This is a genomic window from Dyella acidisoli, assembly GCF_030160295.1.
GTDB lineage: Bacteria > Pseudomonadota > Gammaproteobacteria > Xanthomonadales > Rhodanobacteraceae > Dyella_B > Dyella_B acidisoli.
Genome location: NZ_BSOB01000053.1, coordinates 1 through 57671 on the forward strand (window position 1 = coordinate 1; position 57671 = coordinate 57671).

At 59.1% G+C, this 57671-nt stretch carries 38 protein-coding genes and 1 pseudogene (1 of these 39 running past the window's edge); 25 read left to right on the forward strand and 14 right to left on the reverse strand.

The window, feature by feature from the left end:
- The first annotated feature begins 266 nt into the window (after positions 1-266).
- From QQJ86_RS19740 to QQJ86_RS19750, 3 genes are all read left to right on the forward strand, one after another.
- Positions 267-623 carry a hypothetical protein gene (locus tag QQJ86_RS19740; RefSeq protein ID WP_284322694.1) on the forward strand — a complete coding sequence of 119 codons (357 nt, stop codon included), beginning with the start codon at positions 267-269 and terminating at the stop codon, positions 621-623.
- A 274-nt stretch (positions 624-897) separates the two neighbouring features.
- Positions 898-1209, forward strand: coding sequence for a KGG domain-containing protein (locus QQJ86_RS19745; protein WP_284322695.1), 312 nt, complete (start codon positions 898-900; stop codon positions 1207-1209).
- A gap of 147 nt (positions 1210-1356) precedes the next feature.
- Positions 1357-2043, forward strand: coding sequence for a UdgX family uracil-DNA binding protein (locus QQJ86_RS19750; RefSeq protein ID WP_284322696.1), 687 nt, complete (start codon positions 1357-1359; stop codon positions 2041-2043).
- Positions 2044-2114: 71 nt separating this feature from the next.
- Here the strand turns inward: QQJ86_RS19750 and QQJ86_RS19755 are convergent, their stop codons facing one another.
- The 3 genes from QQJ86_RS19755 to QQJ86_RS19765 form a co-directional block, all read right to left on the reverse strand.
- The gene (locus tag QQJ86_RS19755) at positions 2115-4049 is read right to left on the reverse strand and encodes a hybrid sensor histidine kinase/response regulator (protein WP_284322697.1); all 1935 of its coding nucleotides are present in this window, start codon (positions 4047-4049) and stop codon (positions 2115-2117) included.
- Positions 4050-4620: 571 nt separating this feature from the next.
- On the reverse strand, positions 4621-5193 hold the full coding sequence (locus QQJ86_RS19760; RefSeq protein WP_284322698.1) for a DUF4142 domain-containing protein: 573 nt from the start codon (positions 5191-5193) through the stop codon (positions 4621-4623).
- Positions 5194-5198: 5 nt separating this feature from the next.
- On the reverse strand, positions 5199-5447 hold the full coding sequence (locus tag QQJ86_RS19765; RefSeq protein WP_284322699.1) for a stress-induced protein: 249 nt from the start codon (positions 5445-5447) through the stop codon (positions 5199-5201).
- A 179-nt stretch (positions 5448-5626) separates the two neighbouring features.
- Between QQJ86_RS19765 and QQJ86_RS19770 the strand changes: the two genes are divergently transcribed.
- A complete protein-coding gene (locus QQJ86_RS19770) occupies positions 5627-5827 on the forward strand; it encodes a hypothetical protein (RefSeq protein WP_284322700.1) in 201 nt (66 codons plus the stop codon).
- 249 nt (positions 5828-6076) lie between these two features.
- Here the strand turns inward: QQJ86_RS19770 and QQJ86_RS19775 are convergent, their stop codons facing one another.
- The 3 genes from QQJ86_RS19775 to QQJ86_RS19785 form a co-directional block, all read right to left on the reverse strand.
- The gene (locus QQJ86_RS19775; protein ID WP_284322701.1) at positions 6077-6454 is read right to left on the reverse strand and encodes a response regulator; all 378 of its coding nucleotides are present in this window, start codon (positions 6452-6454) and stop codon (positions 6077-6079) included.
- A 103-nt stretch (positions 6455-6557) separates the two neighbouring features.
- Positions 6558-8033, reverse strand: a complete 1476-nt coding sequence (locus tag QQJ86_RS19780) for a sensor histidine kinase (RefSeq protein WP_284322702.1) — start codon at positions 8031-8033, stop codon at positions 6558-6560.
- Between the two features lie 219 nt (positions 8034-8252).
- Positions 8253-8636 (reverse strand): hypothetical protein, encoded by a 384-nt coding sequence (locus QQJ86_RS19785; protein WP_284322703.1) that lies wholly within the window; start codon positions 8634-8636, stop codon positions 8253-8255.
- Between the two features lie 269 nt (positions 8637-8905).
- Between QQJ86_RS19785 and QQJ86_RS19790 the strand changes: the two genes are divergently transcribed.
- From QQJ86_RS19790 to QQJ86_RS19805, 4 genes are all read left to right on the forward strand, one after another.
- Positions 8906-9775: an SPFH domain-containing protein gene (locus tag QQJ86_RS19790; protein ID WP_284322704.1), complete on the forward strand. Its 870-nt coding sequence runs from the start codon at positions 8906-8908 to the stop codon at positions 9773-9775.
- Between the two features lie 7 nt (positions 9776-9782).
- The gene (locus tag QQJ86_RS19795; RefSeq protein WP_284322705.1) at positions 9783-9974 is read left to right on the forward strand and encodes a type II toxin-antitoxin system antitoxin; all 192 of its coding nucleotides are present in this window, start codon (positions 9783-9785) and stop codon (positions 9972-9974) included.
- 364 nt (positions 9975-10338) lie between these two features.
- A complete protein-coding gene (locus QQJ86_RS19800; protein WP_284322706.1) occupies positions 10339-10620 on the forward strand; it encodes a CYTH domain-containing protein in 282 nt (93 codons plus the stop codon).
- A gap of 828 nt (positions 10621-11448) precedes the next feature.
- Positions 11449-12420 (forward strand): hypothetical protein, encoded by a 972-nt coding sequence (locus QQJ86_RS19805; protein ID WP_284322707.1) that lies wholly within the window; start codon positions 11449-11451, stop codon positions 12418-12420.
- Between the two features lie 10 nt (positions 12421-12430).
- Here QQJ86_RS19805 and thiE read toward each other — a convergent pair whose 3' ends face one another.
- From thiE to QQJ86_RS19825, 4 genes and pseudogenes are all read right to left on the reverse strand, one after another.
- Positions 12431-13072 (reverse strand): thiamine phosphate synthase, encoded by a 642-nt coding sequence (gene thiE / locus QQJ86_RS19810; RefSeq protein ID WP_284322708.1) that lies wholly within the window; start codon positions 13070-13072, stop codon positions 12431-12433.
- Positions 13069-13854: a hydroxyethylthiazole kinase gene (thiM, locus tag QQJ86_RS19815; RefSeq protein ID WP_284322709.1), complete on the reverse strand. Its 786-nt coding sequence runs from the start codon at positions 13852-13854 to the stop codon at positions 13069-13071. Before thiM ends, thiE begins: the two co-directional genes overlap by 4 nt.
- A 97-nt stretch (positions 13855-13951) precedes the next feature.
- Positions 13952-14656 (reverse strand): LysR substrate-binding domain-containing protein, encoded by a 705-nt coding sequence (locus tag QQJ86_RS19820; RefSeq protein ID WP_284322772.1) that lies wholly within the window; start codon positions 14654-14656, stop codon positions 13952-13954.
- 18 nt (positions 14657-14674) lie between these two features.
- Positions 14675-14857 (reverse strand): annotated as a pseudogene (locus QQJ86_RS19825) (helix-turn-helix domain-containing protein); the annotation flags it as partial.
- A gap of 211 nt (positions 14858-15068) precedes the next feature.
- Between QQJ86_RS19825 and QQJ86_RS19830 the strand changes: the two are divergent.
- From QQJ86_RS19830 to QQJ86_RS19840, 3 genes are all read left to right on the forward strand, one after another.
- Positions 15069-15833, forward strand: a complete 765-nt coding sequence (locus QQJ86_RS19830; protein WP_284322710.1) for an SDR family oxidoreductase — start codon at positions 15069-15071, stop codon at positions 15831-15833.
- A gap of 181 nt (positions 15834-16014) precedes the next feature.
- Positions 16015-16617 carry a DNA-3-methyladenine glycosylase gene (locus QQJ86_RS19835; protein WP_284322711.1) on the forward strand — a complete coding sequence of 201 codons (603 nt, stop codon included), beginning with the start codon at positions 16015-16017 and terminating at the stop codon, positions 16615-16617.
- Positions 16618-17132: 515 nt separating this feature from the next.
- Complete coding sequence (locus tag QQJ86_RS19840; protein ID WP_284322712.1) at positions 17133-20555, forward strand: two-component regulator propeller domain-containing protein; 3423 nt, start codon at positions 17133-17135, stop codon at positions 20553-20555.
- A gap of 250 nt (positions 20556-20805) precedes the next feature.
- On the opposite strand, the gene QQJ86_RS19845 is transcribed toward QQJ86_RS19840, so the two are convergent.
- A complete protein-coding gene (locus tag QQJ86_RS19845) occupies positions 20806-21729 on the reverse strand; it encodes a LysR family transcriptional regulator (RefSeq protein ID WP_284322713.1) in 924 nt (307 codons plus the stop codon).
- Between the two features lie 283 nt (positions 21730-22012).
- Between QQJ86_RS19845 and QQJ86_RS19850 the strand changes: the two genes are divergently transcribed.
- The 4 genes from QQJ86_RS19850 (at position 22013) to QQJ86_RS19865 (ending at position 35675) form a co-directional block, all read left to right on the forward strand.
- The gene (locus QQJ86_RS19850) at positions 22013-22813 is read left to right on the forward strand and encodes a response regulator transcription factor (RefSeq protein ID WP_284322714.1); all 801 of its coding nucleotides are present in this window, start codon (positions 22013-22015) and stop codon (positions 22811-22813) included.
- A gap of 684 nt (positions 22814-23497) precedes the next feature.
- On the forward strand, positions 23498-33295 hold the full coding sequence (locus tag QQJ86_RS19855) for a YDG domain-containing protein (protein WP_284322715.1): 9798 nt from the start codon (positions 23498-23500) through the stop codon (positions 33293-33295).
- Positions 33292-35037 (forward strand): ShlB/FhaC/HecB family hemolysin secretion/activation protein, encoded by a 1746-nt coding sequence (locus QQJ86_RS19860; RefSeq protein ID WP_284322716.1) that lies wholly within the window; start codon positions 33292-33294, stop codon positions 35035-35037. Before QQJ86_RS19855 ends, QQJ86_RS19860 begins: the two co-directional genes overlap by 4 nt.
- 128 nt (positions 35038-35165) lie before the next feature.
- Positions 35166-35675: a hypothetical protein gene (locus tag QQJ86_RS19865; RefSeq protein ID WP_284322717.1), complete on the forward strand. Its 510-nt coding sequence runs from the start codon at positions 35166-35168 to the stop codon at positions 35673-35675.
- 17 nt (positions 35676-35692) lie between these two features.
- Here QQJ86_RS19865 and QQJ86_RS19870 read toward each other — a convergent pair whose 3' ends face one another.
- Positions 35693-36307, reverse strand: coding sequence for a hypothetical protein (locus QQJ86_RS19870; RefSeq protein ID WP_284322718.1), 615 nt, complete (start codon positions 36305-36307; stop codon positions 35693-35695).
- Positions 36308-36817: 510 nt separating this feature from the next.
- Here QQJ86_RS19870 and QQJ86_RS19875 point away from each other — a divergent pair.
- From QQJ86_RS19875 to QQJ86_RS19920, 10 genes are all read left to right on the forward strand, one after another.
- On the forward strand, positions 36818-37477 hold the full coding sequence (locus tag QQJ86_RS19875) for a response regulator (protein ID WP_284322719.1): 660 nt from the start codon (positions 36818-36820) through the stop codon (positions 37475-37477).
- A gap of 591 nt (positions 37478-38068) precedes the next feature.
- Complete coding sequence (locus QQJ86_RS19880) at positions 38069-39052, forward strand: helix-turn-helix transcriptional regulator (RefSeq protein ID WP_284322720.1); 984 nt, start codon at positions 38069-38071, stop codon at positions 39050-39052.
- 756 nt (positions 39053-39808) lie between these two features.
- Positions 39809-41209, forward strand: coding sequence for an alpha/beta hydrolase family protein (locus QQJ86_RS19885; RefSeq protein ID WP_284322721.1), 1401 nt, complete (start codon positions 39809-39811; stop codon positions 41207-41209).
- A gap of 745 nt (positions 41210-41954) precedes the next feature.
- Complete coding sequence (locus tag QQJ86_RS19890; protein WP_284322722.1) at positions 41955-49628, forward strand: ESPR-type extended signal peptide-containing protein; 7674 nt, start codon at positions 41955-41957, stop codon at positions 49626-49628.
- 19 nt (positions 49629-49647) lie between these two features.
- Entirely contained in the window at positions 49648-50487 is an 840-nt protein-coding gene (locus tag QQJ86_RS19895) for an OmpA family protein (protein WP_284322723.1), read from the forward strand.
- 325 nt (positions 50488-50812) lie between these two features.
- Positions 50813-51274: a DUF4019 domain-containing protein gene (locus QQJ86_RS19900; protein WP_284322724.1), complete on the forward strand. Its 462-nt coding sequence runs from the start codon at positions 50813-50815 to the stop codon at positions 51272-51274.
- A gap of 232 nt (positions 51275-51506) precedes the next feature.
- Positions 51507-52049: a DUF3011 domain-containing protein gene (locus QQJ86_RS19905; RefSeq protein WP_284322725.1), complete on the forward strand. Its 543-nt coding sequence runs from the start codon at positions 51507-51509 to the stop codon at positions 52047-52049.
- A 113-nt stretch (positions 52050-52162) separates the two neighbouring features.
- A complete protein-coding gene (locus QQJ86_RS19910) occupies positions 52163-52450 on the forward strand; it encodes a DUF2845 domain-containing protein (RefSeq protein ID WP_284322726.1) in 288 nt (95 codons plus the stop codon).
- 13 nt (positions 52451-52463) lie between these two features.
- Entirely contained in the window at positions 52464-53018 is a 555-nt protein-coding gene (locus QQJ86_RS19915; protein ID WP_284322727.1) for a GNAT family N-acetyltransferase, read from the forward strand.
- A gap of 139 nt (positions 53019-53157) precedes the next feature.
- Positions 53158-56112, forward strand: a complete 2955-nt coding sequence (locus QQJ86_RS19920; RefSeq protein WP_284322728.1) for a putative bifunctional diguanylate cyclase/phosphodiesterase — start codon at positions 53158-53160, stop codon at positions 56110-56112.
- A gap of 21 nt (positions 56113-56133) precedes the next feature.
- Here the strand turns inward: QQJ86_RS19920 and QQJ86_RS19925 are convergent, their stop codons facing one another.
- Both QQJ86_RS19925 and QQJ86_RS19930 read right to left on the reverse strand, forming a co-directional pair.
- Positions 56134-57540, reverse strand: a complete 1407-nt coding sequence (locus QQJ86_RS19925) for a heavy metal sensor histidine kinase (protein ID WP_284322729.1) — start codon at positions 57538-57540, stop codon at positions 56134-56136.
- Positions 57537-57671 carry the 3' end of a heavy metal response regulator transcription factor gene (locus QQJ86_RS19930; protein ID WP_284322730.1) on the reverse strand. 546 nt of this gene lie beyond the right edge of the window, so the window shows 135 of its 681 coding nt (coding positions 547-681); its start codon lies off the right edge, out of view; its stop codon occupies positions 57537-57539. Before QQJ86_RS19930 ends, QQJ86_RS19925 begins: the two co-directional genes overlap by 4 nt.

Genomic DNA, 57671 nt, shown 5'->3' on the forward strand with positions numbered 1-57671 from the left:
GGACTCGCCCTCGCTCGTTACAGAACGGTGGATAGTTTTACTCTCCACCGCTGGCCCATGAGGCCTTATTTAGCGCGGGGGCGAGTCCATGTAATTACGCGTTAAGCACTGCGAATTCGTAGGTTGGGGTGACGACCCCAACATTGCGATGCATGCAGGTATGGAAATGTTGGGATTTGCACCCAGACCTACGCGTTAAGCGCCACGTGTCACCGAAGGTGTTTGCAATTCGGTACTCCACGGCCGCCGCTGTTGTGGTGCGGTGTATGCCGGCCAAAGCCGGGCATTTTCTCGATGTTTCTTTCGAAATAATCTGGCGAAGTTTCCAGATCTTCCGAGGTCAGGCAAAAGCCAAGGTTGGAGCCGCGCGCCAGATTGGCATCATTTATCGGACGGTAGCGCATGCGTGGCATGCCTTCGGAGTGCCGTTCATGATCCTCGCTGCGGGGACCGAAGCTAAGTGTGCCATCGTCCGGATCTTGCAGGCCTGGTTGCGCGGGGCGCATCGCTATACGGTGATGGCCGAAGCGTGTGTATGTTTTCTTTGCTTGGCTTGTCATGGAGGCACTCCTCCCGTCGAAATTGATACGAAATTACTGCGCACCGGAGTGGCGGGACGGTGAATCGGAAGCTAGGCCGACGTGATGTCGGTGCAGCTGTTCATATATGTGTGAAAGGCTTGCTTTGCGAGCCGCAAGCACACTCACCAGCGCTTGCTACGCATGTTTTTCGCGTTAACGCTCGATAGCTTGTTATGTGACGCGCGGCAGATTTTTGAACATATGTTATGTATGGGAAGCACGTAAGCATCACACAAGCGATGGCATGTTCGCCTTACCCATGGTCGTTTTTATAAGTACGACGAAATTTTGCGAGATCAGCGCAAGAGGTAATGGCATGAGCAGGAAACAGCATGACCCGGATAAGGGCGCTATGAGCGTGCGCGAGGCCGGCCGGAAGGGTGGCGAGGCACGTAAGGAACAATTGGGGCCAGAAGGTTATTCGAAGCTCGGCAAGAAAGGTGGCGCCGCACGCAAGGAAGAGCTTGGTTCGGAAGGCTATTCCGCACTCGGCAAGCAGGGCGGCGAAGCGCGCCGGCAGGAACTGGGGCGTGAAGGGTATGCGGCGCTGGGGAAGAAGGGCGGTATGCGCAGTCGCACATCCGTGGACCGTGCAAAAGGGCAAGGTCCGCACCATTCACAACGATGAACGGCGCGCGTGAACAAGTGAGGCATTCACCGCGGTGAACTGTTCACATGAATGGTTTATCGATGTGGTGGTTGACGGAACCTGCACATTCTTTCCATAGACGGTGTTGGAAGCTTCACGCAGGCAATGCTGCGAGGATGATTTCAGATGCCGCAAACACCACCGGCTTGGGAATCTCCGTTGGCGCGTCCATCGACGTTGCCGCCGCCGCATGGAACCTTGAAGGAATTGCACGAGCTGGCCTCGCGCTGTCACGACTGTCCACTGTGGAAGCATGCGACGCAGACGGTCTTCGGCATAGGGCCGGCGCATGCCGCATGGATGCTGGTCGGTGAGCAGCCAGGGGTGCAGGAAGATGCGGAAGGTGAACCGTTCGTAGGTCCTGCGGGCGCATTGTTGGATCGCGCGCTGCAAGAGAGCGGGCTGGACCGCAACGCGGTGTATCTCACCAATGCGGTGAAGCATTTCAAATACGAGCTGCGAGGCAAGCACCGCCTGCACAAGCGCGCCAACGCGACAGAGCAGGCCGCTTGCCGCGAATGGCTTGCTGCGGAACTGCGAGAGGTGCATCCACAGCGCATTCTGGCCTTGGGCACGATGGCGGCGCAGGCGTTTTTTGGCACGGCGTTCCAACTTACGATGAGTCACGGCCGCTGGTTCCGATTGCCAGGTGGCATCGACGCGATGGCAACGTGGCATCCATCATCAGTGCTGCGCTCAATCAATCGCGATACGCACGATCACCGGTATCAGCAATTGGTGGATGACCTGCGGGCATTTGCAGCGGGGCCGGCGAATGCGCATTCGCCTTCGGTGGTGGGCAGAGGTGTGTAATGTGTAGCTTGGGGTGCAAACCCCAACATCATCATCCATGCATACATCGGGATGTTGGGTTTGCATCCAACCTACAAAGCTTCCGGCTGCAACAGCAGCTTCGCCTTCGCCAATAGATCACCCATGTCGAACGGCTTGATCAATGCTTCCGTGGCGCCGTCCAGCACGCTGTAATCAAGCCATTTGGTATCGGCATAACCGGTCATCAGAATCACGCGCAACGCGGGAAATTGCTTGCGTGCCTGGCAGCACAGTTCGTAACCGTCCATGGTTGGAAGATCGATATCCGACAACAGCAGATTCCATGATGAGCCCGTTGCCAGCATCGCCAGGGCTTGGTCACCCGAAGCGGCTTCGGAAACCTCACAGCCCAGCTGGCGCAGGCGTGCCGCCACGGATTGACGAATGGTTTCGTTGTCTTCTACCACTAACACGCGGAATCCGTGCAGATCAGGCGCGGTCTTGTCTTCTTTCGGTGGTACGGCGTCCAGGATCGCTTGGTCGCAAGGTAGATAAAGCAGCACGGATGTGCCCGCTCCAGGCATGCTGCGGATATCCACCGCGCCACCGTATTGCGTAACAAATCCATAGACCATGGAAAGACCGAGGCCGGTGCCGTGACCTTCCGGCTTGGTGGTGAAGAAAGGCTCGAACGCACGCCGCCGCGTTTCCTCGCTCATGCCGGGGCCGTCGTCGGCAACGGTGATCTCCACATAAACGTTGTGCGTGAGATCAAGCGCAACCTGCACGCTGCTGTCACCGGGCTTGCAGATGCGGCAGGCCATGCTGAGGTGTCCGTGGCCGGCCATGGCATCCCGTGCGTTGACGGCTAGGTTGACCAGCGCGCTTTCCAACTGGCCGCTGTCGCAGGCAAGCGACGGCAAGTCATCCGGAAACGACACATCCAGCGTGATGTCGTCACCCAGTGTGCGATCGAGCAGCTCACGCATCGAACTCAGTACCTTGCTCACGCATGTACGCTGCCCGGGGCTGGTTTGTCGCCGAACCAGCGAAAGCAGGCGTTGCGTAAGGCGGCCGGCACGCAGGGCGGCATCCAGCGATACCGTCACGTGGCGCTTGGCCTGCGCGGCGTGGTGGCGATCCAGGGATAGCGACGCCAGTTCCAGCGAACTGATGATGCCTTGCAGGGCATTATTGAAATCGTGTGCGATGCCGCCGGTGAGATGTCCGATCGCTTCGATCTTCTGCGCGTGCACGATCTGTTCGCGCGCGTCACGCAGGCGGCGTTCGGCAAGGCGCTGCTTGGTTTGATCGTGAATGATCAAGGCAAAACCTAGCAGGGTATCGTCGCTTTCCTGCACCGCTTCGATGATGACTTCGGCCGGAAAGCTTTCGCCATTGGCGCGCCGAAGCTCGCATTCGGCGTTCGCGCGTCCGCTCCGGCTCGCCGATCGCAGAAGATGCCACGGCAGATCGTTTGTGCGTTGCGGTTCATGGAAGAAGGTCGAGAGCGATCGGTTCGCCACCGCCTGGGCCGCGTAGCCGGTCATGCGTTGCGCGCCGAGATTCCAATCCAGTACGTTGCCGCGCAGGTCAAGCATGCAGATCGCGTATTCAGTCACGTCGTTCACGAACAGGCGGAACCGTCGTTCGTATTCACGCAGGCGAAGCTTCAGTCGCTTCTGGGCATGCAGGTCGCGCACGACCATGGCAAAGCCATGCACGCTCTCGTCACTGCCTTTCAGGGCATGCAAGGAAATTTCGACGCGAATGCGCTGGCCATGGTTATGCGGCAACCAGGTTTCCATGCGTGCGGGGTGGTCGGCACTGATGGCATTCAGTGCGGCGTCCAGTAGTTCGGTATCGCGCGATTCTGAATAAAGGCTTGCGTAATGCTTGCCGAGTAGATCCTGCACGTCATGAGTGTTGAACAACGTCTCTCCGGATTGGACGGCTGCAACATATCCGTAGCGATCCAGAATGAGAACAGCGTGATCGACAGGCAACGAATGGGAAGGGCTGTCGTGAAGTAACGCTAGCGGCATGGGAGGGCTCGAGCACGTGAAGCCGGGCGGTCGACCAGCGCTTTGCTCGATTCAATCGAGAGAACGCTGCGTTTTACTCATGCAACAGCAGAGGACGCCACGCATGAACATGGCCGTTGCGCGAGGTTCGAGCCCTCGAAACCCGCACAACGTTGGCTGGCGTGATCGGTGTCAGTGCATCGCACAAACGTCTCAATGAGTGCAAACGTTTTCTGTTGCGACGCCCGCCCGACTACATCCGTATCCGTCGGTACCAGCCCCCTTGGTCCGTTACTGTCAAATCAAGATGATCGTCATTGCGTAATCGTAATGTGAAAAACATACGTATCTACATATAAAAAAATGTCTATTTTCAGGGTTTCTTCACTTTCATCGTCAAAGCGACGTTTCCGCCGCGTCTATTTGACGTTTTTGTGTCGCGCTGTGGATGAGGTCGTTGATATGGCTAGCGCAATGTTTTTTCTCGCTTAGATGCAAGGTTATTCGTCCCGTGGTACATGTCGAGATCGAAAACATGAAAGCAACATCATGATGTGCGCATACATGGCAATGTTGGAGGTTGCCCTCCAACCTACATAGGCGGCAACGACGGCTCCACCGCGTCGGCCACACGTGGCTCCAATTCCTCGGCCATCTTCAAATGCAAATCGAGCGTAGGCAGCGTCGCTTCGGCCAGATGCCGTATTTCGGCATTCGCACTGGTAGCCGCTGCGGTGAACAGGTCGATCGCCTTGCGGTTATCCTGCACGATCACCTCGTCGTAGGCTTGATCGAAAGCATCGCCGCGAAGCGTGCACAATTGCTGCGCCTGTTGCTGCGTTTTCTGGCCCGGTTCCGCCGAAACGTTCACGCGATAACGCCATGCCAAGCTTGCCAGTTTGCGGTTCACCTGAGTCTGGTCATCGATGATGCGCTTGGCCATGTATTGCACGGATGCCGCGGAAGATGTCTTCAAAGCCAGTTGGCTTAGCGCGACTTCGGTGGCCGACACGGTTACGGCTTGGCGCAGAAAGCGTCTGTCTTCCTTGCTGATGTTGTTGTGGATGTGCGCTGGATGGTTGGCGCCGGTTTTCAACTGGTAGTAGATCACTACCACAACGAGCGCAAGAATGCCGGAGAGCAATGTGATCTGAGTCAGGTCCATGGTTCTTATGAAGTTTCGGAAACATCTTCGTGTGCAGTACCGCGGTCGCCCAACTCGGCCATAGGCTTACGGTTGCGGCTGATCTTGCTGCCGCCTTTCTGGCCGGCTTTGCGTGCTTCTTCGGGGGTGAAGCGATGAGCGCGGCCTCTGGCATGGGCGATGCGACCGCCCAAGCTGGCCACTTCTCGGCGCCGGCGCTCATCCATGGCGGCAAAACCCCGAGGAGAAACGTTGCTCTTGTCGTGATCGGACATGACGACACTCGTTACGCACATTGGCAGGGGTGTTGAGTGTTCAACCTCGTGTCTGCGAAGCACGTGAATGTGTGGCAAAGAGGAAGTGAACGCTTTTATTGCCTCAACGTTCACGAAACAGACGCGTGCTTCACCTGCAAAAGCGGATAGTGGTTCGCAATAAAAAATGGAGGCGGACCATGACGACCCTATCCGAGCGGCGCGTGCGGCATCTGGAGCGCCTCTGCGGTCAACTGCTTGCGCAGAATCATCGATTGATCGAACGCAATGCTCAACTGATGATGGAGATCCAGACATTGAATCGTGAAAGCGGCGTAACGCTTCCAGTGAGTAATGTCACGCGCATTCCGCTGTCGCCGCGGCTTCATCCGGTTCGTTGAGATAGGGCGGCGATTGGATGAAGCAATGTCGTAGCGGTGCGCATGACAGCTACATGCACGGCAACTAATGACATTTTCTTGGCAATGGTTTTAAAGAAAGTGCGTGCAAGTCGGTGCGCTTAGGCTGGGAGGTTATGAGTCGGTCGAGATGCATGCTGCATAGTCTTCAGAGCGTATGTTCAGGCGAAGCCGCAGGCGTCCATATCCGGGGGACGCCTGCGGAGGGGTTGATGTTGGGGACGCCCTCTTTTATTTCCGATTGGCGAACAAGCCGTTGAGGCATCCAAATAGCTCGTGCAGGTGCACCGGCTTTTGCAATCGCTGAAGGTGCGCGTAGTTGCGTGGAATGGCGTCGCTGTCGTAGCCGGTGGTCAAGATAATGGGTACGTTGTCGGCTATCAGGCGATCGGCTAGCGGAAACACGCGCTCACCGTTCAAATTCACATCGAGCACAGCGGCATCCGCGTGCGCACCTTCGTCCAGTGCAGTCATGGCGCTGGCGATGTTTGGAAAAGGACCCACCACGCGCACGTCTTCCATCTCGAACGCGGAGCACAGGGCGTCGGCGATCAGGTATTCGTCTTCTACCATGAGCACCGATTTTCCGTTCAGGTGATTGGAATTCATGTACGCACGTTCCCCAAGCAAAGCATCCTATTTACATGCAACTATGCTTAGGCTGCGTGTACGTATTGAGAATTGATGCCCTTTTCCCCAGGCGAGTCGCAGGCTATGCCAGCACCGGTACGGAAATCGAACAGCAAACTCCCTCAGGCATCACTTCGAAGTGAGTTGTTGCCCGGAGCTGATAGGGCAATGCGCGCTCGATCAGTTCACGGCCATAACCCGGCTGCATGGGAATGTCATCGATGTGGATGATGTTCACGCCTGTTTCTCTCCAATGCACGTGAAGAAGCGGTGGCTGCTCCTCGTTTTGTTCCACCTCCCAGCGCACGGTGAGATGCGCGGTCGGGCAGGCAAGCGCACCATATTTCACCGCGTTGACCACCAGTTCGTGGATGGCCAGCGCAAAGGTTTGCAAAGTGGAGGAGCGCAGGCGCACACCCACCGGGCCTTCCAGGGTGATCTGCTTCAGTGACACGGCGTGTGCCGCCAGTTCGGTGCGCAACAGGCCGTCAAACGTGACTTTTTCACCCTGTACCAGGCGCGACAGATAAGCCTGTACGCTGCTGATGGCATCCAGCCGCGAGGAGAACACGTCGGCGAAGCTCTTTAATGTGGTGTGCTTGGACAGCGTGCGGTCGAAAATCACCTGGATCACGCTGAGCAGATTGCGCGTGCGATGCTGCAATTCCGTGTTGAGCACTTGCAGCTGGCCGGTAAGCGCTTCACGCAGGGCATCGCCTGCGTGCGCCCATTCGGCATCCGCGGTATCCAGCAGGCGCCGCGCCAGGTCTTGATGCTGCGCCATCAGCATGATCATGTCCGTTTCGTAGCCCACCTCTGGATGCGTTTCCGTCCAGTAGTGCGCGGTGCGGATAAAGGTGAGCAGGGCGGTGATGTGTTCGAATGATCTGTCGCCCACGGCACGCCGCACGGCGGCGCGTGCTTGCGCCGATCGCGCGGGCACCACGAACATCACCGTGATCGCATCGAGCAGATCCTCTTCGGCTTTGGTTTGTGGTGCGGGAATGTTCGTGGGCTGGGTGTAGTTTTCCAGCCGTGCGAATACCGCCTCCAGTTGTGCAGCGTTGAGTACCGGGCGGCTCAGCAAGGTGTTTACCTGCTCGATGGTTTCCGGCGCGGCACGGGCGTCACCGGCTGGATTGCCTTTGCCGATGAGGAAGCCGACATGTCGAACGATGCAGTAGCGCACCTCGCAGAAGCGCGACAGATGCACGAATAGCCGCTCCTTGAACAGCGATGGCAGTGGGTTGTCGAGATAGGCAGCTTTGGCCTGCGCCCAGAGTTGTTCGGCAAGTTCGGGTGCTGCTTCGGTGGGTGTGAAAAACTGGGGCAGCACGCCGAGGCGTTCCTGGACTTCGCGTTTGAAGCGGCTTTGCGCGCCCGTGCCGCCGGTGGCACGCCAGCGCGCGCGGATGGCCGCGAAAGATAGGAACTCCCGGATGAAGTTCCGACGTGATGACCTCGTCACACTGAGCATCGCCGGTCCGTCAGTCAGTACGCGAATGGTTTTTTGCAGCACGGCGACGAAGGATGGTCGGGGCGAGGCAGGGCTTCTCATTTCTAGTTTTTCTTCGTTACATAGATGGCTGCAACAAAACGAACACAAAAAACTGCAGCAACGACGTCGACGTGCTGTAGGTTTGATAGCCAGCGGAACTATGGCATCCCACATCTCAATGCCGCGCACAAAGATCGTCAGAGGCGGCTTCACATTCCCAGGTGCTGTGAGCGATCTCGCGAATGCGCGCTTACCGCTAAGCGGGCGAGCGCGTGGCTTTCATGGATAGGATTCGGACATCAGCACGGCGACAGGCCATTCGGAGAACAGCGTACGAGCGGGCAAGCCTTGCGCGCCGCCCTGGTACGTTCGGTGAGTAAATAAATCAGAGAAGGTGCACGCGACGTCATCATTGGCACAGGCAATCGCAGTGTCACCCCAGAATTCCTTGCTAACCATCGGGCGATCTTCGTTCACGCCCGCCGCACAAAGCCGTGGTACGGCAACCAGCAAACAGTACCGTTCAAAGCGGCGCATAAAGGCCACGATGTGTTCGCGCCGCCAGCCCATGACATCGAGCGGTTCGTAGCCGGCTCGCGCGAACAACTCCGGCCTGCGTCGGCGCACACGCAGCAGGCGGTGAATCAGCTGTTGCTTGATCACGCCGCTGCGGTAATCGGCCAGCAACTGTTCGGGTAGCAGGTTGCCGTCGAAGGTGGCTTTGCGCGTGTCGTAGTCAACCGGGCGGCGATTGTCCGCATCCCCAAGCGGACATCAACCCGTAAGGAAGCTCCGCACATGTCACCGTATCTTCGATTTAGACCGAGTGGTGTCCTCGCCGATGGCGGGTGGCTCCAAAGTGGAGCCTTCCTGATACTGGAAAGTGATATCATTTTGATATATATCTAGGCTTATCCTACGGAGACCTAGTCATGAACGAGCGCCAAGGATTTTCGATCGCCGGTATTCCATTCATTGTCGGATGGCTTATCGCCATTTTGGTTGGCATCGGTTTGTTGTTCCATGTCGATCCGGCCGCTCTGCCGTCATTGATTGGGGTAGTAGGCATTCCAGCCTTTGTTCTCGCCATCTGGGTGGTCAGAGGCTTCTTCCAGGTGGCTCCCAACGAGGGCCAAGTGTTGCAACTATTTGGCAGCTATGCTGGCACCGTGCGCACAGAGGGCCTACGGTGGACGAACCCTTTCTGCACGCGCCGCCGCGTATCGTTACGTACGCGAAATTTTGAAAGCAGCAAATTGAAGGTCAATGACAACGACGGAAACCCGATCGAAATCGCGGCGGTCATCGTTTGGCAGGTCGTTGACACCGCCGAGGCGACGTTCTGCGTAGATAACTATGAAAACTTTGTGCAAGTTCAAAGCGAGTCCGCGCTTCGTCAAATGGCACAGAGTTATCCCTATGACGGGCATGACGATGGTAAACCGTCGCTCCGCAGCCACGGGGACGAGATTAACAACCATCTACGCGATGAAATTCAGGCGAGGCTCGGTAGGGCCGGTGTGCAGATAAGCGAAGCACGAATTAGTCATCTTGCCTACGCTCAGGAGATCGCACAGGCGATGCTGCAACGCCAACAAGCAGGTGCCATCATTGCTGCGCGTCAGCGCATCGTTGAAGGTGCCGTGGGCATGGTCGGCATGGCACTGGAAAAACTGCGCACTCAGGGGGTGGTTGATCTTGACGAAGAGCGCAAGGCCGCCATGGTCAGCAATTTATTAGTGGTACTGTGCGGCGAACGCGGTACGCAACCAGTTCTCAATACCGGCACGTTGCACAATTGAAGGCGACATGAGCGCCGAAAAAAAAGCCTTTCCACTTCGTATCAACGCAGGTGTCCTTGACGCTATGCAGCGTTGGGCTGATGACGAATTGCGCAGCGTTAATGCGCAAATAGAGTTTGTACTGCGACAGGCGCTCTACAAAAATGGTCGACTGAAAGCGCCCAAGGTAAAACCGATTATTGACGATGATCGCGGCTAGCACCCATGCTCGCAGAAGGTGTATGCATAGATCGGATAATGTTTGCTTCCGACCCGAACCGGCTATCCATTCAGGGGGAATGATGAGTATCGATGGCCACTTGGCAGCTTCACTTGGATTTCCTACAACCAAATACATGGCGGTCGAGCGTGAGCGTCGATGGCTGTGTCGCGCGGTACCTGATGGGATCGAACTCCGAACGGAACGTATAACTGACCTCTACGTAACTGGAGCATGCCTTCGGCTCAGGGAAGCTAGGCCTTTGTCGGGTGGCTCAGCGACTCTTCGTCTAACCCGAAAAGCCGATGTGGATTCGTACACTCGGCTCATTACGACCATTTACTTATCTGAGGAAGAATTCCGAATGCTTTCCACTTCGCTTCCAGGCAAGCGAGTGCATAAGCTTCGACATCGGCTGCCGCGGAAATCCGGCGTTGTAGTGGCGGTCGATGAATTTCAAGGTGAACTCTCCGGGCTTGTCATGGCAGAGGCCGAATTCGAATCGGCTGAACAGCTATCGACCTTTCCAGCGCCGCATTTTTCGAGATTTGAGGTCACGGATGATCCACGATTCACCGGCGGCTCTCTGGCGAGCCATGGCCTCCCCCATAACCTTTCAGAACTTCTTGCCGCGAATGTCAGCTAATCGGTAATGTCCGCAACCCACAGCGGACCTTACCGTTATGGTCGGTTCCAGCGTTTTGTTCAAACCTGATCAGACGTTCAAGTCGAGCAGAATTCGCGGCTATTTTTGCTTCTTTGCCGACCCTTCACCGCACCTAATGGGGCGCCGCCAAAAGCAGCGTGCATCCGTGCGTGCACTTTCCGCCAGCTCTTTGTGCTGGAAGAGCGCCGGGTGCCGAAACTGTTTCGAACTGCTGGTTGGCTCGTAGGTTGGGGTGCAAACCCCAACGTCGCGATGTATGCAGGTATGGCGATGTTGGGGTTTGCACGCCGACCTACATTCTTGGCGTGTACATGGGCGCGAAAAACAGCCCCAAAAATAAAACAGGCCGCCTCAACGGCGGCCCGGTCGGGCATCGGTCATCCATGTTGAGGAGGGGCCCCTCCTCGGCGCCTGACTTCCCGGCGAGCCATTTATCGCATATTGGCTGGCGGCTGTCAGGCCGTTTCACGGTGAATTCACGGAAAAAAGCTGCTTGTCCGTGATCCACTTGTCAATACGGGCCAGGGGATGCTCTGATCTATTCCACGCACCCGTCACCGCACTGTATGCGCGCAGCGGTTTGTCGTAGCGGGGAAGGCAGACTGGCCGTCTGTCGACCAGTCTGCCCTGCGCCGCGCAACACACCCTGCGGGCCTTCTGGACGTCATGCCGGGTACGTGGAATAGATCAGAGCATCCCAAGGTCTGGACGGCAACCCCACATCCATTTATAAGACGGGGCCGCGGCACGGCACGGTCGCCGCGGTCGAGGAGTGGTACGCATTCTGCAATGGATACAAGGATCCCCATGCATTTCGCCAAGGCAAAGGCTTCGTCGTTCCCTTATTTCGTGGCATTGGCCGTCATCCTGGTCAATCTGATTATCGATGCTTCCAGCATCTACCGCGTGCAGCACCTGCCCAGCGTCATGGCAGGGGGTGCCTCGGCGGCGAACATGATGTACGTGATGCTCGGTAGCCAATGGGTGACCATGGTGTTTTCGGCTGCGGTTGGCCTGGGCTACGCGCAATGGTTGATGGATCGGCGCCGGGCGGATCTGCCGTGGTACGCCGTGGTGGGTGTAGCGGTCGCGTATGTCGTGCTTTCGGTCGCCTTGAGTTATGGCTGGTTATCCGTGCAGCGGATGGCGACGGCGCGCATGGGCTTGGTTGGCGTGCAAGTCATGACCATAGTGAGCCTGTTTGTCTATCGCATTAATACGCTCATCGCGGTCATGCTGCCGTTGTGGTTGGCGTATCGCGTTGTGCGAGGGCGCATGGTGTCGCCGGGTGAGATGCGTTGGCGCAGCCTTCTGATCTTCGCGCTGCTGGTATGGGCGTGGCATTTGATGATCGTGCAGCTTGCGCTGCCTTCCGCGCTTGCCGCTGCCAGTGTGTATGGTCTTGATCTCTGGTCGATGGCGCCGTGGATGTATCTGGGCTCTTTTGCGCTCGTGTTGCCGATATGGTTCGCGGCGTTGCTTGCATGGCCTGGATCGATGTCTTCGGCTTATGTGTCGCGTGCTTTGCTTGCCAGCTTCCTGACCACTATCGTCAACATCGTATCCATGCTTTCCGTGGCCTTCGTCGTGGCGGCAGTCGTTTTCCGTCGAGCTGCAGGCGATTCAGCGATGGCAACTGGCGCCGCGCTGGTGGCGGCATTGCTGTGGTTCGTCATAACGCTGCCGCTATGCTGGCTTAGCGTGAAAGCGCTCATGCGTGACGCAACAGGGCGTGCGTCGGTCGAACAAGGTTATCGGCTTGGTGAGGGTTCGGCCTGACGGTATCCGCTCAGGCTGGCCTCGCCGCCACGATCTGCTTCCATAGTTCTCTCGATGCCTGCTGAGGATCGGGCGTTCCACAGATGGCTGACACCACGGCCATGCCGCTTGCACCGGTCGCCCATACGTCGCTGATGTGTTGCTGTTTCAGACCGCCGATGGCGACGGCAGGGACAGGGCAGGCGGCTACGATCCGCGCCAGGCCGGTGAAGCCGATCGGTTGTTCGTGATCGGGTTTGGTGGGCGTGGCGAACACGGGGCCTACGCCCACGTAATCGACCAGTGCCGGATCGACTGCTAGCGCCCCGCTTTCCGAATTCACCGACAGGCCTAGCAGCATGTCGGGGCCAACGCGCGCACGCGCTATTGAGGCGGGCATATCACGCTGGCCGATGTGCAGCGCATCCACTCCGGCTTCGATGGCTGCATCGATATCGTCGTTCATCACGATCAGCGCAGACGTATCGCGCAGTGCTTCTTTCACGTTGCGGGCCAACGCGATGCGTTCGGCTGTCGAAGCGCGTTTGTGTCGCACCTGTACCACGGTAGCGCCGCCGGCTACTGCCAGACGCGCGGTTTCCACCATCGAATGCAACTGGCAAAGATCCGGATCAAGCACCAGATAGAGCGAAAGATCGAAGGTTTTTTTCATGCGGGCATTACCTGCGCTTGCAAGGTATTTCCATCCAGCGCTGCAAGCGCATCGATGAAACGCCATGCGAACGAACCAGGGCCGGCCGCTTGTTGCGCAGCTTGCGAGCCGGCGACACCAAAACAGGCCAGCGCGCTTGCCGTGGCGATCAATGGCGATGCGGGCGCCACGGCCACGAACCCGCCGATCAGGCAGGTGAGGGCGCAGCCCATTGCGGTGACTTTGGGCATCAATGCTGAGCCACCCGCGATGCGCAAGGCGTCGCGTCCATCGGTCACGAAATCCACTTCACCGGTGATGGCCACCACGGCACGCGTGCGTTGCGCCAGAGACGTGGCCGAAGCTTCCGCGCGCTCCACGCTGTCACCGCTATCCACGCCACGTCCGGAACTTGCATTGCCGGCCAGCGCCATGATTTCCGACGCGTTACCGCGAATCACCGTGGGCCGCAATGCGAGCAATTCCTCCACTGCTTTGCTCCGAAACGTGGTGGCGAAATGCGCCACCGGATCGAGCACCCACGGCTTGCCACTTTCGTTGGCGGCTTCTGCCGCGGCACGCATGCCTTCCAGCCAGTGCGAGGAGAGCGTGCCGATATTGATCGTGACGGCGCCAGCTATGCGCGCGAATTCACCGGCTTCCTCGGGTGCATGCACCATCGCAGGGGATGCGCCGGCGGCGAGCAGAACGTTTGCGGCGAAGTTCATCGCCACGTAGTTGGTGATGCAATGGACGAGTGGGGATTCGCGGCGCAGTTGGTCGAGGAGGGCGGCGTAGGTCATGAGGGGGAGCGTAGAAGAGGAGGTTTATTCTATCCTCCACGAGGTTGCCCAAAGGACTTAAGGCTAAATACTCAAGTTAGTGCATTTCAGGTTTTCGCTATACCAATGGGCTGTTCGCCCATTCACGCACTGCCTGCGTGAACAATCTAAGCGCAGTCGGAGGATGTCGGTTCGCAGGATAGTAGAGACACGCACCTGCCAAGGAAGGACTCCAGTTAGGCAGCAAATGAATAAGTCGGCCTGAGGCCAAATGCTCTGCCACAAGGTAGTCGGGAATCCAAGCAATGCCGATACCTGCCAGTGCCGCATCAACCATAAGGTTTGTATTGCCGAGCGTCATCGGACCATCGACATCGACATCAGCGCTTGTGCCGTTACGTTCGAAATTCCAACGATAGAGCGCGCCGCTGAGAAATCGGAAACGGATGCATCGGTGCTTTCTTAGATCCTGTGGTGTCTTGGGTGGCTCATGCTGTGACAGATAGGCCGGTGACGCCACCGCAGCAAGCCGCATATCGGGCCCGAACCGAATGGCAATCATGTCACGTGGCACATCATCGAACAGTCGTATGCCAGCGTCGAAACCATCGGCCACGATATCTATCAATCGCGTGTCTACGACAATCTCGACGTGAATGTCTGGATACGTAGCCAGGAAACCGGGAAGAACGCGCTGAATGAGCGGCCGTGCCCCTGCTTCCGCTGCACTAATCCGTATGGAGCCCGAAGGACGATTGCCTGCTGAACCCACTTCGTTGATCGCATCGTCGAGGTCGGCGATGGCTGGCTGTACGCGACGCAAGAGTTGCTCGCCAGCCTCTGTTAGCGCAACGGCGCGAGTCGTCCGGTTAAAGAGTCGCACATTGATTCGCGCCTCCAGATTTCGCATCGCGTGACTAAGGGCAGATGGCGAAACGCCAAGCTTGCGCGCAGCCGCCCGAAAGCTTCGCTGCTCTGCGATGGCGATGAAAGCAGTCAGTTCGGATAGGCCGGCACGCAACATAGTTGAATTGTACTCAACAACCTATGAAATGCTGGCGATATTGTTGAGTAATTTATAACAAACTACCCTTTCAAGCGTAAATCGCCGACCTCATTGGGGCGCTATCTGCAACGCGTGCCCGCCACACGCCCCCCTCGATTTCAATCAAAACGGTCTTACGGGCTCGACAGCCGCCAACCGTTCGCCTTCGATATTTCTAGAGGACAAGACCATGGAAACAAACAGCCCTACGAGCAACAACATTGAAGGGAAAGTCATCGTGATCACCGGCGCGAGCAGCGGCCTGGGTGCGGCAACTGCACGTTATCTGAGCGCTCGAGGAGCCATCGTCGCGTTGGGCGCACGACGCCTTGACCGTATTCAATCACTGGCGGATGAACTAGTCCGCGGTAACGGCAAGGCTATCGCTCTGGCGACGGATGTCACCCGCCATGAGGAAGTTAAAGCATTGGTCGATACGGCCGTTCAAACCTTCGGGCGCGTGGACGTCATGATCAACAATGCCGGCCTGATGCCACACTCGCCACTTGAGCGACTCAAGATCGACGATTGGAACCAAACTATCGATGTGAATATTAAGGGTGTGCTGTATGGCATTGCCGCAGCGCTTCCGCACATGAAGGAGCGCAAGAGCGGTCACATCATCAATGTTTCGTCCGTTGCGGGCCGTGCCGTCCGACCCGGCAGTGCCGTCTATGCCGCGACTAAGAGCGCCGTGCTGATGCTGTCCGAAGGACTGCGCCAGGAAGTAAAACCCTATGACATCCGCACGACGGTGATCTCACCTGGCGCGGTGGCCACCGATCTCCCAAGCAGCGTCACAGAACCCGACGTCGCCAGCCACATCCAAAAATTCTACGAACAGTACGCGATCCCTGCCGAATCGTTTGCGCGCGCAGTTGCTTTCGCGATCAGTCAGCCACCCGAAGTCGATGTCAACGAAATCCTGTTTCGACCCACGCGGCAGGAGGGCTGAGATCCGCGCACCGTAGGCAGGGCCTTGTATCTACGGGCCATGTCTCATACATCCAACTGGATGTATGCCTCCACTCAGAGCGGACATCACTGCCTGATCAATGTATCGGTCTTCTGATCACATTGCCCTGGTCAAGCTGATCGTCTCCATCGGTATGTGCATATCATGGCAAGCTTATGTCATGACCATCGCAAGAAAGCCAAAGAAACCCCGCACACTCCCACGTTCGTTCTACAACCGCGACCCACTCATCGTCGCGCCCGAGTTGTTGAACAAGGTATTGCTCTGCCACGACGGCCGCGCTGGCCGCATCGTGGAAGTGGAGGCGTATCGCGGCGCAGACGATCCGGCGGCACATTCGTTTCGCGGCCCGACACCGCGCACTGAAGTGATGTTTGGCACACCTGGGCATATGTATGTGTATTTCACCTACGGCATGCACTGGTGTGCCAATACCGTGTGTGGACCGAAGGGAGCGGGCAATGCGGTGTTGATCCGCGCATTGCAGCCGATTGCCGGGCTGGACCTTATGTATGCAGCGCGTCCGCTGGCGAAGAACGACCGTCAGTTGTGCAATGGGCCGGCGTGTCTTACGCAGGCGATGAGCATTACCAAGCTGCAGAACGGTATCGACCTGGTGGGTGGCGATACGTATGCGATGGTCGATGATGGGATGTTGCCGCCGGAGCAGCTGGTGCAAACCACGCGCATCGGACTAACCAAGGCCGTGGATTATCCGTGGCGGTGGTATGTGGGTGACAGCGCGTATGTGTCGAAGAAATGAAGTGTTGTTTTGTCGACCCGCAGCACGCAGAAGTGACCGAAGGTTGGGTTGGCGCAGCGTAACCCAACAGCCGTCGGCCGGAATCGTTGGGTTACGCTGCGCTAACCCAACCTGCGGACCGCATGGTGGCATGCCGGACATGATTCGAGTTGGCCTGAAAAGACAGTCATCGACGCGAACCCTCACGAGCACCCCATGCAAAGGTGCACATGGACTTTACTGACAAGCACGGCGTAACCTCCCGCAAGTGAGTTTTGTCGGTCTAATGGATCGCGGCGGCTGAAGCCGCTGCGAAAGCCGGCGCCAGCAGACGCCGGAAGCAGGGGAAAGGCATGGCAGTAAGTGCACAGGGCAACGTGCTCGTCTTGGACGACGACACGCAGTTGCGGGACGACATGCTGGTGTCTAGGGATGCTCTGATCTATTCCATATCCTCAGCGCTTGATAACAGGCGGGCACGCTGGTGGCGTCTCCCGCTCATGGGATGGCTATTGCTGATTGGGCTGATGTCGCCCATGAAGCTATTGGCAGCGCAGCTTCCGCTCACCATCTATGACCAGAGCAGCGGCCTGACTAGTCTTTCGGTGATTCGCATCTACCAGGACCGCGAAGGTTTTGTCTGGGTAGGTACGGAGAAGGGGCTGTATCGCTTTGACGGCGTGGCCTTCAACCAGATCGGCGCCGAACAGGGGTTTCAGGTTTCCGAGGTAATCAGTTTCGCTGAAGACGCGAAGGGGCGTCTGTGGGCGGGATCGCGGGCAGGCCTGCAACTGCGTGAGAACGAACGCTTCGGCTGGGTGCGTCCAGAAGACAAACCTTTGGTGACCGACCGAGGGCAAACGCTGGCCGCCGACGAAGACGGTGGCATGTGGCTGGTAAGCGGCAATCATCTGCTACGACTTACGTCGGATGCTCAGGGGCATTGGCAGGTCAGCTCACCTTTCAGCAGCGAGCAACTGCGTGACCTTCCCGGACTCAGCAAGGTCAGCGCGGTGTTTCATCGCCACGGCACCACCTGGTTCGGTTGCGGCACTGAGCTATGCAGCCTGCGCGACGGACAACTGCGCCGCTATGGTCCGGGCGCCAATGTTCCGGCGGATAAGTGGCTGGGTTTCCTCAGTGCTAGCGACGGTAGCCTATGGGTGCGTGGCATACATGCCATACGGGTATTGCCGGAAGGTAGCGATGCATTTATCGCGCGCGACATGCCGGCGAACAGCGCGGACGTGGCCGCCTCCAGCATCGATATCGTGCAGGATCGTGAAGGTCGCGTGTTGACGCGCAGTTCGCTTGGCTTGGCGCGCTGGACTGGGCAGCGATGGGAGTTGTTTGGTCCCGACGACGGTTTGCCCGGGGTGGGCGTGTCATCGTTGATCGTGGATCAGGACGACACGGTATGGATCGGTACCTATGGTCGTGGCCTTCTGCATTGGAACAGTCGTGACGCCGTGGAAAATTGGACGGTGGCACAGGGGCTGAGCGGTTCATTGATCTGGTCGGTCACGCGTGCGAGCTCAGGTGCGGTGTGGGTAGCCGACGATTTAGGCGGAAGCGTGATTGCGCCATGGCAGGATCGCGCCCAAGCGTGGCCATTGACGATCGCTCCGCCGCGCCAGACGCGCACCGTGCTGGCCGCAGCGGATGGCTCGCTCTGGTACTTCCTGTTCGATGGACGCGTGTTGCGTTACGAACCCTCCAATGGCGATACCCGTGTGGTGGCAACGTTGCCCTTCCTGGTGCGTGGTGCTTTCCAGGATAGCCATGGGCGACTTTGGGCTTACACCCTTGGAGGACTCTACGAAGTCGATGCACAAAGTGGCCAGATCGAGCGGGCAGCGCCCGGCTTGATTCCCACCTCGATGTGTTCGGATCTGGCAGAGGACGGCGCTGGCCGGTTGTGGCTGGCGTGCAGTTCTGGGGTCTATCGCTATACCGCTGGGCACTGGAGCCATGTGCGCGTCTTGCCGCAGGAAACGCTGGGAGGATTCGAGAGCGTCCAGGTCACACCCGATGGACGGCTCTGGCTGAGTGCGCTGCAACCGGGGTTGCTGGTTGGCAAGGTAAGCGATGCAGAGAGCATCGATCTGACTTCCGTTCCCGATTCGCTGCTCGCGGATTCTCGCGTTTACTTTTTACGCACCGATCATCGCGGGCGCCTCTGGGTGGGCGGCAACAGCGGTGTGGACGTGCTGGACGGAGATCATTGGACGCGCCTGGACGTGCGTGACGGCTTGCTCTGGGACGAAACCAACCACGGCGCGTTCTACGCGGACAAGGATGGATCGGTATGGATAGGCACACCGATAGGTCTTTCTCATTTGCTCAAGCCGGAAGAGTTGCTGACGCCGCGCCAGATTCATCCCAGGCTGGTATCGGCCCAATACGGCAAGCGCGAACTTGATGGGCAGGGACAGCAGGTGGATTTCGACGTGGGCGGCGCACTGGTGCTTCGCTTCGCCGTGCTCGGAAACAGCTCAGGTAGCCCGGTGCGCTTCCGCTACCGTCTATCGAACATCGATCGCGACTGGGTGGAAGCGTCGACGCGGGAGTTGCGTTACGCCTCGCTGCCTCCAGGAAGTTATCGTTTTGAGTTGCAGACCATCGATGAAAACCAGCGCCGACTGTCGGCGCCAATCAGCCTGACATTCACATTGAGCCCACCATGGTGGCGCAGCAGTCCCGCTTACGTGGCTACCGTCTTATTGATCCTGGTTGCCATCGCGCTGGCGTGGCGCTGGCGCGTCCGGCTTCTGGTGAAGCATGCCCAGCGGCTGGAACAAGCCGTGGCGGTACGCACGGGGCAACTGCAGAACGCCATGCGTGCGCGCAGCATGTTGCTGGCACGCATCAGCCATGATCTACGTTCGCCGCTCTCCGGGATCGTTGACTCCGTGCGGCGATGGCGCGAAGGTGATGCGCAGCGAGACTATCCAGGTCTTATCGAAAGCAGCGTTCGCCAACAGCTGGAGCTGATCGACGAGCTGCTGGAATTTTCCAGGGACGAGCTCGCAGATTTGGAGTTGGTGGCGTCACCTGGCTATCTGCATGCGTTTCTGCAAGGTCTGGTCGAACATGCCGCATTGCTCGCCGAGAAGCATCGCAATCGCTTTGAATACCGCCACGCCGAGAATCTGCCCGCACTGATAAAGCTGGATTTCCGGCGACTGCGCCAGGTGTTGATGAATTTGATCGGCAATGCCGCCAAGTTCACGAACGATGGCTACATTCTGTTTACGGTGTCGGCAACATCGCTACAAGAAGGAAGCGTGCAGCTTCATTTCATGATCGAGGACAGTGGGATCGGCATTGAACCCTCCGATCGCGAACATCTGTCGCTGCCGTTTGCGCGAGGTAGTAATGCCGAGCCATACAAGGGCTATGGTCTGGGGTTAGCGATCGTCACGCAGATCCTGGAGCGCATGGACAGCCGCCTGAATATCAGCGCCGCATCCGGCGGCGGGAGCTGTTTCGGTTTTGTGCTGGATGTGCCGTTGGCCGACGAGAGCGAACTGGAACCTGACCTGTTCGAAGACGATGGCATTGCGGGCGAGGTCAACGGTGCGGGTCACACGATCCTGGTGGTCGACGATCATGCGCAGAGTCGAGAAATGCTCTGCGATCTGCTCGATGGTTTTGGTTTCGAGAGCCTTCCCGCTGCCGATGGCGACCAAGCGCTCGCGTTGCTGCAGCAGCAGTCAGTCAGTTTGATCATCACCGACCAAGCCATGCCAGGCATGGATGGCTGGGAGCTACTGCAGAAGGTGCGCCACGATTATCCCGAACTGCCTGTGCTGCTTTATTCGTCGCTGCCACCGCGCCGCGCGGAAGGCTTCGAGGAGTTGAAGTTCAACGATGCGTTGCTTAAGCCGGCTAGTGGGAAGCAGTTGCTGGTTCGCATCAGTCGGTTGCTTGAGCAGCGGTCGGAGCTGAGTGCTTAGGGACACTCTGATTTATTCAACACCGCTGATGAAGCGAGTAGGCTGGGATGAAATCCCAGCATCGGACAAGCAATGAATGCTGGGATTTCATCCAAGCCTACGATACTTACGGCCGTCATTCCCGCGAAAGCGGGAATCCATCTTTGCTTTTTTGCATCAGAGCAAATGGATTCCCGCTTTCGCGGGAATGACGGCCATGAGGAAATACAGATTTTCATGCAACCATACATTGATAGTGAAGCCGCAGCCTTCAATCAAACTTATCGACCGGAGTAATGCCCGGCGGCTGTGCAAGCGCAAGATGCCGTCGCGCGAACTGCACGAAGCTCACGGCGGCTTGGCTCATCGCTCGTTCCTGCAAAGTGAGCGCATGCAGTGGCAGCGGCGGCGGATTGTGCGATTCAAATACCGTGCGCAAGCCGCCTTCCTGCAGATCGGCGTGGCAGAGATAGAGCGGCAGCCGCGCATAACCCATGCCTGCCTTGGCTGCGGCCAGCAAGGTTGACACATTGTTGCTGGTGAAACGCGGAGACGCCCGTCGGCGCGATGCAGACGTTTGTTGCCGTGATGGTGTTGCGACGGCATGGCTGAGATAGTGCTGATCAGGTATCAAATCCGGATGTTCCGGCCGATCTGTTTGCGCTAGCAGTCGTGGGCTGGCGACCAGCACATGGTGCACGCTGCCCAGTGCACGCGCCACGATATCGGCACTGTCAGGCAGTGCATTACCCATGCTGAGCACGACGTCCGCTTGCTGTTCCAGCAAAGCATCGATACCGCTATCGCTCTGCGTGGCGCTGATCCTGGTATTTGGGCGCTGGCGCGAAAATCCTTCCAGCATGCCTTCCAATAAAGGCAGCAAGCGGCTGTCTGCCTGCACGCGTACATGGCCGCCGGGAGAACCTTTCGCCTCGCGGGCGGCGGCCTCCGCGGCCGCTGCGGCCTCACGGATCAAGAGTGCCTGCCGATACACCTGCTCACCGACTGCCGTGACGGAGAAGCGGCGCGCGTTTCTATGCAGGAGCTGAGCGCCCAGCCGTTCCTCCAGCTCGATGATCCGGCGGCTGAGTCGTGACTTGGTGGTACCCGCGCGTTGTGCCGCTGCAGAGAAGCCGCCGGCTTCCACCACCAAAGTCAGCAGATATAAGTCCATCAAATTATCTGGATTGTCCACGTTGCGACATCCCCTTGTAGTCGCCTAGGAGCCTGTCGGGCTTGAGTGGTCGAGGCCGATTTGCAGCCCGGCCAACTCAAGTACGACAGGCTCCTTGTCATGCCATCCACGCCGATAAAGGACGATGGTGGGAAGCGGCGAAAGATTAGTCGCGCTCCGTAGGACGATGTTTTGGAGGAGCTGACATGACCTTTGGGCGACGGGAGTGCCGGGCAGGCTGCTTTATAATGTCGGACAATACGGCTGGCGCCCGCCGCAACAGCCTTGCGATGTCAGGATGTCGGTGAGGGACGAACAGGGCGGTACGATGCTGATGCAGAATTCACCACTTATTTTGGTCATTGACGACCAGCCCGAGGAAATACGCGCGGTCACTGAGTTGTTTCGCAACGAACAACTACGCGTAAGCTTGGCGACGGATATGCGGCAAGGTTACGAGCGCGCGGTGGCGCTGATGCCTGACCTGATTCTGCTGGACGTGCGCATGCCAAATATTGATGGCCTCGCCGGCTGTCGTCTGCTGAAGGAATCGCCGCGGACACGCGACATCCCGATCATCTTTCTTAGCTCTGCAGGTGCGCAGGATGAGCGTCTGGAGGGGTTGCTGCACGGCGCGGTCGATTACGTACTCAAACCATGCCTGCCTGCCGAGGTATTGGCACGCGTACGCATTCACCTTCGATTGGCGCCGCGCAGCGCAGTGCCCGAACCGTCCACGCCGCAGGCATTGCTATCACCAGATGAGGTGATCCTGCGCGCGGCGATGCGCTTTATCGGTGCCAACCTCGCGAAGCTGCCCTCACTGGCTGACATCGCCCACAAAGTAGGGACGCACGACAAGAAGCTCTCAGCCATCTTCCGCGAACACTTGGGTACGACGGTGTTCGCCTGGATCAGGGACGAGCGGCTGCGCCGCGGACGCGAGCTATTGGCTGATTCGCGCATGAGCATGCAGGACATCGCCGAGCAGATCGGCTTCCGCGCCGCCTGCAATTTCACCACGGCTTTCCGCGAGCGCATGGGCGTTACGCCAAGTACCTTCCGACGCGGCCTGCAACAGCGCGCGGAAGAGGCCGCCGATTGAAGGCTCCCTGCTCGAAGCGTGACTCGGACAACAAAAAACTTCCCGCTAAGCCGTCTTGGGACATCCGCTACAGCAAAGCTTTGGGTGTGAAGACACATCGCGCGCGCAAACCACTATTGGCGCAGAACGAAAGCTTTGCTGCGATAGAAACATCGGGTGCACAGTTTTGCCGGAATGACCTTTCGTCACGCACGGCGTGACGCAATTTCCCGAGTTTGTGGCTTTGGTGTCGGCTTTTTCTCACCTAGCATACCGGCACGCGCTGGTAGTTCCCGAGAATGGATTGCGCGTCGTTTGTCGTAGAAGAAGTCACGCGGCTGCGCGGAGCTGCATCGCGCATACGAGCCAATACCGGATGCGTAATGTTCCGGCAGCAAGCACTCAATGAAAGTCCAAGGAGCAGGGGGGATTTCGTTAGCAATTTTCGATTCGCGGACGAATCGGGAAGCGCCAGACGGGATCAGGGCGAGTCAAGCAGGGGTCGCCCGTCGTTAAACCGCACGTCACTCAACTGGCTTTGAGTCCAGCACTTTTTCGCGGCCTTTTTTAGGCCGCGGCGAATGCCGGGCACAAGCCGGAACGGTGCGTTGCGCGTGTGAATTGGATGCGTGCGCGGGTAGGCAAGCAAGCCGCGCTGCGCGTGAAAGAGCTGCCATTCCCCACATTTCGATCAGGTGTAGTGCCATGAATCCTAAGTGCCGCCCGAGCCAGAATCGCCTTGGTTGGCGAGATGCCGCCGTGTCCACCTCCGCCATCACGCCCGAAACCGTTTTACGCAAGCATGTGCTGGGTCGACGTTTTGCCGTGCTATCGCTGTTGGCCACCGCGCTGGGCATGACCGGACTTGCGTATGCAAGCGGTGGTCCGATTGGTGGACAGATTGTCGGTGGCTCGGGGCAGATCCAGCAGATCGGCAACGTCACCACCATTCACCAGAACAGCTCCACGCTGTCGCTGAATTGGCAGAGCTTCAACATCGCGCCCGATCAAACGGTGAACTTCGTGCAACCGGGCAGCGATGCGATTGCGATCAATCGCATCTTCAGCAGTACGCCGAGCGACATTTACGGCCATCTCAACGCCAACGGCCAGGTGTGGCTAATCAATCCGAACGGCGTGTTGTTCGGGCAAAGCGCGCAAGTGAATGTCGGCGGCCTCGTTGCATCCACGTTGGAGTTCGACGACAGTTCGCTCGATTCGAGCAGTCGTCGTTTCAGTGGTTCGGGCAAGGGCAGTGTCGTCAATCGCGGCAGCTTGCACGCAGCGAACGGCGGCTACGTGGCCTTGATCGGCAACCAGGTTTCCAACCAAGGCGTGATCACCGCGCAGCTGGGTACGGTGGCACTCGCTGGCGGCAGCGCCGTCACGCTCACCTTCAGTGGCAATCAGTTGTTGCATCTGCAGGTGGATCAAAGCACGTTGAACAACCTGGCGGAAAACCGTCAGCTGATCGTGGCCGACGGTGGCCGCGTGATCATGACTGCGGGCGCCAAGGATGCCTTGCTCGCCAGCGCAGTGAACAACACCGGCCGCGTGCAGGCGCAGACCGTGCAGAACCATGACGGCACCATCACCCTGCTTGGCGGCATGGAAGCCGGCACGGTGAACGTCGGCGGCACGCTGGATGCAAGCGCACCGAATGGCGGCAAAGGCGGTTCCATCGAAACGTCTGCGGCGAACTTCAATCTCGCCAGCGATGCACATATCACCGCGTCTTCGGCACACGGGCAGGCGGGTACCTGGCTGGTCGATCCTACCGATCTCACTATCGACAGCGCGGCGGCGACGACGATTTCCAACACGCTCAACGGTGGCACCAGCGTCACCGAGCAAACGACAGCAACCGGCGCAAGCGGCGCGGGTGTGCAGTCAGCCGGCGCGGGTGACATCAACGTCAATGCTGCAGTGAGCTGGAGCAATGCGAATGCCACGCTGACCCTGCAGGCGTATCACGGCATCAACGTGAATGCCGCGGTGAACGGTTCCGGCAAGGTGGTGATGGATGCCAGCGGCGCGAATCTCACCATCGCATCGGGTGCATCGATCACCGGTGGTGCGGGCGTAACGCTTGCCACCGGCGCTAACTTCGTCAACAACGCCGGCAGTGCGGCAGTGAGTGCGGGTAGCGCGAACTGGTTGATCTATTCGACCAATCCCTCGCTCGATACCATGGGCGGCCTTACGCCGAATTTCATCCAGTACCACGCGCCGTATCAGACGGCTGCGGCAACGTCAGGCAATGGGTTCCTTTACAGCGTGGCGCCTACGCTGACAGTTTCGGGCCTCACCGGCACCGTGACGAAGACGTATGACGGCACCACCGCCGCGACGCTGAGCGCTTCCAATCTCACCACGAGTGGATTGCTGACGGGCGACAAGATCGCTTCGGCGACCGGTACGTATGCATCGTCCGATGTCGGCAGCGGCATCGCAGTGACCACACCGTCGTCGATCTCCGGTTTCTCCATCACCAATTCGGCCGGCATTCCCATTTACGGTTACGGTTTGCTCGGTTCGGCCACGGCGGATATCGGCAGCATCAGCAAGGCGCTGTTGACGGCCAGCATCGTCGGCAATCCCACCAAGGTATACGACGGTACGACGACCGCCACGCTGAGTTCGTCGAACTATCAGATCAACGGTTTCGTCGCCGGGCAGGGTGCCACGGTGAACCAGCCGAGTTCCGTTGCCTACACGGGTGCGAGCGCCGGCCCGGATACGGTCAACGCGACGTTCACCATCACGAATTTCGTCGCCAACTCCGGCACCAAACTTTCCAACTACACCCTGCCGACGTCCGCGACCGGCGCAGGCACGATCACGCCGGCACCGTTGCTGCTCAGCGGTTTGTTGGCGAACAGCAAGGTGTACGACGGCAGCACTGCGGCCGCGTTGAACCTCGGCAACGTGAGCTTGTACGGGGTGATTTCCTCGGATACCGGCAACGTAACGTTGAACAGCGCCGGCGCCATAGGCCAATTCGCCACGGCTAATGCAGGCAATGGCATTGCGGTGAGCGTCAGTGGTTTCACGCTTGGCGGCACCAAGGCCAGCGACTACCAGATCACTTTCCCGACCAATCTCACGGCCAACATCACGCCGAAAAACCTGACCGTCGGCGGCGTGACGGCTAGCAATAAGGTGTATGACGGCACCACCGCGGATACGCTCAATACCGGCAGTGCCACGCTCAATGGCGTGGTGGGCAGCGATAGCGTTTCGCTCGCGGGTTCTGCTGCCGGTACTTTCAGTCAGTCGGACGTGGGCAACAATCTCGCCGTAAGCGTGAGCGGCCTGAGCCTTACCGGTGCGGCAGCAGGCAATTACACGTTAACGCAGCCGACAGGGCTTGCCGCCAATATCACGCCGCGGCTGCTGACGGTTTCGTTCAACGGTAGTCCTGCGAAAATCTACGACGGCACCGATGCTGCTACGTTGACCAGTTCTGATTTCACCATCAATGGTTTCGTGAGTGGACAGAGTGCGGTGGTTGCGCAGAGCCCGGCGATCTATGCGTCGTCCAATGCTGGTACGGGCATTGGCGTAACGGCCACGTTGCAGCCGTCGGATTTCACACCAGGCTCAGGTACATCGCTGTCGAACTACACGTTCAACAGCGCAGTAACGGGTACGGGAACGATCAATCCGGCACCGCTGTTTGTTTCCATTGTCAACAACCCCACCAAGGTTTACGACGGCACCACCGCTGCCACGCTGACGGCTGGCAATTACACGTGGTCCGGCTTGATCAATGGCCAGAGCATTACTTTCAATGGACCGACGGCAGGTACGTACGATTCGGCCAATGCAGGTATCGAAGGCGTCAGCGCGACGCTGACGAGCGGAAATTTCACCGCGGGATCGGGCACGCTGCTATCGAATTATCTGTTACCCACCTTGGCCACCGGCTTCGGCACGATTACGCCAAGGCCCGTCGGCATCAGCATCAACGCGGCCATCAACGGCAACCCGACCCGGGTGTACGACGGCACCACTGCGATCACCCTCACGCCTTCGCAATTCACGCTTACAGGTTTCGTGAACGGCGACAGCGCGACGGTGAACAAGAATATCAGTGGCACATTCGCTAGCAAGAACGTCGGTTCGCAGCCACTGACCGCGACACTGCAGGAAGTGGATTTCAATTTCTCCGGTACCGACGAGAGCAACTACACCTTCCCCGTGAGTGCATTCGGCACGGGCACCATCACGCCGGCACCGTTGACGGTAAGCCTGATCGGCAATCTTAATAAGGTTTATGACGGCAGCTCTGTTGCACAGTTGACGTCCTCCAACTTCCAGATCAATGGCTTCGTCAGTGGCGAAGGCGCTACCCTCACTCCGACCACATCGTTCAACTACGCCACGGCGAATGCCGGCAGCAGCATCGCCATCAGCGGCACGCTTACTGGTAATAACTACACTGCCAACAGCGGCACGCAGCTGTCCAACTACACGCTGGCTACCTCTGCATCGGGCCTTGGCAACATTAACCAGGCGCCGTTGTTCATCACCGGCGTGTATGCCACCAACAAGGTCTACGACACCACCAACAGCGACACGCTCAATGTGTCCGCCGCCGGACTGGCGGGTCTCGTCGCTTCGGACGTGGGCAACGTCACGCTGGCGACGTCCACATCGGGCACGTTTGCGCAATCGAACGTCGGTAACGGCATCGGGGTGACTGCCAATGGTTTCTCCATTTCCGGTAGCGCCGCGTCCAACTATCTGCTGCAGCCGATCACCGGCCTCGCCGCGAACATCACGCCCAAGGCGCTGACCATCAGCGGCGTCACTGCCACCGACAAGGTTTATGACGGCACCACCAGCGATACGCTCAATGCGGGTAGCGCCACACTCAACGGTGTGTTGGGTAGCGACAACGTCACACTGACCTCGTCAGGGGCTGGCGGTACGTTCAGCACGGCCAACGTTGGCAACAATCTCGACGTGGCCATAGGTGGCTTTGCACTTGGCGGTGCGCAGGCCGGCAACTACACAGTGGTGCAACCTTCCGGGTTGACAGCGAACATCACGCCGCGTCCGCTCACTGCAACGATCACCGGCAGCCCGACCAAAGTCTACGACGGCACCAATTCGGCCACGCTCACTGCGAGCGATTACACCTTGAGCGGTTTTGTGACCGGGCAGGGTGCATCGATTCCGCAGTCCGCTACCGCCAACTACGCCACGCCGAATGCAGGCACCGGCCTGGGTGTGCAGTCCACGCTGGTGGTTTCGGATTTCGTGGCCAACAGCGGCACGCTGCTTTCCAACTACATTCTGCCCACCAGCGCGACCGGCAATAACGGCGTGATCACGCCCTACGTGCTCAATCTCAGCGGTACGCGCGTGTACGACGCCACTACCACCGGCGCCGCTTCCCTGTTCGGCACCAGCGGTGTTGTTACCGGCCTCAATGGCGATCAACTCACGCTGAGCGGCTCGGGCACCGTATCCAGCAAGAACGTAGGGACGTACACGGGCACGTCCCAGTTCAACCTCAACACGTTGTCGATGACTGGCAACGGCTCTGCACTCGCCAGCAACTACACCCTGGTGGGCGGCATCGATACGTTGATCATCACGCCGGCCATTCTCACCGTGTCGGGCACGGTGGCCGCCAACAAGGTGTACAACAACAATACGGTTGCATCGCTCAGTGGTTCGACGCTCAATGGCGTGTTCAGCGGCGACACCGTGACGCTGGGCAACGACACCACCGGCACCTTCGCCACCAAGAACGTGGGCAACGGCATCGCCGTCAGCACCAACATGAGCATCGGCGGCACGGATGCCGGCAACTACATCGTCCAGCAGCCGACCGGTATTGCGGCCGATATCACGCCGCTTGCCATCACGGTGACGGCGACCGGCACGAACCGCCAGTACAACGGTTCGGTGAACGATACCGTCACGCTGGCCGGCACGCTGGCTGGTGATAGCGTCACCATCAACGACACCTCGTCCACTTTCGGTGATGCGAACGTGGGCAACGGCAAGACGGTGACCGTCGGCGGCATCAGTCTGAGTGGCGCGAGCGCGGGCAATTACACGCTTAACAACACCTCTACGACGACCACGGCGGATATCACGCCGAAGATTCTCAACCTCTCCGGCACGCGCGTGTACGACGCGAACACGGATGCCAATGCCAGCCTGTTCGGTAGCAGCGGTGTGATTTCCACCGGTGTCGGCACGGAAACCGTGAACCTTGGCGGTTCAGGCGCGGTGTCGAGCAAGAACGTGGGCAGCTACACGGGTGGCAACTTCAATCTCAGCACGCTGGCATTGAGCAACGGTACGGGCCTGGCCAGCAACTACACGTTGGTGGGCGGCACCGATACGTTGACGATCACCAAGGCGCAGTTGAGCGTCACCGGCACGGTGGCAGCAAACAAGGTGTACGACGGCACTACGGCCGCACTGCTGAGCGGTTCCGTATTGAATGGCGTGCTCGGCAGCGACAACGTCACGCTGGGTAACGACACCAACGGTACGTTCGCCACCAAGAACGTAGGCAACGGCATCGCCGTCAGCACCGGCATGACCGTCAGCGGCTCGGATGCCGGCAACTACACGCTTACGCAGCCGATCGGCATCACCGCCGACATCACTCCGCTGCATATCACTGTTACTGCCACCGGCACCAATCGTCTCTACAACGGCACGGTGAACGATGCAGTGACCCTGGCCGGCACGGTGTCGGGCGATCAAGTCACCATCAATGACACGTCTTCCACCTTTGCCGATGCGAACGTGGGTAACGGCAAAACGGTGACGGTCAGCGGCATCAGCCTGAGCGGCGCCAGCGCAGGCAACTACATTCTCGACAACACCGCGACCACCACCACGGCGAACATCACGCCGGTGATCCTCAACCTCAGCGGCACGCGTGTGTACGACGCCACCACCGGCGCGGGTGGCACGCTGTTCGGCAGCAATGGTGTGATTTCCACGGGCGTCAATGGCGAAACCGTGAACCTCAGCGGTTCGGGCATGGTGTCGAGCAAGAACATCGGCAGCTACACGGGTGCGAACTTCAACCTCAGCACGCTGACGCTGGGCAACGGCACGGGCCTGGCCAGCAACTACACGCTGGTGGGCGGTACCGACTCGTTGACGATCACCCCGGCCACGCTCACCGTCAACGGTACGGTGGCTGGCAACAAGACGTATGACGGTACCACTGCCGCCTCGCTGAGCGGCTCGGTGTTGAATGGCGTGTTTGCCGGCGACAACGTGACGCTGGGCAACGACAGCACCGGCATCTTTGCCAGCAAGAATGCGGGCAACAACATTGCCGTCGGCACCAGCATGACCATCAGCGGCACGGATGCGGGCAACTACATCCTGCAGCAACCGACGGGCGTCAGCGCCAACATCACACCGGTGGTGCTCAATCTCAGCGGCACCCGTGTGTACGACGCCAACACCGATGCCAACGCCAGCTTGTTCGGCACCAGCGGCGTGCTTGCTGGCATCAATGGCGAAACGGTGGACCTCAGCGGTTCGGGCGCCGCATCGAGCAAGAACGTAGGCAGCTACACGGGTGCCAACTTCAACCTCAATACGTTGACGCTAGCCAACGGCACGGGCTTGGCCAGCAACTACACGCTGGTGGGCGGCAGCGATGCGCTGACGATCACGCCTGCCACGCTTATCGTCACGGGTACGGTCGTTGGCACCAAGACCTACGACGGCAACACCACCGCGCAGCTGAGCGGCTCCACGTTGAGTGGTGTGCTGGGCAGCGACAGCGTCACGCTGGGTAATAACAGCACCGGTACGTTTGCTTCGCCGAACGCCGGCACGGGTATTGGTGTGAGCACCGGCATGACCATTGGCGGCGGCGACGCCGGCAACTACGTGCTGCAGCAGCCTGCCGGTCTCACCGGCACCATCAACCCCTATGTGCTCAACCTCAGCGGTACGCGTGTATACGACGCCAACACGGATGCGAACGCTGGCCTGTTCGGCAGCAACGGCGTGCTCAGCGGCGTGAACGGTGAAACGCTGACCTTGAGCGGCAGCGGCGCTGTATCGAGCAAGAACATCGGCAGCTACACGGGTGCGAATTTCAACCTCAACACGCTTTCGCTGACCGGCAACGGTTCCACACTGGTCAGCAACTACACGCTAGCCGGCGGCACCGACACGCTGACGATCACACCGGCCACGCTTACAGTGACCGGCACCGTTGCGGCCAACAAGACCTACGACGGCAACACCACTGCGCAACTCAGCGGCTCTCAGTTGCAGGGCGTGCTGGGCAGCGACAACGTCGTACTGGGTCATGACAGTACCGGTACGTTTGCCTCGCCGAATGCGGGCAACAACATTGCCGTCAGCACCGGTATGACTGTCAGCGGTACCGATGCGGGCAACTACATCATCCAGCAGCCAGGTGGCATCGCCGCCAACATCACGCCCTACGTACTCAATCTCACCGGTACGCGCGTATACGACGCGAACACGGATGCGAACGCCAGCCTGTTCGGCAGCAACGGCGTACTCACCGGTGTGAATGGCGAAACACTCACGCTGGGCGGCAGCGGCACTGTGTCGAGCAAGAATGTGGGCGGTTATACGGGAGCGAATTTCAATCTCAATACGCTGTCGCTGACCGGCAACAGCGGCGCCTTGTCCAGCAACTACACATTGGCAGGCGGCACCGACAATTTGACGATCACGCCGGCCACGCTCACCGTCACCGGCACCACGGTGCAGACCCGTCAATACGACGGCAGCACCACGGCGCAGCTGAGTGGCTCGCAGTTGCAAGGTGTGCTCGGTGGCGATGCGGTTGTCTTGGGTAACGACACCACCGGCACATTCGCGTCGCCCAACGCGGGCAATGGCGTCGCCGTCGGCACTGGCATGACTGTGGGTGGCACAGATGCGGGCAACTATGTGCTCGTGCAGCCCGGCAACCTCACTGGCACCATCACACCGCATGTGCTGGACCTGACCGGCACGCGCGTGTACGACGGCATGACGGACGCCAATGCCGGCCTGTTCGGCAGCAATGGTGTGCTTTCCACCGGTGTCGGCGCCGAAACCGTGAACCTCAGCGGTTCGGGTGTGCTGGCCAGCAAGCATGTGGGCACGCAGTCGTTTGCCAATCTCGGTACGCTGCTGCTAAGCAATGGCTCCGGCTTGGCCAGCAATTACACGCTGGTAGGTGGCACCGATCAGGTGACCGTCACGCCGCTGGCCATCACGGTTAGCGCGAACGGTCAGAACAAGATTTACGACGGCAACACCACGGCCGGCGTCACGCTGGGCAGCAACGGCGTGCTGGCGGGTGACGTGGTGAACTTCAGCGATGGTGCCGCCCACTTCAGTTCGCCGAATGCCGGCAGCAATGTATCGATCGCTGTGACCGGTATTACCGCTTCGGGTGCGGATGCCGGTGACTACAGCTTCAACAGCACGGCCAGCACCAGCGCCAACATTAATCCGTATGTGCTAAGCCTTACGGGCACGCGTGTGTATGACGGCACCACGGGTGCGGGCGCCGACTTGTTCGGCAACGGCGGCGTGCTCACGGGTGTGAATGGCGAAACCGTGACGGTCAGTGGCATAGGCGTGCTCAGTAGTAAGAACGTAGGTTCGCAGCGCGCGTTCGCCAACTTGGGTTCGCTGGTACTGGGCAATGGTACGGGTCTGGCCGGCAACTACACGCTGGCCGGCGGCACCGATTGGGTCAGCATCACGCCGGCTACGTTGACGGTGATCGGTACGACCACCACCAACCGCGTCTACGACGGCACCACTAACGATGCGTTGAACGGCGCAACGTTGAGTGGCGTGTTCGGCAACGACAACGTGGTGCTCGGCAACGATACCGTTGGCCAATTCGGCGACAAGAATGTCGGGAACGGCAAGACAGTCAGCACGGGCATGACCATCAGTGGCAGTGATGTCGGCAACTACATCCTCGTGCAACCTACCGGTTTGATCGCGAATATCACGCCATTGCAGATTGTGGTGATCGCTACCGGCACCAATCGCATGTACAACGGAAAGACGGGTGATGTGATTTCGCTCAGCACCAACGGCGTGCTGGCGGGTGATCAAGTGAGCCTCACGGATACTTCGGCCAATTTCGCCGACCCGTATGTGGGCAACAACAAGACCGTTACCGTGAGTGGCATTGCGGCGGGTGGTGCGAATGCGGCGAATTACTTGATCGTCGATCCCGTCACCACCACCACCGCCAACATCACCAGCGCAGGTTTTGATGGCACCGGCGTGCAGGGCAGTTGGATCGCCCAACTACAGGGGGGGCTGCAGCCGGCTGCCATCGCCACACCGTACGGCTCCAGCGATGCCGATGCGGTGGGCGTGTTCACAGGTAACCAGAAGCTGCGTCATCGCCCGATCGAACGTAACCGCGCGCGTTCGGATTTCCGTACCGGCCTTTCGCTGCAATTCCAGAACGGCGGCGTGCGTCTGCCCTCGGATGCCTCGCCATGAAAACCCATTCCAAGCGGTCCTACTTCCCCGGTGAACTCATGAACAACGTGCCGCATTCGGCGACACCTCGCCTTACCCTGATCTTCGTTGCGCTTGCTGCTGCGCTGTGTGTATCGAACGTGCATGCACAGCACGTCACCCCGCCGCAGACCAACAGCGGCCAGTTATTGCAACAGATGCAACCGCCGCCGCAGCAGCCTTCGTCGAATCTGGATCTCAACATCCAGAAACAGAAGGCTGCGCATTCCGAAGACAACACCAAGTTCTTCGTGCGCTCGATCGAGATCACCGGCAACAGCTTGATCAAGACTGACGCCTTGCATTCGCTAGTGGCATCAGGCGAAGGGCATGAGCTCAGCCTCAACGATCTCGACGATCTCGCCGCGAAGGTCAGCGATTACTATCACGATCACGGCTATCCGCTGGCCACGGCGTACGTGCCCGCGCAAACACTGCGTGAAGGTGTAGTGCGCATTGCGGTGGTCGAAGCACGTTATGGCAAGGTGGAGCTGCAGAACCAGAGTTCCGTCGGCAACTATCCGCTCGGCGCAACCTTGTCGCCGCTGCAAGCGGGGCAACCCGTGCGTGAATACGGACTGGAACGCAGCCTGCTGCTGCTGTCGGACGTGCCCGGCGCCATCGTCAGCTCCGTGATGCGCCCGGGTGAGGCAGAAGGCACGTCGGATCTGATCGTAAACGTGACCGACGCGCCGCGCTACACCGGTACGCTGGGCATGGACGATTACGGTAACGCCTATACCGACCGCGTGCGTTTTTCCGGCACGTTCGACGTCAACGGCTTGTTCCACCAGGGCGATGTGCTGGATTTCAACGGCGTCAGTTCCGGCGGTGGCATGAGTTATGGCCATGTCGGCTATCGCTATCTGCTGACGGGACAGGGCACCACGATTGGCATGGCAGTCTCGGGCCTCACCTACAAGCTGGGCAATGGCCTGTCCGATCTGCATGCACACGGCACCGCCACCACGCAGAGCGTGAACTTGTCGCAGCCCTTCATCCGTAATACGGCGGGCAACCTGTATGCGCAGTTGGAGTTCGATCACAAGCGTCTGCGCGACGACATCGATCTGGCTGGCATCGAAACACATCGCCATTCCAATAGCTGGGTGTTGACCGTGGCGGGTGATCAACGCGATCACACCGGCATCACCAACTTCAATATCAGCGGTACGCATGGTCGCCTGTATGTGGACAACTTCCAGACCTTGTTCGTCGATTACTTTGGTGCACGTACCTCAGGCAGCTACACGAAGATCGATTATTCCGTATCGCGCCTGCAGCAGCTGAATGTCACCAACGCGTTGTACTTCGGTTTCTCCGGGCAGCACGCGAACAAGAACCTGGACACGTCCGAGCAGTTCTATCTTGGCGGGCCCAGCACAGTGCGCGGCTACGATGTGGGCGTGCTGTCCGGCGCGCAGGGCAGCTTGGCCACCCTCGAATACCGCCACGATTTCGCCATCTCGGCATTGCCGGGTCCGTGGCAGGCTTCGGCATTCGTCGACAGCGGCCGCGTGCAGGTCTACAAGCAACCTTTCATTCCTGGCCAGAACAGCGGCCGCCTGAGCAGTGCCGGTATTGGTTTGCATTGGACCGCGCCGCACGATTGGGTGATCGGTACAAGCGTGGCAAAACCGATCGGCAACAAGCCAGAGTTGGCCGGTCCGCATACGGGTACATCAACCCGGTTTTGGTTGCAGGTGCAGAAAGGGTTTTATTGAACCCATAGGTCGGCTGGGTATGATGCTTCGTAGGTTGGGGTGCAAACCCCGACATCGTGATATATGCATGCATGGCGATGTTGGGGTTTGCACCCCAACCTACGTTTGGCCAACGGAGGCAGCACGTCATGAAGCCAGCCTATGGGTGGATCGCAATCCTGTTTCTCTTGGCGTGCGCCGCTCACGCCCAAGCAAACATTGACTGCAGCACCGCCAAAACTGCGAACCCGGCCAATGCCACCTACACCATCGAAGGCGACACCGTGACACTGGTGAATGGCGCACATTCGCAGCCCGCGGCGCCGGGGTCGCATACGGTTCACGAAACTCGCCTGATCAAGGGAATGCAAACCTGCGGTGAATTCGATGGCAAACCGGTGGTGGTCGTGTTGCTTAGCGACGATCCCGGCGGCAGCGGCACATTTATCTACATGGCCGCAGTAGGGCAGGATGGACACAGCTATCCCTCCGTGCTGCTCGGTGATCGCGTGAAGCCGAAGAGCATCGTGGTCGAGAAGGATCTGATCGTAGTCACGTATCTGGATCGCGCCGCGAACGAGCCGATGGCGTCATCGCCGACGATGACGATAGTGCGACGGTTTGGATTGCAGGGCGAGCACCTGGTGGATCAGCCTTAGGTGTTCCACAGCTGTCATCACGGCATTGCCATTGCGACGATATTTCCACCGGGCTTGCCTTCCAGCGCCGCCTTGGCAATCGCCGCATCGCTTTGGGTTGCCGTCGCCAGCACGATCACCGTATCTGACGCACCTTGCGTATCGCGCACGGTGAATCGCAAGGTGTGCACGGCAGCTGCCGGTTGTTTCGCCACGGCTGTTGCGTAACGCGCCAGGCAGCGCGACAAACCGATGTCTTCTACGTCGCAGAAGGCGATGTGTTCGGCGTGCGCAAAAGTGGGTTCGTAGTTGCCATGGCAATACATGGCTGCATCATTCATTGCTGCCTGTTGCGCATCATAAGCAGCATTGTCTGTGCATCCTGCATGTTGCGAGGAAGTGGCGTCCAAGCTTGCCCGGCATTGCGCGGCATTGTCCGGCGAGGTGAGGCATACCGCAGTGATGCCTTGTGCGCCAGGCGCTACTTCAAATGGCGTCAAGCCTGGTGACGGCTTGGGCGCGCGCAGTGGCACAGGACGGATCACAGTGGGAAAGATGGTGCCGGAAATGCGTGCCGCATCCTGCGTGGTTTGAGCCGTTGCGCAGGCGGGAAGGGCAAGCAGAAGCAGACCGACGCGTGCGAAAGCGTTCATGGCTGTTCCTCGATCATCGATAGCTTGTCACTGCACGGTGGACGGTAGTCCAGGCGATGCCCACGATGCGTATCAGCCGTCACAAAACGGCACTAACAAACGCGCATCATCGATTTGCACGATGTCTTTCCAACACACTCCTACCTACGCTGGGGAGTGGTTTTTCTCACACGCACTGGGAGTAGGTGGTAGCTCACATCGCCGAAACATGGTGCTCATCCGATTTTGTGATGGCCGTCCCAAAATGACTTCATCTCGGAGCCGTCATGAGTATTCACAAGCGACATCCTCACTAGACTTCGCTGTTGTTCGCGGTGATTGCCGCGGTGCCGATGACAGGAATCGGCGTCAGTTTCAAATTCCATAACGCAGAGTGGTACTTATCGCAAAACCGGCGGCCCAAAAATAACCAGAACGCTCATGCGCCTATGCATGGCTTCTGATGTGTCCAAAGAAGAACGGCAGCTTTATGCCTTTGATGCATAAAGCCTTGGGAAAAGCGGGTGAAGCGTGCGGGTTGTTATAGCGGATGACCACGAAGTGGTGCGTATTGGTTTGCGCACGATCTTGCAACATAGCGGCGAGGGTTATGAAGTCGTCGGGGAGGCTGCCGGCGGCCCCGAGCTGATCAAGCTGCTGGCCGATACGCCATGCGATCTGGCCATCGTCGATTTCCTGATGCCGGATGAAACCGCAGCGCGCGCGCTGGACGGCGTCGCGCTGCTGCACGAATTGCGCCGGCGTTATCCCACGCTGCCGATCATCGTGCTGACGATGATGCGCAACACCGCCATCTTCCGCACCATGTACCAGGAAGGTGCGAATGCCGTGGTCGAAAAAGGGGCGATCGTCGACGAATTGCTGGTTGCACTGCGAACGGTGCGCAGCGGACGCATCTACGTCAGCAAATACCTCACCCGGCAATTGGCCGGCGACAGCGTAGTGCAACGGCAGGTGGAACGCGGTACGCCGAAGCCGATCCTGTCCAGGCGGGAGGTGGAAGTGATCCGCATGTTCGCTCAAGGGCATAGCGTTACCGAAATCGCTGCGCTTACGCATAAGAGCGTCAAGACCGTAAGCCGGCAGAAACGCAGTGCGATGATGAAGCTGGAGCTGAGCAGCGATAGCCAGCTTTTTGAGTACGTGCGGACGCATGGGTTGGCGGGGTAGTTGTGCATCATCCCAGCTTTCGTTGGGATGACGAATCGTTTGGATGCTTGCATTGCTGCCGGCGAGCTAGCTGCATCACCTATCAATCCCATGATCCACATGACCCATACTCAGAACGTTATGCACGCTGATCATCTCTACACATTTCTTTGACATACATTGAGATTCTTCTTATTTCATTCGATTGAAATGCCGCCTATTCTCCTGACAAGCCTTAATGGCTTGTTGGCTCTCTTCTTCGACAAGCACGCTTTCTGAGCGTGCTTGTTTTAGTGGTTGAGCCTTGAGGCGGCATTCCCTGCAAGGATCGCAAGGTATGCCAGCGTCATGAGATGACAGAGTCGCAACAGGGGTGTCATTCATGCTTACCGCAAAGCATTGTCGTGCGTACAACGCTGCCGTCAGGCAGTCCGGTGCCAATGGCACGCCATACAAACCTCCATCGATCGAGTCTTGACGAAACGCGGCACGTTTGCCGCGCTTCGTGTATTCGCCAGCAAGGCAGTACAAGCACGTACATCTGTAAACCATGGCCATGCCATCACGCGTGGTCGTTTGCAGCAGCCGAATCATCGAATCGAGGGAAGCAGCATGGCGTCATCTGCAGCCGTGGCCGAACGCAAATATTCACTGCCTGGTATCGTTGTCATCCGGCGCATGCTGGAGCTATGCAGCCTGGAAGCGGTCTCCTTGCAGGAGGGCGGTCTTAGCGGTGGCTTTGGCAGTTGCCATTACACAGGCGGCATGTTCGGCAGCGCCGCGATGGATTTCGCCCTGCATGGGCGCTTAGTGCCGCCGCCGGGACATTACCTTTCCTGCTATGTGCATGAAACCGCGCCGGAAAGCTGGTGCGCCGGCATGCCTTTGATCGCGGATACGTTGTTGATCGTGCTGCCCGGTAGTGCATGCGAGTTGATGCTGGGGCCTGGCTCGCGCATCAGCATGGCGTTGGCGCCGCTCCATGGTGGCGTAAAGCGCACCATCGACGCCCATCCGGATTCCTTCGGTTTATCCGGCCGGCAGTTTTCTTTGTTCCATCCAGAAAGTCATGCCGGCACGCCGTGGCGCGCTTTGTATGAAATGTTGTCTGACGGTTTGCTGGGTGAGAACAGCCACGGATTGTCACGGCTGCTGGAAAGCGAAGCGGCGGATTTTCTGATCGACGATCGCGGACTGCGAGCACTGCTCACCAGCGCCGCCTTGGTGCCGCCGTATTCGTTCGGTTACCGCGCGCATTACCCGGCGTTCCGCAAGGCCGTGCAATTCATGCGCGAAAATCTGCAACGCGATATCTATATGGAAGAAGTGGCGGCAACGGCGCAGATCAGCGATCGCAGCCTGCGCCTGGCGTTCGACGATCTCCTTGGCATATCGCCGACGCGCTATCTGACCTTGCTCAGGCTGCATGAAGCCAGTCGCCAGCTTTCCACCCACGGCACGCAGCGGCTGTCGGTGAAGTCGGTGGCGATGAACTGCGGCATCTGGAACCTCTCGCGTTTTGCGGCGAATTATCGGCGGGCGTTTGATGAGCATCCCAGCGATACGCTGATGCGTACGTGCAGCTTTGCTTCGTGATGCTTGCGTCGCCCTTTTGCTCCCTCTCCCCTCTGGGGAAAGGGTTGGGGTGAGGGGGGGGGCAACCTCGCGAGAACTCACATTGCCGTCATGCCCGCGAAAGCGGGCATCCATTTTGCTCTTGGCGATGTTGGTGCATGTCCTGGTGTTGTGACCTTGCCTGCGGCGCTTTCGGAGCTTTCGGACCCTAAAGGGCCCGAGTCACTTTTCTTTGCTGGCCCAAAGAAAAGTAACCCAAAGAAATGGCCTGAGAGGCTCGCGGCACGGGGAAGGGAAAAGCCCGAACGTTTATGGCTAGATAGGTGGTTGGTCGCCCAAGGTTCTACACCCCCGCTATACCGCGAGGCGTCGAAGCCCTGAGGGCTTAAAGCGCGCCTGCCGAGAGGCTGAGCTTTGTCGAGATCTGCCTTAAGTCCTCAGCGCTTCGACGCCTCGCGGTATAGCAGGGTGGTAGAAGCTTGGCCCGCCAACGATCAAGGCAGGGCGACATCCATAAGGCTTGTAACCTCTGCAATGCCATGAGCTCTTGAGGCCATTTCTTTGGTTGGGCCCGCAAAGAAAAGTGACTCGGTCGCTTCGCGACCGAAAGCGCCGCAGGCAATGTCACAACACCACGACATGCCCAGCTGAGGCGAGACGCTATTCAGGTGCAAGCAGGGGAGCGGGCAGGCCGGGCTCTTGCATTGCACTTCAGCTTTGGCGCAAATACCTCCACGGAATACTGGCAAGCCCGAAACACCTGTCCCGGGGGAATCCATGCATAAACTGACGTTGACGGCCATCGTTGCGATGGCACTTGCAGTGGGAGTGCAGGCTAGCGCCCAGGATGCATCGGGCTACTGGGCCGGTGTGCTGAACGATCGCATCCATATTCTTGTGCACGTCACTGCAACAGCAGACGGACGGCATGAAGGCACCATCGAAAATACCGACAACGAATCAGGGCCGCTGCCTTTCAGTGCCATCGATATTCACGGCAACCATTTGCGTCTTGCTGCGGACAAGATTGGTGGTTCCTACGATGGAAACTGGGACGCCCATGAGCAGGCCTGGGTAGGCAGCTGGACCATGCAGGGGCAAACCTTGCCGCTGGTACTCAAGCACACGGCGGCACCCAGCACAGCATCAAAACGCATGGCTCGGCCGCAGGATGAGGCCATCGCCAAAGGCCCGCTTCCGTATCTCCAGGAGAATGTTGTTTTTCCCAACGACGCCGCGCATGTCACTTTGGGCGGCACGCTTACCAAACCCAAGGGAGCGGGGCCTTTTCCTGCCGTTGTCCTTATTTCCGGCACGGGTGCCAATACGCGGGATGAAGTGAGTGCGGGGCACAAGATATTTCTCGTGCTCGCCGATGCGCTGACACGCAAGGGCATTGCCGTGCTTCGTTACGACAAGCGCGGCGTAGGCGAATCTACCGGCGACTTCGGTAGCGCGACCACGGCAGATTTCGCATCGGACGCGAAGGCAGCGGTGGAGTGGTTGAGCAAACGGTCGGACATCGATCATGCGCATATAGGTGTTATGGGGCATTCCGAAGGTGGCGTGATCGCGCCGATGGTTGCGGTGGCCGATCGGAACGTTGCCTTTGTCGTCATGCTTGCAGGGCCTGGAGTGAGGGGCGACAAACTCTTCGTCGAACAGGCCTATGGGGTGGCCTTGGCAAGCGGGACACCGGCCGCTTATGTGGCAAAGCGAAGGGCGTTCGACCAGAAGCTTTATTCGGCCGTGGTTGACGCCAACACGCATGATCAGGAAGTGGATCGCGTGAAGGCTGTTATCGACAGCGGTCTGGCTGAAAAAGTGATCGAGCCCAAAGAGGCGGAGAGCCTGCCAGGCGATGTGATGCGACCCTGGATGGAACAATTCCTCAAGCTTGATCCGGCGATTGCGTTAAAACAGGTCACCGTACCGGTGCTGGCGCTCAACGGTTCGCTGGATCTTGCCGTGCCGGCAAAACTGAATCTGCCCGCGATCCGGCAAGCGCTAAGCGGAAATCGAGATGCAACGGTGATCGAAGTCGCCGGGTTGAATCATCTGTTCCAGACCGCAAAAACCGGCGCACCCAGCGAGTTCGCGCATATCGAAGAGACCGTGGCGCCTTCTGCACTTTCCATGATTACGGACTGGGTGGTTTGTCATACTCATGCACCGTAGGTTGGGCTGCAAACCTTGATATATCCCTACACTTTGGTTTGATGGCTTTAGCAGAAGCTTGAAGCTATCCAAGCTGGTCGTGATCTTTAAGATCGCGTAATCGTCATCCCAGCTTTCGCTGGGACGACGAGCGAAGAACGTCGGATGCCTCAGGAAAACCCTAACATCACGACATGCGCATGCATGATGACGTTGGGGTTTGCATCCCACCCAACGTACAGGCCATTTCCGATTTGGTATGACAATTGCCGAATTTGGCTATATGTCTCGCCGATTTTGTGCATCGATTTCCGCTTCCATCCGCTCCAATTGAGGCGTTGGCATCGACATGGCGCAGGGCGCGCTCATGTGTGCGCAAACTCGGGGGCAGTCATGCATCACATTCGTACCATCGCAAACAGGAACGGCGCGCATGCTGCACGCGTGCGGATAGATACGATGTACCGGAACGGTAATGCCAACGGATGCACATTTCGTGCGCTGAAGGGCATTGCATCGAACGCTCCACCCGAACGCATCGTCGTGTTCCGCTTCACTCGTTGCTGAACCCCTTCCCATTTTCTCCGCATGCCAGGAAGGCGTGTGCCCGCGAATCGACGCGGGCGGCAGACGATCGACTCCACCCCCCGAGTGACGCCTCAGGATCTGTTGCCTGCCGGGAGTTCCCTTTCGATGCGCGCGTGATTCGCAGCAGCGATGTTTTTGATTTTTCCAGCGTCCGTGGAATCGGATTTCGGAGACAGCTATGAACAGGATCTATAGCAAGGTCTGGAATGTTTCGTTGAAGCAGCTTGTGGTGGCTTCGGAATTGGCGACATCGCATGGTGGCGGCGTGATCGATCGACGCTGCCATCGCGCGCTTCCCGCGCGTCGCAGCCTCAGCTTGTGCGTGCTGACGGTATTGATGGCTACGGGAGCATGGAGTGAGCGGGCCGACGCACAAACGGTGAATTGCTCTGCGGCGCCCTACAATTTGTATAGCGGCAGCACGACATGCGTGGGTTATTTGTCCCAGGCCACTGGAGGCGGAGCCACTGCGCTAGGTTATAACGCCAACAGTACAGGAACGAATGCAACGGCCCTTGGCTATCAAGCCATTGCCTCGAATACCAACGCCGTTTATGTGGGGGCGCGTAGCGCTCCAGGCACCGGTGCGACAGGGGAGTCGGCGATTGCCATCGGTACGGATGTCGCCTCTACGGGTTCTGGGGACATTGGTATTGGTGTGGACTCCGTCTCTAGCGGCAACTCGTCGACTGCCGTCGGCCCCGTGGCAAAAGCAACGGGAGACAACAGCGTCGCCATGGGCTCGAATGCCAACGCTTTAGGGACGGGCGCGATCGCACTGGGCAGCGGCACCAATGGTTCGGCATACAACGGGGTAGCTGTTGGTGCGGGAGCCACTGCTGGTGGCGTCAACTCCATTTATCTGGGTGCTCGCACCGCTGCAGGCACAGGATCGACTGGGACATCATCCATTGCCATCGGCACTGACATCACCGCCAACGCCGACTATGCCACCGCCATTGGTTTCCAAACGGTGGGAAGCGGGGCGGCAGCCGTCTCGGTGGGTTATATAGCCAACAGCTCTGGTACGCATGCTATCGCTGTCGGCTTTCAGTCCATTGCCAGCGGCCTCAACTCTGTGTACCTGGGTGCACGTACTGTCACGGGCACGGGTGCAACGGCGGCGGGTGCGGTGGGTATCGGCACGGATGTGACGGCTTCCGGTCCGTCTTCGCTGGCTGCGGGTACAGTCGCCAGCGCCTCAGCGCAGAACGCAGTGGCGTTGGGCGCGGGAGCCATCGCAAGTGGCGTGAGCGCGCTTGGCATGATGAACGGTTCCAACGCCAGTGGTGCAAACGCGATAGCGTTGGGTGGGGCCGATACCGTTGCGGAAGGCGGTGCATCGACACCGGCAGCGGTGTCGGGCGCCGCGGCGTCGGGCATTCGTGCGATTGCGATGGGAGCCGGCGCGAATGCGGGTGGTGCCTCGTCCATCGCCCTCGGTGATTCGGCTCAGACTGGAGCCAACACCGATGCCATTGCCATGGGTACGACCGCAACGGCGTCAGGCGGTAGCGCCATTGCATTGGGTAACACGAGTGTTGCGAGCAATGCCAATACGACCGCGGTTGGCTATCGCACAACGGCTAGCGGAACATATGCCACTGCACTTGGCGCGTCTGCCACGGCGTCAGGCACTGGCGCGATCGCCATCGGCGCCAACAGTCTGCCCTCCGCGTCTGCCAATGCGCTAGGCACTGTGTCGGTGGCCGTCGGCAACCGTGCTTTTGCATACAACACCCAAGATTTGGCGCTTGGGCCTAACGCAGTGACGGGCGTTTCGGGCTCAAGCACGATCACCAATGACACGGCGGTTGGCTATAACACGCAGGCCACGGGTGGTAATGCGTTTGCCGGTGGCAGTGGCTCCACGGCCTTGGCAGCATCGAGCGTTGCAATCGGCAACTCGGCGTCGGTATTGGCTGCCGCCGGTGCCGGTTCGGTGGCGATGGGCAATGCGTCGACGGTCCATTCGGGCATTGGCGCGGTGGCGATTGGTCAGCAGCAATCCGCGTCCGGCAATGGTGCGGTGGCGATTGGTGATCCCAACACCGCCACTGGCAACGGTGCTGTAGCAACCGGTGCGAACGACACAGCCAGCGGCAACGGCGCCGTAGCCATCGGCAACACCAACAATGCAACCGGGCAGGGCGCGGTAGCGCTCGGCAATTCGTCAAATGCCACGGCGGCGAGTGCGCTGGCATTCGGCGATACCGCTAGCGCAAACCAGACCAATGCGATCGCATTGGGTGCTGGTGCTACAGCCGGTACGCAAGCAGGCGATGTAGCGCTGGGCTCAGGTTCAACCACGTCGACGGTGGTGAACACGTCAGGCGTCACGCTAGGTGGCACTGCGTATACCTTTGCTGGCACCAATGCGACCAGCACGGTGAGCATCGGCACCAGTACGTCGCCGCGTACGCTTACCAACGTTGCGGCAGGCCGCATTAGTTCCAGCAGTACAGATGCGATCAATGGTTCGGAGTTGTATGCAACCAACCAGGCGCTGTCGTCGGCGATTGCCAGCGGGGCGATTCACTACTACAGCAATAATGATGGTGGTACGCAGCAGGCGAACTACAACAACAACGGCGCCACGGGTCTGTTCGCTGTGGCAGCGGGTGTTGCCGCCACCGCCGCCGGCAATCAAGCCGTTGCAACAGGCGATGGTGCGAATGCTGCAGCCAACCAATCTATTGCAATAGGCAACGGCACGTTCGCGGGTGGTGCGAGTGGATCAGCGGCCGTGGGTTCGGGTGCGCAGGCCAATGCCACCAATGCGTTGGCGGTGGGTGTGTTCTCCAATGCGTCGGCACAACTCGCTACGGCGGTCGGCCCAGGTGCGAAAGCCTCAGCAGCGAGTGCCACGGGTCTAGGGCAAAACGCTTACGCTACCGGTGCAAGCGCCACAGCGGTGGGCACGTTTGCCAACGCTGTAGGTACGAACGCCGTCGCCGTCGGCGCGGGATCGCTTGCGGCTAATACCTCAGGTGTAGCTATAGGTCTCAATGCCAATGCTACGGGTGCCAGTGCCATCGCATTGGGCGGCACTTCGGTGGCCAATGGTCAGGATGCGATGGCCTTGGGCGCCAACAGCAATGCGGCCGGAGTTAATGCCACTGCTGTCGGCAATGGTTCGCAAGCGTTGGCGGCATCGACAGTGACCTTGGGCGACAGCAATTCGGTGGCCGCGGGTTCGGGCACCGGCTCGATCGCAGGCGGACACAATTCGAAAGTGTTGGCAGGTACCGGCGCTGTAGCATTGGGTGAAAGCCAGACGGCAAATGGCAACGGTGCGGTGGCGATCGGCGATCCGAATACGGTTACCGGCAATGGTGCGGTAGCCGTAGGTGCGAACAACATCGCGAACGGCAACGGTGCTGTCGCGCTGGGTAATACCAACAACGCGACTGGACAAGGCGCTGTTGCACTGGGTATTGCTTCCAATGCAACGGCCGCTAGCGCGCTTGCCTTCGGCGATACCGCTACCGCAAGCCAGGCGCAGTCGATAGCGCTTGGCGCAAACGCCACAGCAGGTGCGCAAGCGGGCGACGTGGCGCTGGGTTCCGGTTCCGCTACGTCAACAGTGGTTAACACGACCACGGCCACCGTGAATGGCGTGACGTATTCGGGCTTCGCGGGCACGAATGCCACGAGCACGATAAGCGTAGGCGCAACAGGCACGCCACGCACAGTCACCAATGTGGCGGCGGGGCGCATCAGTACATCGAGTACCGATGCCATCAACGGTTCGCAGCTATACAGCGTAGCGAACACGTTGGAATCGAACATCACGGCTGCGCAGACGCATGACTACAGCGTCAACAGCACGTCCACGGGTACGGATACCAACTACAACAACGCTGGCGCTACGGGTTCGAATGCGTTGGCTTCTGGCGTAAGCGCTTCCGCTGCGGGAGCGAGCGCTACGGCCGTCGGCAACAGCGCCAACGCCAGCAGCGCGAACAGCGTGGCGCTTGGCAATGGCAGCAAGGCCAGCATTGGTTCTGCCGTGGCGATCGGCAACGGCGCCACAGCGAGTGCGAATACGGGCGACGTGGCACTGGGCTCGGGTTCCAGCACGGTGGCTGTGGTGGCGACCTCGGGCACGACGATCAATGGTACTTCGTACAGCTTCCAGGGCACTTCGCCCACCAGTACGGTGAGCGTAGGTGCTGCGGGCAGCGAGCGCACGATCACCAACGTGGCAGCCGGACGCATCAGCCAGACCAGCACCGATGCGATCAACGGCAGTGAGCTGTACGCAACCAACAGCGCCATCAATACGGTGGGCAGCCAGGTAACGAACCTGGGCAATACCGTGGCGTCTTCGCTTGGCGGCAGCACCACGTACAACAGCAGCACGGGTGCGATCACCACCAACCTGAGCTACGGCGGCAACACGTACAACTCCGTGCAGAACGTGCTGAACCAGATCAACGGTGAAACCAACGGCGGCGGCATCAAGTATTTCCACGCCAATTCGACGTTGGCCGATTCCTCCGCCACGGGCAGCAACAGCGTGGCGATCGGGCCGGTATCCACGGCCGGCGCAACGAATGCGGTGTCGATCGGCAATGGCGCCACGGCGAGTATCAATCCAGGCGATGTGGCGCTGGGTGCCGGATCGGTTACTTCGACCGTGGTGGCCACGGCCGGCGAAACGCTTGCCGGTACCAACTACACCTTCGCCGGCACCACTCCCAGCAGCACGGTCAGCGTGGGCAGCGCAGGCCACGAACGCACCATCACCAATGTGGCGGCGGGTCAGATCAATTCGGGAAGCACGGATGCGATCAACGGTTCGCAGTTGTATGCAACGAATCAGGCGGTCAACAGTCTCAACAATTCGCTGACTACGGTGAACGGTGAATTGACGCATTACTACAGCGTCAACGACGGCGGTACGCAGCAGAGCAACTACACCAACAACGGTGCAACCGGCACGGATTCGCTCGCCGCAGGCGTGAAGGCGTCGGCCACGGCGACGAATGCCACGGCGATCGGCTACAACTCGCAGGCGTTGGCGGCGTCCACCGTGGCGATGGGCGACAGCAACACGGTGGCAGCTGCAGCAGGTACGGGCTCGTTCGCCGGCGGTTATCAATCGCAGGTGCTGGGTGGCACCGGTGCGGTGGCGTTGGGCAATCAGCAGACTGCCAATGGCAACGGCGCGGTGGCGATCGGCGATCCGAACAGTGCATCCGGTACCGGCGCGGTCGCGGTGGGTTCCAACAACGTGGCCAGCGGCAATGGTGCCGTGGCGATCGGCGACAGCAACAACGCGACGGGGCAGGGTGCGGTAGCGTTGGGCAATGCTTCCACTGCGACTGCAGCAAGCGCGCTTGCCTTTGGCGACACAGCAACAGCAAGCCAGGCGCAGTCGATCGCGCTGGGTGCCGGTGCTAATGCTGGTGCACAAGCGGGCGACGTAGCGCTCGGTTCGGGTTCCGTCACGTCGACGGTGGTGAATACGCCGAGTGCCACGATCGCCGGCACCACCTACACTTTTGCCGGCACCAATGCGACGAGCACCGTGAGCATCGGCAGCAGTACATCGCCACGCACGCTTACCCATGTAGCGGCGGGTCAGATCAGCTCTGGCAGCACGGATGCGATCAATGGTTCGCAGCTGTATGCAACGAACCAGGCCGTGGATAGTTTGGCCACCACGGTGACCAACGGTCTGACGCATTACTACAGCACCAACGATGGTGGTACGCAGCAGGCTAACTACAGCAATAACGGTGCGACCGGCACAAACTCGCTGGCTGCCGGTGTGGCAGCGTCTGCATCGGCAACCAACGCAACGTCGGTAGGCGAAAACACGAAGGCGACGATCACCGACAGCGTGGCGTTGGGTTCGCAATCCGTGTCCAACCGTGCGCTTACGCCGGCCAGCGGCACCATTGGCGGCACGATCATTCCGTACAACACAACGGATCGCACGCTGCTTGGTGCCGTATCGGTGGGTAGTTCGACCACGTATCGGCAGATCACCAACGTGGCAGACGGTACGCAATCGAATGACGCGGTGACGGTGCGGCAGTTGACGGGTGCACTGACCTCTTTCTCAACCACAACCACCAAGTACTTCCATGCCAACTCAACGAGCTCTGACTCGCTGGCGGTAGGCAATCAATCCATCGCGGTAGGCCCGAACACCGTTGTGAATGGTGACAACGGCGTAGGCATTGGCAACGGCGCATTGGTGCAGCAAAACGCACCGGGTGGTGTGGCGATCGGCGAGAACGCCACGACGAACTTGCAGGATTCGATTGCGTTAGGCACTAATTCAGTGGCCAGTGGCATCCAGGCGGTGTCGATCGGCGCGGGCAGTTCCACCGTCAATCCGACCGACGTTGCGTTGGGCGCAGGTTCCAGTGCAAAGGCGCAGGCGGGTGACGTGGCGTTGGGCGCGAATTCCGTCACTGCTACGGTAGTGGCGACCACCGGCACAACCATCAACGGCGTGAGTTACACCTTCGCCGGCACCACGCCCACCAGCACGGTGAGCGTAGGCAGCGTCGGCAATGAACGCACTATCACCAACGTCGCGGCGGGTCGCATCAGCGCAACGAGTACGGATGCCGTGAACGGCAGCGAGCTGTATGCCACCAACCAAGCAATCAGCAACATCACCATTGGCGGCAGCGGCATCAAGTATTTCCATGCCAATTCCACCCTGGCTGACTCGAACCCGGTAGGTGCCAATAGCGTGGCGATCGGCCCGGTATCCACCGCCGGTGCAGCCAATGCGGTGTCGATCGGCAACGGTGCAACGGCTAGCGCGAATGCAGGCGACGTCGCGTTGGGCGCAGGTTCCACGACATCGGCAGTGAAGGGCACGAGTAGCGTCACTGTCGGTGGCAATACGTATGCGGTCGCAGGTACGAACCCCACCAGCACGGTGAGCGTGGGCAGTGCCGGCAACGAACGCACCATCACCAATGTGGCGGCGGGGCAAGTGAGTGCGACGAGCACGGATGCGATCAACGGATCGGAGCTGTATGCCACCAACAGCCAAGTGAATGCCAACACCACTGCCATCGCCAATCTGAGCACTACCGTCAACAACATCAGCACCGGTGGCATCAAGTATTACTCGGTGAATTCCACCGGTAATGCATCGTCGGCGACCGGTAACAATGCGGTGGCGGAAGGGCCTTCGTCGACCGCTTCCGGTACGGACAGCACGGCCATTGGCGACGGCTCTACGTCGAGCGGCAACAACTCCGTGGCGTTGGGCGCCAATTCCAACGACGGAGGCCGTTCGAACGTGGTGTCGGTGGGTTCGCCCACCGATCAACGGCAGATCACCAACGTAGCTGCTGGTACGGCGTCTACGGATGCCGTGAACGTGTCGCAGTTGCAGGCGTCACAAGCCGGTTCCGTGCAGTACGACAAGAACAGCGACGGTACGGTGAACTACAGCAGCATCACGGTGGGTCAAGCGGGTACGCCGGCGCAGATCCACAACGTTGCGGCTGGCACGGCGGCCACCGATGTGGCGAACGTAGGTCAGGTCAATGCAGGCGTCCAGACGGCTGAAAACTGGGCGCAGAACTACACCGACCAGAAGTTCGCTGCGATCAATCACGACCTCAATGCGATATCCACGCGTGCGGATGCGGGTGTTGCCGCGGGTATTGCAATGTCCAGCCTGGGTCAGGCCTATCAGCCGAACTTGAGCAGTTTCGGTGTGGGTGTCGGTTCCTATCACGGCGAAGCGGGCGTGGCGGTGGGCTTGTCCACCATCACCGAAAGCGGGCGCTACATCTTCAAGCTGGCTGCTTCATCCAACTCGCGCGGCGATGTGGGTGTTGGCGGCAGCGTCAACGTGGTCTGGTGAGGGCAGGGAGGCGATGAACATGAAACTTTCTTCGACAAGCAAAGCCGTCTTCGTCGCGCTGCTGGCGATGGGTTTGAGCGCCTGCGGCAACGTCAGTCGCAACGTCGCCAAGGATGGTTCCACCGCGCAGGAACTGGTGTGGCCGAAACCGGATGACGTTACGCCCATGCATCGCGGCGGTACCTTTCCAGATATAGCGGTGTTGCGCCAGATGCATGCAGGTTTGAACAAACGGCAGATCTCGCAATTGATCGGCTGGCCGCACTTTGAGGAAGGTGTGTGGGGCGTGCGCGAGTGGAACTACGTGTTCAACTTCCGCGATGGCGATTCCGATCATGTGACGGTATGCCAGTACAAGATCTTGTTTGACGAGAACAAGCTGGCACGCAGTTTTTATTGGAAGCCGGAAGAGTGCGCGCGTTATATGAATCCGCCGCCTCCACCGTTGCCTGTGCCCGCTGCAAAAGCGGAAAAGCAGGAAACTACGCTATCTACGGATGCGCTGTTTGCGTTCGATCGCTATTCGCTCGAGGACATTACGGATGGTGGGCGTACTCAACTCGACGCTTTGGCAGCGCACTTGTTGGGTGAGAAGGATCGCATCGCACACATCAACGTTGTCGGCTATACGGATCGGCTCGGCAGTGATGCGTACAACCAGGTGCTGTCGCAGCGGCGTGCGGAGACAGTGGCGAAGTATCTCGCTGCCAAAGGCGTGCCGGAGGAATTGATCGGGGCAGAAGGGCGCGGGAAGGCCGAGCCGGTGATGCAATGTGCGGATCAGGCGCGAAGCAAGTTGATTGCTTGTCTTGCGCCGAATCGAAGGGTGGTGGTGCGGGTGGATACGCACGACATGTAGTTCCCTCTCTCCTCCGGGAGAGGGATAGGGTGAGGGGCAAACCTCGCTGGATGTTTGCTGGCACCTTATCGTCATTCCGGCGAAGGCCGGAATCCAGTGCTAGTAAGTCGTGCGAAGCACTCAATAAAAAATGTTGAGTCCTTCGGACACATGTTTGAACTGGATTCCGGCCTCCGCCGGAATGACGGAAAGGCAAGATCAAGTGTTACCGCAAAGTCGCCTCATTCCTTCGCTAATGGAAGTAGCGGATGAAGCGGGTCGAACAAGTGGTAGTTGAGTTTTTAGTGGGTCTTTTTTTAAACAGCATTCTCGGGAGCTGAGCATCATGCGCGTCATTACTTGTCTTTCTTTCCTCGCCCTAGCTGCCGTCACAGCCAGCACATTCGGCCAATCCACCGCGCCGGCCCGTCAACCCACGCCGCAGGAATATGCCCAACGCAACCAGCAACTCGAACAGGCTGCTCTGCAGGTGGCTGACTTGGTCGATAAGGGGCAGGAAGGACAGGTGTGGGATGGTGCTTCCACCATCACCAAGCAACTGATCGCTCGCGATGCATTCGTGAAAGGCGTGAACACTGATCGCAAGACGGTGGGAACGCTGGTCACGCGCACGCCGGCTGCGCTTACTTTCAGCGAATCCGATGGCAAGAAACTTCCCTCTGGCTTGTTCGCCAACGTGGCGTTCGCCACGCGCTTTGCCAATGAGAAGCAGCCGGTACGCGAGCTGATTTCGTTTCACTTGGATGGCGACAATGTGTGGCGTGTAACGGGCTACACCTTGCGGTGATGTGTAGCTCTAGACGCGAGCTTCGCTCGCGTCACCCCACCCCAACCCTCCCCTGCACACAGGGGAGGGAGCTAGTACGCGTAAGCGTAAGGTGCATGGTTAAATTTTCCTTCGCCTTAAGCCGAACATGAACTGCCGCTTTCACAGTGTCGGAAGTGGGTCATGACTTGCATCAGCGTTGTGGTTATCGTTCGCCACGCAACATCTTGCGTGGCATCGATAAGGAATAACCATGAGCGTGATCGGCAGGACTTTGGTGAGCGGGGCCACTACCTTGGCTATTGCTTTCTCGTTGCTGACAATTGCCGCGCCGTTGCGCGCGCAATACGACAGGCCATACGACCAAGGTCCGCAAGGCGCGTATTGCGCCAGCAATGACAATCGTTTTGCCCGTTGCCAGGTGCCCTGGCGTGACGCCGAGTTGGTGCAGCAAGCCTCGAAGGTGCGCTGCGTTCGCGATCAGACGTGGGGTTTCGATCGTAACGGTATCTGGGTAGATCACGGTTGCCGTGGTCAATTCGCACCAGCGCGCGGCGGCAATTGGCCGCCCTATGGCCATCCCGGATGGGGTCGTCAACCGATGCAAGTGCGGTGTGAGAGTCGCGGCGGCAGTTATCAGATGTGCCCGGTCGATCTTCGACGTGACGATTCCGTGCGCATGGTCAACCAGCTTTCCGGTGCCGACTGCCGCGAAGGCCGCAGTTGGGGCTGGTCGCGCGACGGCATCTGGGTGGATCGAGGATGCCGCGCCGATTTCGAAGTGGTACGTCGCTAGCGACGTCAGCATGTAGGTTGGGGTGCAAACCCCAACATCGCGATGTATGCATGTAAGGCAACGTTGGGGTTTACACCCCAACGTACACAACTCCAAAACAAAGGGAATTCGTTATGCGTCGTTATGTTGTTATCGCTCTACTGCTGATAAGCGTTGCTGCTCAGGCCATGCCTACCTTGCGCGTGGGCGACAAAGTGCTGTCTGTGGGTGATAGTGCAGCTCGCGTACAGGAATTGCTGGGCCCGCCGGCGGTGCGGACCTATCTCCATCGACAAGATGGCAGCTTGCCGAATGATCAAGTTTCGCAAGGCGAGCAATGGCAATACGTGCAGGAAGGAAAGACAGTGACTGTCACGATCGTTGACGGCAAGGCCACTGACTTTCAGTCACAACCCAACTGATCGCCTGCGAGGCATGTCGATACCGACGCTCGTTACCGAACGCCTGATTCTTCGCGGACTAAGCGAGGATGATGTCGAGGTTTACGAGCGTCATGTTGTTGACTATGAAGTAATCCGGTACCTAGCGGCCACGGTGCCATGGCCGTATCCCGCCGGTGGCGTGCGCACTTTTATTCGCGAGCAGGTGTTGCCGGAACAAGGCCGGGATCGTTGGGTGTGGGGTTTGCATCGCAAAGATGCCGAAGGCGTGATCGGCGCTATCGATTTGTGGCGAAAAGGGCGTCCGGAAAACCGCGGATTCTGGTTGGGGCGCGCGTTTTGGGGTCAGGGATACATGACTGAAGCGGCTTTGCGCGTCAATGATTTTGCATTCGAGCAATTGGGCTTTGACCGGCTGGTGTTTGCCAATGCGGTGGGCAATCGACGCTCGCATGACGTCAAGGCAAGAACCGGGGCCACCTTGATCGGCGTGTTGCCTGGGGCGTTCGTTGATCCTGCGCATACGCAGCAGGAGGTTTGGGAGTTGACCCGGGCGCAGTGGATGGATTGGCGGCAAGCTCATCCGTAGGTTGGGTTAGCGCAGCGTAACCCAACATTTCGACACGGCGTTGTTGGGTTACGCTGCGCTAACCCGACCTACGATTAGCATCCCGCTCCTTGGCAAAGGTAGGGACGGGCATGGAATTTGCTTCATTCATGGCATGACCATGAGCGGGCAAACCATCACCGGCAGCGGCGCACCGAAAGTCGTTTCGCAGCGGGCGATTCTTGTCCTGGGCAGTCTTACCGCTGTCCTGTTGCTAGTCATCTTAACGAGCGATCTGCGCTCGAATCTTCGTGCCCAATGGAACGAGAGCGCCCGACGTGCGAACGAAGTAGCGCTCAGTGCGGCGCAAATGCTACAGGCTCCGCTCCGTATGAGCATCAATGCCCTGATGGTCATCGCCGAGGAATCCCATCACCTTCAACAAACGGTACCGCAGCAGCACGATGCACTCATGCAGAACGTTGTTGCCGCGGTGGTGCGGCGGCAACCTCAGGTTGTCGATGTTGGCTTCGTCGACATAGCCGCCACCGGTGAGGCGCCAGCGCTGCCGCAGGACGGCGGTGTTTGGACATCTTGTGACACAAACCTGCCCTCGATAACCGGCATGCCGTGCTTTGGGGCAGCTGAGAAAAAGCCCGGCCGCGGGATGGTGCTGCCGATCGCTGCACCCGTCGACGGGCACAAATGGGTGGTCGGCAATATCCGGATCGCCGCGTTGGAACGCTATCTCGCATCGGTGCCCCATCCCCGCAGCGTGTCTTTTTTGGTCAAGGGTGGCTACGGGCGAGTCGTCATGCGTGGTGGCAAACCCGCAGCGGTTTCCAACGCTGAATCGGAAATGCCTCGGTGGATGAGGTGGGTGATCGATACGAGTACATTCGCTCCGCTTCGAGCGACGGCACCCGTGGGGAGCTATCCGTTTACCGTTGAGGCGGAGGTGACCAGCCAGGATGCGCTGGCACCCTGGTACCGCCAACTGACTGCCATCGTCATCTTCTATCTGTTCTATCTGGCGGCGTTTATCTGTCTGCTGAGAGTGGTGGCACGCGCCACGGCGTTGCAGCACCACTACATCCGGAGCTTGCATGCCAAGTCGGAGGATTTGCGCCTGGCCCAACGGGTAGGGCGAACCGGCATGTGGTCGCTCAGCGATGATGGGCAATGCTTTGAGTATTCCGAAGAAGCCGAAGAATTATTCGGATTGCACAACGGGAAGACGATCACGAGCATCAAGGATGTGCTTGCCATGGTGGTGCCGTCGGATCGCTGGTCGCTGATGCGTCGCGTCAAGGCGGCATGGGTCAGTGGTGCTCGTTTGCACACTGAATTTCGCTTGTACCTCGATAGCGGCGCAGTACGTTACCTCTCAGCGGGTGGCCAGGTCGTAACCGACGAGAGCGGTCTGCGGCGCATGACCGGCACGATTGCGGATGTAACGGAGCAGTGGGAGGCGCGGCGCCTGCAAAAGGAAAGCGAGCATCGGTTCGAAGTGCTATTCGAGCAGAATCCGCTGCCTTTCTGGGTGTTCGATATTGCCTCCTTGCGTATTCTGGAAGTGAATGCAGCAGCGCTGCGTGCGTACGGCTATTCACGTGAAGAATTCCTGGCGATGTCGATTCTGGACCTGCGCGATCCCGGCGATCATCCCACCCTTATCGCGCATGTCGCAGCGCCGCTGGAGGCGAGGCAAGCACGCAAGATTTGGCTCCATCGCACCAAATCAGGTTCTGCCATTAGCGTTCGCATCCATAGTGCCGAGATCATGTTTGCAAATCGCCCGGCTCGCCTGGTGCTGGCTGAGGACATCACTTCACATTTGGCGGATGAGCGCGAGCTGGCGTACCGCGCCTCGCACGACCTTGTTACGGGGCTGCCCAACCAGCATGCATTGATGGAATGGATGGACGTGCGCATCGCCGCCGGATCTTCCTTTGAAGTCGCGTACCTTCAACTGCTGGGTCTGGACGCCATCGGAGACACCTTCGGGATCAACGTATCCACGGGAATTGTGCAGGTGGTCGCGTCGCGTCTTGCCCAGTTGAGCGACGGTCACGGATACCTCACGGCCATTACCCATCAGGCATTTGTATTGGCGGATTCGAATCCCCTGACTGACGCCTTGCTGCACGCAATCGCTGAATGCGTGACCGAGCCGATCTACTACAAAGACACCCAGCACCAGATCAGCATCGTGATTGGCGTTGCCAGCTATCCACGCGATGGCATCCAAAGCGACGCTCTCATCGCGCGTGCTGCATTGGCTGCGCATGCGCATCTCCATAGCGATAAGCCCATCCACCATTTCGAGCCATTGATGGCGCAGCAATCCAGGGAGAAGCTGCATTTTTCGGCGTCCTTGCGGCGAGCCGTGAAACGAAGCGAATTCGAGCTGCATTTCCAACCGATCGCTGATTTTCCCGATATGCATCCGATCGGCCTGGAAGCACTGATTCGTTGGCCGCAGGGCGATGGCAGCTATATTTTTCCGTCGAGCTTCATCCCGGTATGCGAGGAGTCCGGCCTGATCGTGCCGTTAGGGCAATGGGTGCTGGATCAGGCGGCCAAGGCAAGTCGCGAATTACGGGATGCCGGTTTTGGTGACCTGTCGATTGCGGTCAATGTTTCTCCCGCCGAATTGCGCAGCAGCGATCTGATCGCCAACTTGCGCGCGGTTCGCGATACGTACTCGCTTGCCCATAACGCGCTGCGCGTTGAGCTGACGGAAAGCTGCCTGATCGAACATCGGGATAAGGCGATTGCCGTGATGAAACAGCTACGTGCAGACGGGGTTGCCGTCGCGCTCGATGATTTCGGTACGGGATTTTCTGGCCTTTCCTACTTGCGTGACTTGCCCATCGATATGCTGAAAATCGATCAGGCGTTCGTGCGAAATATTGATCGCGACGCACGCTCAGCAACGATCTGCGATGCCATCATCGCTCTCGGTAAAAGCCTGAAAGTCAGCATCGTTGCCGAAGGCATCGAGAGGTATTCGCAATACCGATGGCTGAATAAGCATGGATGCGACGGTGCGCAGGGTTATTACATTGGAAGGCCCGGGAAGCTGTCGGATCTTTTGGCGCAGTGGTCGCGTGCCAAGGATCGCGTGCGGTGAACCGTAGGTTGGGGTGCAAACCTACGGCAGGGCAGCTGGAGGCATGGGCGGAAAGTGCAGCGTGAAACGCGTAAGGTTCGCCGCGCTCTGCGCCGATACCGCTCCTCCATGCAGCTCCATGATGCTCTTCACAATCGACAACCCGAGTCCGGTGGAGTTGGCCGAATCGCTGCGTGAACGGTCCACGCGGTAAAAGCGATCAAACAGTTTGTCCAGATGTTCCGGTTCGATGCCTTTGCCAGGGTTCTCAACACTGACATCCACGCCTTTCTCGGTATTCGCGGCACGCAAGCGAATGGCCTCACCGGAGGGTGTATAGCGCAACGCATTGGATAGCAGGTTGCTCACCGCGCGGCGGAACAAATCGCGATCCGCATAGACGTTGGCCGATGCATTCACTTGAATCGTAACGCCAGCCTCAGCGGAAAGGCCTTCGAAGTAGTCGGCAATGCGCTGCAGTTCCTGTGCAGCATCCAGCACCACGCGTTGCATCGCGAATTGAGGGCTTTCGGCGCGCGCCAGGAACAGCACGTTTTCGATAGTGCGGCTGACGCGGTCGCACTCTTCGATGTTGGAGCCGAGCAACGTTTCGTATTCAGCAATGGAACGATGGCGGTTCAGGGCCACTTCGTTGGCGCCGCGCAGATTGCCCAGGGGGGTGCGCAGGTCGTGCGCCAGATCCACCGTGAACTGCCATACGCGCGCAAAGCCTTGTTCCAGGCGGGCGAGCATTTCATTCAATGACGTGGCCAGCGCGAGCAGTTCGGTTGGAGCATCCTGCAGTGGCATACGCTTGCTCAGCCGCTGAGCGGTAATGGCAGAGGCGCTTTCCGCCATGGCCCTCAGAGGACGCAGCGCGCGACGCACCAGCAGGTAGCTCAGCAATACCGCGACCAGCAAGCCGGCAAGCAGGGAAAGCGATACGTCGCTGCGATACTTGTCGAGCAAGGCCATGCGGTCCGCCAGCGAGCGTGCTACGGCAATGGTCACCGATTCACCGTCTTTCAGCGTGGCCGTCGTGGCTACGCCGCGTATCTCGTTGCCATCATGGTCTTTCCATGACTGGATGCTTTCGGGAACGATGCGCTGGTCTGCAGGAATAGCGGGCTGTGTGGGCAGCTCGTAGCCCAACGGGACATGATCGATCAGAAGACGACCCTCACGATCGATAACGCGCAATCCATTGGCATTGTCGCCCAGCACCAACGCAATCAGCCGATCCTTGTGTGCAATGACATCATCAGGCGACCGCAACTCTTCGGCCAGCCTGCGCAGATGCCGCGCATCCAGCATGATGTTGGTCTGGTCATGGATATAGATGCGTCGTGTCACCGCTTTGAATAGAAGCACGCCTACCACGCTGAAGCAGGCCACCGTAATCACTACAAACGTGATGGTGAGTCGCGCGGTGAGCGACAGGCGCATCATTGATCCTCGTATTCGAGATCGAGCACGTAGCCCATGCCGCGCACCGTGTGGATCAGCTTTACCTCGAAGCCATCGTCGATCTTTGCTCGCAGGCGCCGGATCGCAACTTCCACCACGTTGGTATCGCTGTC

Bases quoted from the DNA above. Each gene is read 5' to 3' on its own strand.
- QQJ86_RS19740 (WP_284322694.1), top strand. From the start codon at position 267: ATGCCGGCCAAAGCCGGGCATTTTCTCGATGTTTCTTTCGAAATAATC.
- QQJ86_RS19745 (WP_284322695.1), top strand. From the start codon at position 898: ATGAGCAGGAAACAGCATGACCCGGATAAGGGCGCTATGAGCGTGCGC.
- QQJ86_RS19750 (WP_284322696.1), top strand. From the start codon at position 1,357: ATGCCGCAAACACCACCGGCTTGGGAATCTCCGTTGGCGCGTCCATCG.
- QQJ86_RS19755 (WP_284322697.1), bottom strand. From the start codon at position 4,049: ATGCCGCTAGCGTTACTTCACGACAGCCCTTCCCATTCGTTGCCTGTC.
- QQJ86_RS19760 (WP_284322698.1), bottom strand. From the start codon at position 5,193: ATGGACCTGACTCAGATCACATTGCTCTCCGGCATTCTTGCGCTCGTT.
- QQJ86_RS19765 (WP_284322699.1), bottom strand. From the start codon at position 5,447: ATGTCCGATCACGACAAGAGCAACGTTTCTCCTCGGGGTTTTGCCGCC.
- QQJ86_RS19770 (WP_284322700.1), top strand. From the start codon at position 5,627: ATGACGACCCTATCCGAGCGGCGCGTGCGGCATCTGGAGCGCCTCTGC.
- QQJ86_RS19775 (WP_284322701.1), bottom strand. From the start codon at position 6,454: ATGAATTCCAATCACCTGAACGGAAAATCGGTGCTCATGGTAGAAGAC.
- QQJ86_RS19780 (WP_284322702.1), bottom strand. From the start codon at position 8,033: ATGAGAAGCCCTGCCTCGCCCCGACCATCCTTCGTCGCCGTGCTGCAA.
- QQJ86_RS19790 (WP_284322704.1), top strand. From the start codon at position 8,906: ATGAACGAGCGCCAAGGATTTTCGATCGCCGGTATTCCATTCATTGTC.
- QQJ86_RS19795 (WP_284322705.1), top strand. From the start codon at position 9,783: ATGAGCGCCGAAAAAAAAGCCTTTCCACTTCGTATCAACGCAGGTGTC.
- QQJ86_RS19800 (WP_284322706.1), top strand. From the start codon at position 10,339: ATGCTTTCCACTTCGCTTCCAGGCAAGCGAGTGCATAAGCTTCGACAT.
- QQJ86_RS19805 (WP_284322707.1), top strand. From the start codon at position 11,449: ATGCATTTCGCCAAGGCAAAGGCTTCGTCGTTCCCTTATTTCGTGGCA.
- thiE (WP_284322708.1), bottom strand. From the start codon at position 13,072: ATGAAAAAAACCTTCGATCTTTCGCTCTATCTGGTGCTTGATCCGGAT.
- thiM (WP_284322709.1), bottom strand. From the start codon at position 13,854: ATGACCTACGCCGCCCTCCTCGACCAACTGCGCCGCGAATCCCCACTC.
- QQJ86_RS19830 (WP_284322710.1), top strand. From the start codon at position 15,069: ATGGAAACAAACAGCCCTACGAGCAACAACATTGAAGGGAAAGTCATC.
- QQJ86_RS19835 (WP_284322711.1), top strand. From the start codon at position 16,015: ATGACCATCGCAAGAAAGCCAAAGAAACCCCGCACACTCCCACGTTCG.
- QQJ86_RS19840 (WP_284322712.1), top strand. From the start codon at position 17,133: ATGAAGCTATTGGCAGCGCAGCTTCCGCTCACCATCTATGACCAGAGC.
- QQJ86_RS19855 (WP_284322715.1), top strand. From the start codon at position 23,498: ATGAATCCTAAGTGCCGCCCGAGCCAGAATCGCCTTGGTTGGCGAGAT.
- QQJ86_RS19860 (WP_284322716.1), top strand. From the start codon at position 33,292: ATGAAAACCCATTCCAAGCGGTCCTACTTCCCCGGTGAACTCATGAAC.
- QQJ86_RS19865 (WP_284322717.1), top strand. From the start codon at position 35,166: ATGAAGCCAGCCTATGGGTGGATCGCAATCCTGTTTCTCTTGGCGTGC.
- QQJ86_RS19870 (WP_284322718.1), bottom strand. From the start codon at position 36,307: ATGAACGCTTTCGCACGCGTCGGTCTGCTTCTGCTTGCCCTTCCCGCC.
- QQJ86_RS19880 (WP_284322720.1), top strand. From the start codon at position 38,069: ATGGCGTCATCTGCAGCCGTGGCCGAACGCAAATATTCACTGCCTGGT.
- QQJ86_RS19885 (WP_284322721.1), top strand. From the start codon at position 39,809: ATGCATAAACTGACGTTGACGGCCATCGTTGCGATGGCACTTGCAGTG.
- QQJ86_RS19890 (WP_284322722.1), top strand. From the start codon at position 41,955: ATGAACAGGATCTATAGCAAGGTCTGGAATGTTTCGTTGAAGCAGCTT.
- QQJ86_RS19895 (WP_284322723.1), top strand. From the start codon at position 49,648: ATGAAACTTTCTTCGACAAGCAAAGCCGTCTTCGTCGCGCTGCTGGCG.
- QQJ86_RS19900 (WP_284322724.1), top strand. From the start codon at position 50,813: ATGCGCGTCATTACTTGTCTTTCTTTCCTCGCCCTAGCTGCCGTCACA.
- QQJ86_RS19905 (WP_284322725.1), top strand. From the start codon at position 51,507: ATGAGCGTGATCGGCAGGACTTTGGTGAGCGGGGCCACTACCTTGGCT.
- QQJ86_RS19910 (WP_284322726.1), top strand. From the start codon at position 52,163: ATGCGTCGTTATGTTGTTATCGCTCTACTGCTGATAAGCGTTGCTGCT.
- QQJ86_RS19915 (WP_284322727.1), top strand. From the start codon at position 52,464: ATGTCGATACCGACGCTCGTTACCGAACGCCTGATTCTTCGCGGACTA.
- QQJ86_RS19920 (WP_284322728.1), top strand. From the start codon at position 53,158: ATGAGCGGGCAAACCATCACCGGCAGCGGCGCACCGAAAGTCGTTTCG.
- QQJ86_RS19925 (WP_284322729.1), bottom strand. From the start codon at position 57,540: ATGATGCGCCTGTCGCTCACCGCGCGACTCACCATCACGTTTGTAGTG.